We start from the raw sequence: 40847 nt of genomic DNA on the forward strand, positions 1-40847 counted from the left end.
CGCCAGGGCCACGCCGGCGACGACGGCGCCGATCCGCCGCGCGCGTCCGGGCAGCAGGAGCACGACGGCGACGCCGGCCAGCGCCTCCACCGGAATGCGGACGAACGGCCGGCTCAGCTGGTTCGGCGCCGCGAGCGCGACGAGCACGAGCAGCGCAGCGAGCGTCGTCACCGTCCACGCGAGCACCGCCTTGGCCCGGCCGGTCCCGCGAAACCACACCGGGCCGGCCTCGACGCCGCGGCGCCAAGGGATCCGCTGCAGCGTCTTCATCGGTACCTTCATGGCAGTCGTCATCCTCCGGACGGCAGCACGGCGAACCGGGCAGCCCTGGCCGCCTTCGCCGCGAGGTAACCGGCGTTCGCCGGCGACCGGTACACGCCCGTCGGCACGCATTCGGTCACCGTCACCCCGAGCCTGCTGAGCTGGTCGGTCTTGTCCGGATTGTTGCTCAGCAACGCGATGCGGTCGGCGCCGAGCGCGCTGAGCATCTGCGCCGCGGCGGTGTAGTCGCGCTCGTCCTCCCGGTGCCCCAACGCCAGGTTGGCCTCGTAGGTGTCCAGCCCGGTGTCCTGCAACGCGTACGCGTCGAGTTTGGCGTACAGGCCGATGCCACGCCCCTCCTGCCGCAGGTACAGCAGATAGCCACCCACGTCGGCGATACGCTCGACGGCCTCGCGCAGTTGCGGGCCGCAGTCGCAGCGCTGGCTGCCGAACAGGTCACCGGTCAGGCATTCGCTGTGCGGGCGGACGAGCGGCACCCGGCCGTCGGTCAGCCGGCCGAGGCCGAACGCGAGGTGCTCCCGCGCGTCGACGAGACCATGGAACGTGAAGACACGCGCCGTGGTGGCGAACCCGTCGGGGAACCGGAGCGGCAACGTCACCTCGGTGCGGACTGCGGCGGGCTGGAAGTCAAACACGGGTCTCCTTAGGACGGTCACGGGCGCGCCGGGCAAGCACCAACACAGCGGCTCCGGGCAGGGTCGACACGAGTACCAGCGCCCCGTACACCATCGCGGTCGCGACACCCTGGGCGGCGCTGAGGCCGGCGGCACTGAACGCCCATGCGGCGACGCCTTCGCGCGGACCGAAGCCGCCCACGTTCGCCGGCAGAATCATGGCCAGCAGGGCCAGCAACGTCAGCGGTACCAGCTGGGACAGCGGCGCCGTCGCGCCGGCCGTGCGCGCCGCCACCAGAAACGTCGCGAGGTTGCCGGCGAGGACCACAGCGGTGGCGAGGACGACGCCGACCCACTTGCGCCGGGCGATCAGCCCGTCGCGGATGTCGGTCTTCGCGGTACGAAGCGCACGCAACCATCGCGCCGGGCCGCGCTCGGGCACGAACCGAGCCAGCAGCACGGCGACGAGCGTCGCGACCACCGCCAGCGCGACCACGACCGGCAGGTACCGCCGCATCGGCGACGGGAACGCCAGCAGCACCACGGTCGCCAGGAGCACCGAGATGACCGTACCGGCGGCGCGCTCCCACACGACCGCGCGGATGCTGCGGCTCACGTCGCCGGAGTCCTTGCCGTGCCGCATCGCGCGATGAACGTCACCGAGCACACCACCCGGGAGCGTCGCGTTCAGAAAGGTGGCGCGGTAGCAGTGGGCAACCGCGGTGTGCAGCGGCAGCCGCACCCCGAGGCCGCCGGCGACCAGGCTCCAGCGCCAGGCGCAGGCCCACGTGGTCAGCACGCCGATGCCGAGCGCCGCACCGAGCGCCGTGCCGTCGATCAGGCGCAGCCCGGCAACACATTGGCTGCTGCCCAGCCGCCACAGCAAGGCGGCGAGGATACCGACCCCGGCGAGCGGGTGTACCCAGGACCACATCGACCGCGGCACCGGACCTCCTTCGCGACAGGGTCTCTTGTCTGAGGTATACGCACGCGGAAAACCAGGGGTTCATTCGCCGCCGGCGAGGAGGTCGTCGTGGTGTACCACGACCCCGAGCTGTCCCGCTGCCGCCTCGGCGAGCCGGCGACGACCGTACTCCTGCGCCGGACCGATCAGGCCCGGTTCCTGTTCGCACGCCGCGCCCAGCCACCCGCGGAACCACTCGGCCGTCAGAGCTGCGTGGCCGGACCCCAGGCGCCAGGGACTGGGCCGGACGAGCACCTCGATGCCGTGCCGACCGAACGCCGTGATCGTCGCCTCGACCGCGTCCGGGCCGAGCAGCGCCCGGCCGCCGGTGGTACGGCGCTGGTGCGCGTTGAACGCCTCCGTGATCGCCGCGTCCAGCGGGTCCGGCGGGTCCAGCTCTATCCGGCCGGTCACCGAGATCGTGAACAGCGTCGGAAACCCAGCGCACGCCGCGACCACGCGCTCGACCTCGTCGGCGGTGAACATGTCCAGGAGCGCCGACGCGGTGACCAGGTCAGCACCGTCCAGATCGCCCCTCGTCAGCCTGGTGATGTCGCATTGCCGGATGTGTACCGTGTCGCTGCGGCCGATCTCGGCCCGCTCCAGCAGGTCTCCGTCGCGGTCGTAGAGCACCCAGTGCTGCGGACCGGGCAGCAGCGGTGCCAGCCACCGCCCCATGGAGCCGGTACCGGCGCCGAGGTCATGGATCACCAGCTCCGGGCTTCCCACGAGGCGAGCCCGGAGCCGTTCGACGAGCTCGACCGACCGGGCCGCGGCATCGGCCGGCTCCCGTAGCGCCAGCCATTCGGGTGTCACGCTGCTCATGCCGCCACCTCCGCTGCGCTCCGGCGTCGGCCTGAGCCAAACCCGTCACATGATGAGCGGCCCAAGGCGCTCCGCTGGCCGCTCATGCCGCCACCTCCATCAACACTCGGGAAACCCGCGCGGATGTGTCCGCCCAGCCGGCGAGCGTGGTCCGGCGCGAAGTCGCGGACCGGCGCAGCGCCTGCCGCAGCTCGGGTTCGCCGAGCCAGCGGCGCAGCCCGTCGGCCAGCCCGCCAGCGTCGACGAGGAGGCCGGGCAGGGAGCCGTCCGGCGCGCGCCCGAGTGCTTCGGGTACTCCGCCGACCGCGGTTGCCAGCACCGGTATCCCGCGCGCGAGCGCCTCGGTGACCACCATGCCGTAGGTCTCACCGTGCGAGGCGAGCAGGAGCAGGTCGGCGTCGGCGTAGGCGGCCGAGAGCTCGGCCCCCGTGCGCGGGCCGGCCAACACGACCCGATCCTGGATGCCGTGGGCTTCAAGCTGCCGGCGGAGCCGGTCGACGAACGCCGGGTCGCGATCGAGAGAGCCGATGCATACGCAGTGCCAGGGCACGTCGGCGACTTTGGCGAGCCCCTCGGCGAGCCGATCGTGGCCCTTGTGCGGGGTAACGGCTGCCACACACAGCAGCGCAGTGCCGGCCCCGGAGCCAGGCACGAGCGGCGCCGGATGGGCGCCGGGCGGCGCGGCGTGAACCCGGTCACCAGGCAGCGCGTAGGACTCCATGAGGCGCCGCCGTGTCCAACTGCTCGTGGTGACAACCGCGCGCGCAGTGACCAGGGCCTCGCGCTCCCGCTCGTTGTCGAGCGGCATGTGCACCAGCACGACGAGGCGCAGGCGTTGCGCGTGCTCGCGCAGTACCGCTGGAACAACCGAAGCGATCAGACCGTCGAGCAGGACCAAGGCGCCGTCCGGCACGGCTCCGAGGACCCTCGCGAGGCCGGCCCGCGAAGCGGCGCTCGGCTCGGGCCACGCCCCGGGCACTGCATGCTCCCGCACTGTCCACCCCGCGGCGACCAGGCCGTTGCACACCTCGCGGTCGTAGGTGTTGCCGCCGCTCGGCGTCGCTGGATCGTCGATGTCGTTGGGCAGCACGACATGTACGAGCTTCACAGGGAGCGCTCGTAGGCCGCCGACGCGACATGCGACTCGTGCAGGGTGACCTTGATGGCGGACAGTCCGCGGGCGTTGCCGCCGAAGTTGCCCGCCTCGATGCGATCGGCGATGCGGTCGGCGATGAACCGCGCGAGCACCTCGGTCGAGGTGTTCTGCCCGGCGAACACCTCGACGTCGTCGAGATTGCGGTAGTTCAGCTCACCGACGACGGCGGCCAGCTCGCGCCCGGCGCACCCGATGTCCACGACCAGGCCGTCTTCGTCGAGATCCTCCCGGCAGAACGTGGCGTCGACGACGTAGGTCGCACCGTGGAGGCGCTGCGCGGGTCCGAACACCTCGCCGCGGAAGCTGTGGGCGATCATCATGTGATCACGAACGGTCACGCTGAACATGGTCACTCCCCGCCATAGGTGATGAGATGGCACAACGCGGGAAGATTGCCCGCGGCGAACACGTCAGGTAGGTCATCGAAGCGCGACTCGCCGGCGATCAGCGCGTCGAACGCGGGGTCGCGCAACAGCTGCAGGGCAAGCGCCATTCGCTCGGCGAACGTACGGCGCGGGTGGGCAACGGTGCCGACCTGGCTGCTGCGGATCGTCAACCGGCCGGAGTGGAACGCGCCGCCGAGCCCTAGGCTGACCGGCCGGTCACCGTACCAGCTCAGCTCGACCACCGTACCCTCGGGCGCGAGGAGGTCCAGCGCACACTGGAGCCCCTCGGATGTCGCGCTGGCGTGGATCACGAGATCCCGGCGCCGGTCGGCGGTTTCCGGCGTGGCGAACTCGACGCCCAGCGCGCCGGCCACGGTTTCGCGTGCCCTATCTACGTCGACGAGCTGCACATGCACACCGGGAAGCCCGGCGACCAGCCTTGCGACGCAGCAGCCGACCGCGCCGGCACCCACGACCGTCACCCGGTCACCAACTCGCGGCCTGGCATCCCACAAGGCGTTCACTGCGGTCTCCACGGTTCCGGCCAGGACGGCACGTGTGGGCGGTACACCGTCGGGTAGCATGTGGACGGCGCTGACCGGCACCACGTAGGCGGTCTGATGTGGGTACAGGCAGAACACCAACCGACCGTCGTCGAGCTGACCGACGTTGAGGTAGCCGTACTTCACCGGCCCGGGAAAGTCACCTTCCTGGAACGGTGCGCGCATCACGGCGTACTGGCTCGCCGGGACGCGTCCCTGGAACACGAGCGATTCGGTGCCCCGGCTGACGCCGGAGAACCGTGTGCGCACGAGCACCTCGTGCGGGCCGGGTGCGGACAGCGTTACGGGCCGGATCTCGCCCGCGCCCGGCTCGCGGACCCAGAAGGCATGCGCTGTCGGCATCTACTCCCACCAACCCTTGAACCAATCGTTGCCGTTTACGTACCTCAGATCAAGGTCGCACATCATCTCACGGAGGCACGGTGCAAACGGTTCGAACCGGTCCGGCAATCGGGTTTCTCGCCCAGATTGTCCTGCTGGCTGGCCTCGGCAAGACGGCCGGCCTCAGCGGCGCCGGCTGGCTGGTCGGGCTGACCTACGGTGCCGCGCTGTGCGGCCTGCTCACCTGGGGCATGCACCGCTCGGGTGCGCTCCACCTGGGTCCGGCCGACTGGGTGACGCTCGCCCGGGCGGTGCTCGTCGGCGGCGTGGCAGCCCTGACCGCGGACTCGTTCGACACGCCGGTTCCGGTACGGCTGCTGGTCATCTTGACGATCGTTGCTCTTGTGCTGGACGGCGTCGACGGTCAGGTCGCACGGCGGACCGGCACCGTGTCAGCGTTGGGCGGGCGCTTCGACATGGAGGTCGACGCTTCGCTGCTGCTCGTGCTGAGCCTCTACGCCGCGCACCAGGTCGGCGCGTGGGTGCTCGCGATCGGGCTGATGCGTTACGTTTTCGTCGTCGCAACGTGGTTACTGCCGTGGATGCAGGCGACGCTCCCACCACGGTACTGGCGAAAGGTCGTTGCCGCGACCCAGGGTGTTGTGCTCCTGTCCGCGAGTGCTGGCGTCATTCCGTTGCCGCTGGTGGTGGCCGCGTTGATGATCGCGTTGGCGCTGCTGGTGGAGTCGTTCGGCCGCGACGTAATGTGGCTGTGGGCGCGCCGCGTTCCCACGGTTTCGCTGGCGACCCGGCGGTCCACTGCGCACGATGCCTGAGGCGCCGTTGCATTGTGGGACCGGCGGACATGTTGAACCCGTGCTGGGTTCGCGGTCAGATCGCTTGGGCGAGTTCGGTGGACGCGGCGGCGACCCGCGTTGCCGGCGGGGCGTCGACGGCGAGTTCGTAGTGCCCGCGTCGCAGGTTCTGCATGAAGGCGTGTCCGGCGATGATCACCCGGGCGGTCGTGTCCGTTCGTAGCCCGCGCTCCTGACGGCCGGAGCCCGGCAACGCCGCCACTGGTGGCGTGCCGGGCTCCTACGCCAAGCTCGAGGTCGCTTCGGCGGGTTCTTCAGCGGCGCCGGCCTGCGCTCGGTGAAGTGCACATCGCCGCCGAAAGCAAGGGTCAACTCGACCGGCGACGGCGATACCGGCACCGATGCTGCCGGCGAAGCCGATGGCGACGCTGATACGGTCGACGGAGCCGGTTGCGGCGCCGGCACGGCCGCGTCGCAGGCGGCGAGCAGCATGGCCGTCGCCGCCCCAACCGCCCACGGAACGTTCACGGCGCACACCGTAGGGCGGCGCACGCCACGAGCACGACCCCCCGGCCGCCGTCCTGACCCGAGTCCGCAGCACGCCGGGGCGGGCCGAAGTTCACTTGAGATTCTGTCCGCCGGGTCAGCGGCGGGTCAGTCGGTGCCCATGTAGACCGTCTTGGACCAGGTGTAGAACTCGGTGGCGACGGTGCCCTGCTCCCGGAAGGTGTTCGTCGAGGAGTCCTTGACGCCGCCGAAGGGCACGTTGAGGTCGAGACCGGTGGTAGGCCGGTTGACCTTGACCACGCCCGCCTGCACGCGGTTGGCGAAGCGGTGCGCTGAGCGCAGGTCGTTGGTGACGATGCCGGCCGCGAGGCCGAACGGCACCCGGTTGGCGATGTCGATCGCCGAGTCGAGGTCGTCGGCGTCGAGGACGGCCACGACCGGGCCGAACACCTCCTCGGTCGCGATCCGGTGGTCCGGCTTGACACCGGTGACCACCGCCGGGGCCTGGAACAGGCCCTCCGGCTGCTCGGCCCCGGTGGCGACGGTGGCGCCCTGCGCGGCTGCCTGGTCGAGGTAGTGCCGGGTGGTGGCCAGCGAGTCGGCGCTGACGAGCGGGCCCATCAGCGCACCCGGGGTCAGGCCGTCCGCCGGGCGGAACCGGGCAGCCTGAGCCAGCAGTTCGTGCTCGAACGCGGCCCGGATCCCCGGGGTGCAGATGACTCGGCTGGTCGCGGTGCATGCCTGGCCGGTGAGCCCGTAGCCGCCGGCCGCGGCGATGCGTGCCGCGACTGCCGGGTCGGCGTCGTCGAGCACGATGAGCGGGTTCTTGCCGCCCATCTCGAGCTGCACCCGCCCTCGGCGTGCCGATACCCGGTCGTGGATGGCGCGCCCGACCGCGACCGATCCGGTGAACGACACCGCCGCGACCCGGTCGTCGCCGACCAGCGCGTCGCCGATCACACTGCCGCGACCGAACACCAGGTTCAGCACACCAGCTGGCAGCCCCGCGTCGAGCAGTGCCCGGGCCAGGTGCCAGCTGGACACCGGCGTCACCTCGGCCGGCTTGGCCACGACGGCGTTGCCGGCGATCAGTGCCGGTGCGATCTTCCAGGCCGGGATCGCGATCGGGAAGTTCCACGGCGTGATCGCGGCAACCACACCAACGGGCTCGCGGCGGGTGTAGACGAAGGTGTCGGTGACCGCGGACGGGAAGGTCTGCCCGGGCATGCGCCAGCCCTCGCCGCCGTAGAAGCGCAGGATGTCCGCGGCGCGCTGCACCTCCGCGCGCGCCTCGGCCAGGGTCTTGCCTTCTTCCCGGGTCAGGTCCTGGGCGATGTCGGCCTGTCGCTGGCTCAGCAGCGCGGCCGCGTCGAGCAGGACGGCGCCGCGGGTCGGCCCCGGCAGGGCGGCCCAGGCCGGCTGCGCCTGCTCCGCCGCGCCGATCGCATCGGCCACCGTGGCGGGACCGCCCGCCGGGGTCGCGGCGACCAGGTCGGTGGCCCGGGCCGGGTTGTACCGTTCCACAGTGGACTCGCCGACCCACTCGCCGGCGATGAGGTGCTGGATAGCGTGCATCGATGATGCCTTTCTGCATGAGTGCGTCTGCCGGCCCGTGGCGCGGCCGGCGCAGGGACCGCGTCTGCGCCGTAATCAGGAGCGAGTGGAGGCTTGGGGGCGCGGTGCCCGCGCCCGCGCCAGCGCGAGCGCGGTCAGGTCATCCTCGGTGAGTGACCAGCGGCCGGCCGCGGCGTTGGCGCGCAGTTGCTCGGGGGTGCGGGCACCGGCGATCACCGACGCGACCGCGGGCTGGGCCGCGAGCCCGGCGATCGCGACCTCGAGCAAGCTGCGCTCGCGCTCGGCGCCGAACTCGGTGAGGCGCTCGATGAGGTCCCAGTCGGCCTCTCGATGCAGCCCTGGCAGGCGCTGCGCGATGCGGCTCACCGGTGCCGGCCGGTGCCGGTCGTGCTTGCCGGTGAGCAATCCGTTGGCGAGAGGGAAGAACGGCAGCAGGCCCACCCCGTAGGCCACGCACGCGGGCACGAGTTCCTGCTCGACGCGTGGATCGAGCAGGCTGTAGCCGTTCTGGGCGCTGACGAAGCGGGCCCCGCCCGCGGCGCGGGCGATGAAGTCGGCTTCGACCACCTGCCAGGCGGCGAAGTTCGACGAGCCGATGTAGCGCACCTTGCCTTCGGCGACCAGCTCGGTCAGCGCGGCCAGCGTCTCCTCGACCGGGGTGATGCGGTCGGGCGCATGGTACTGGTACAGGTCGATCCAGTCGGTGTTGAGGCGCCGCAGCGACGCCTCAACCGCGAGCCGGATGTAGCGGCGGCTGCCCCTGGCGCCCCAGTCGGGCCCGTTGGTGGCGTCCATTGAGCTGCCGAATTTCGTCGCCACCACGAACTGGTCGCGTTGCCCGCGCAGCACCCGCCCGAGCATCGCCTCGGCGAGCCCGACCGGGCGGGGATAGACATCGGCCGTGTCCAGGAGCGTCACGCCCTCGTCGCGCGCGGTCGCGATGAGCGCCGCGGCGGCCGTGTCGTCCACATCGCGGCCGAGGTTGTTGCAGCCCAGGCCCACGGTCGACACCATGAGGCCGCTTGAGCCGAGTGGTCGGTAGCGCACGCATCACCTCGCCGGGGAGCTGTCAAAGCGGTGCGCCACAAGGGATCGATCACCGGGAATGCTGACCCGGGAGTCAGTGATCTCGTCCGTTGACAGCCCTTGTCGGCCTGCTTACGCTACCACGCAAGTTCGCACTACCGAAAGACGTTCACATATGTGAAAAACGCTATTGCGTAGCGAACTCGGTACCGATCGGAGAGGAAATCCGTGCAGAACCTCGACGGGCTGTTGTTCTTTCCAGTCACGCCCTTCAGCCGCTCCGGCGATGTCGCACTCGACATCCTGCGCCAGCACCTGGAGACGGGTCTGGCGGCCGGGCCGGGGGGACTCTTTGTGGCCTGTGGGACGGGGGAGTTCCACTCCCTCTCGCTCGCGGAGTACGAACCCATCGTCCGCACGGCCGTCGAGGTCTCCGGCGGGGAGGTGCCGGTCTTCTCCGGCGTGGGTGGCGCCATCGCCACCGCCATCGAGATGGCGCGGGTGGCCGAGCGCGCCGGTGCCGACGGTCTGCTGATCCTGCCGCCATATCTGGTCACCCCGACGCCGGCCGGGCTGGTCGAGTACGCGCGCCGGATCGCTGAGGCCACCACGCTGCCGCTGATCGTCTACAACCGCGACAACGCCATCTTCGACCGGCAGGCCGCGGTGGATGTCGCCGCGCTGCCGACGGTGATGGGGTTCAAGGACGGCCAGGGCGATGTCGGCCTGCTCGGCCGGATCGTTCCCGCGGTCGCACACTCGCTGGCGGGCACCGGGAAGACGTTCCAGTTCTTCAACGGGCTGCCGACTGCGGAGGTGTCCGCACTGGCCTACCGCGGACTCGGTATCACGCTGTACTCCTCGGCGATCTGGTGCTTCGCGCCCCAGATCTCCAAGGCCTTCCATCGGGCCGTGTCGGCCGGCGACCAGGCTGCGGTCGACAGCCTGATCACCGGGTTCTTCAACCCGTTCGTCGATCTGCGGAATCAGATCCGTGGCGGGGCGATCTCCTTGGTCAAGGCCGCCGTCTGCCTCGGGGGCCTCGATGTCGGCGGGGTGCGGCCACCCCTTGCCGACCCGACACCACAACAGCGCGAGCAACTGGCCGAGATCGTGGCTACGGGTCTGCGACTCGCCGCGGCCACGCAAGCACAACCCACGTCTCAGCTCCCCGGCTCGTCGCGGTCCAGAACCTTTATCTGAGAGGGAGTCCGATAAAGATGGCACTGTTCGACAGTTCTGACGGCTTATCCCGGCGCAGGCTCATGCAACTCACCGTCGCCCTCGGCGTCGCCGGTCTCGGCGCCCCGATGCTTTCGGCGTGCGGCGACGACGGCGCGCCCACGACCTCGACCGACGCCGGCGCGGCGCCCGACCCGGAGGCGGCCAAGCGCGAAGGCGCGCTCGTGGTCTGGCACAACGACCAGGAGCCGGACAATGTCAAGCTGCTGGCCGAGTTCACCAAGAAGACCGGCATCGAGGCCGTCCAGCAGAAGATCGCCCCGGCCGAGGCGCTGACCAAGCTCCAGCTCGAGCTCCGGGCCGGGGTCTCGTCTGTCGACGTGTTCCTGTCCTCGCCCGACGTGCACCACCAGCTGCAGCAGCAGGGCGCCCTGCTGCAGTACAACTCCCCGGACAGCGGCAAGTACGAGCCCCAGTACAAGAGCAACCCGAACGGCTTCTGGAGCGCGTACTTCATCAACGTCACCCCGATGGTCTATATCCCGACCGACGTCCCGGAGGCCGTCGCTCCGAAGACCTACGAGGACCTGCTCGACCCGCGGTGGAAGTCGCAGATCGTCTTCCCGCCGCCGACCTCGGCGACCGGGTTCAACTGGTGGTACATGCTGCGCGACCTCCTGCCGAAGGACTACTTCGACCGGCTGCGCGAGCAGCAGCCCCGGTCGTTCCCGTCGTCCACCGCGATGCTGGCCGAGCTCAGCAACGGCAACAAGAAGATTGCCGGCTCGATGAGCGTGTTCGCCGTCACCAAGGCCAAGCGCGCCAACGAACCGCTGACCTTCTCCGCCGACGCGCGCGGCATCCCGACATCGCTCAACAGCATCGCGCTCATGAAGTCGAGCAAGCGGCCCAACGCCGCCAAGATGTTCGCCGACTACCTGCTGTCGGAAGAGGGCCAGCGGTTCTGGAACGACATGCAGGGCTCCTACTCGGCCTACCCCGGCATCGTCGTGCCGGAGCTGCCCGACATCAAGACCCTGAAGCTGCTCACCGCGACGGACTTCTCGACCTACGGCAGCCCGGAGCTCCGCAAGGAATTCCAGGACCTCTGGTCGCGAGTCGTCGGGCTTGCGTGACCGAGCCGCGGAGCAGTGGCATGCTGAATCGACTGGCGATGCGAGCCCGTGGCGGCGTGGGCGGGGCACTGTTGTGGGCCCTGCTGCTGTCCGTGGTAGGCATGCCACTGCTGCTCCTGGTCGCCATCGCGTTCAACGGCGGCAATCCCACTGACATCCCACCGACGCAGCTGGGCGCCGGCGGCCTGGTCCGGTTGGCGGACACCAATCTCAGCTGGATCCGCAACTCGCTGGTGTTCGCCAGTTCAGTGACCGTGATCGCGATCGTCCTCGGCAGCGGTCTGGCATTCCTCGTCACCCGCACCGACATTCCGGGTCGCGGCCTGCTCTCCGTGCTGGTCATCCTCCCGTACCCGATGGGGTCGATGGTTGCCGCGGTGGCGTGGTCGGTGCTGGGTGCCCCGAAGAGCGGAATGATCAACTCGGTGTTCGGCATGATGGCCGGCCGGCAGGTCGAGTGGGTGAACACCTACAGCGTGCCCGGCATCATCTTCGTCGAGGCGTTGGTCTGCACCCCCGTGTGCTTCCTGCTTGTCCAGGCCGCCTTGCGCAGCATGGACGGCACCCTTGAGGAGTCCTCGACCGTGCTCGGGGCGGCGCCGATCGGCACCGCGCTGCGGATCACGCTGCCGCTGATGCTGCCCTCGATCCTCGGCGCCGCGCTGTTCACGTTCATCACCGCGCTGAGCGCGTTCGCGGTGCCGAGCGTGCTGGGCCGCTCGCTCGACTTCCGGGTCGCCACCGAGACCGTGTATCAGCTCATGAACTCGTTCTCGCCCGACTATCCGATCGCTGCCGGCATCGGCCTGGTCCTGGTCCTGGTGTCGACGGTACTGGTGCTGATCGTCAATCGGGTGCTGCGGCGGCGCTCGTACGCCGTCATCGGTGGCAAGAGCCGGGCGGCCAGGCCGTTGCGCCTGGGCCGGTGGAAGCCGCTGGCGATGGTGTTCGGCTACGGCTACGTGCTCCTCGCCGTGGTCCTGCCACTGGCGGCGATCACCGTGGCCTCGTTCCAGCGCAGCAACAGGTTCAACCTGACCAGACTCGACTGGACCTTCGCCAACTTCAGGTACGTGCTGTTCGAGTATCCGCAGACCAGGGACTCGGTCATCAACAGCATCACCGTCGGGGTGGCGACGGGTGTGATCGGCGTGACGGTGGCGACCATGGTCGCCCTTTCGGTCGACCGTCAGCGTCGTACCCGCCAGGGGGGTGCCGCGATGGAGGCCCTGGCCATGGCACCGCAGATCGTGCCGTCGCTGATCCTGTCGGTCACGTTGCTGTGGTTCATCCTGATCCTGCCGTTTCGGCTGTACGGCTCGCTCGGTGCGGTGCTGCTCGGCTTCTGCATCGTGTTCCTGCCGCTGGCATACCGGGGGATGGCCGGCGTCGTCTCGCAGGTCGACCCGTCGTTGCAGGAGGTCGCGCGCACCCTCGGTGCCGGCCCGGCGCGCACCACGGCGAACATCACGGTGCCGTTGCTGAGCAACGGCCTGGTCGCTACGGCGGTGCTGCTGTTCATGATGTCGCTCAACGAGGTCGGTGCGGCGATCATGCTGTCGGGTCCGAACTCGTCGGTGCTCGGTCCCACCCTGTACAACTTCTACGATTCCGGTGGTCTGTCGATGGTCAGCGCCCTCGCGGTCACCCAAGTGCTCATCGTGTTCGTGGCCATCACGGTCGTGCGCCGGATTTCCGGGCGGTGGCTCAATGTCTGAGAGGGAGCCAGAGATGGACGAAGGGTTCATCGAGGTTCGTGACCTGTGGGTCAGCTACGGTGCCAGTCCGGTCGTCAAGGGCGTGTCGTTCACGATCCCACGCGGCCAGCAGGTGTCGTTGCTCGGGCCGTCCGGCTGCGGCAAGACGACCACGCTTCGGTGCATCGCCGGCCTGGAGACCCCGACGGCCGGCGAGATCCGCATCGACGGGCAGACGGTCTTCAGCGCGAAGCAGGGCATCAACCTGGCCACCGAGCGGCGCCAGCTGTCACTGATGTTCCAGTCGTACGCGATCTGGCCGCACATGACGGTGCGCCAGAACGTCGCCTACGCGCTCAAGGTGCGCCGCACCGACCGCCAGGAGATCGACCGCCGGGTCGATGCGGTGCTGGCGATGGTAGGCATGTCGGGCTATGCCGACGTCAAGGCCACCAAGCTCAGCGGCGGCCAGCAGCAGCGGGTGGCGCTGGCCCGAAGCTACGCCTTCCCGCCCAAGGCGCTCCTGCTGGACGAACCGTTGTCCAATCTGGACGCCCGGCTGCGGGCACAGATGCGGGAGGACCTCAAGCAGCTGCAACGCGATTCGGGGGTCACCACGGTGTACGTCACACATGACCAAGAGGAGGCGATGGCGCTGTCGGACCGCATCATCGTGATGCGTGACGGCGTCATCGTGCAGGACGACCGGCCGCTGGTCGTGTTCGAGCAGCCGAGGACCAGGTTCGTCGCCGACTTCATCGGCGCGGCCAACGTGGTCACCGGCACCGTGACCGATCCGGCGGCGGGCGTCCTCGACGTCGGGGGAGTGCCGGTGCGCTACAACCGGGAGCGCTCCGGCGACGGCGTGGCGGCGCGGTCTGCCCGCGAGGCGGCGATCCGCACCGTCTATCCCATCATCAGCCGCAGCCGCCCCGACGGTGGCGACAACGTGTGGGAGGCGACGATCCTGCGCAGCACACTGCTAGGAGACTGGGTGGAGTTGCTCGTCGGCTGGCCGGCGGGCACGCTGCGGGTCAAGACCCTGCCGCTCGAGCTCCACACCGAGGGCGACAAGGTCTTCCTGACCCTGCCGCCCGAGCGGGTCGTGCTGCTCGACGACGAGGTCACGCCGTGAACGCGCCGGTGATCCGGCTCGGCGTGCGGGCCTATGACCATCTGACGCCGATCCGGCTCGGTGAGATCCAGCCGGCGTCGTGGCGGTTGGAACTGGTGCGGTGCGACCGCACACCGGATCTTGCCACGCGCACCGACCTGGACGGCGCGGAGGCCTCGGCGAGCCGGATGATGCTCAACGTCGCCGACGGAAACGAGTCGCTGGTGAGCACACCGGCGTTCGTCCTGTCGGCGTTGCGGCACCGGTGCATCATCACCCGGCAGGAGAGCGATCTCGTCGCCGTCGAACAGTTGCGCGGCAAGCGGGTCGGCCTCACCGGCTGGCCGGACACCGGCCAGGTCTGGACCCGGGCGCTGATCCGAGATGCCGGGGTCGGGTTCGACGAGATCGACTGGCTGGTCGGTCCGGCCACCGCCGCGGACCCGGCGGTGGCCGACCGCATCGGCGCGCACGCACCGGCCACGGTGGCCGCGCTCCCGCCCGGCGTGACGCTGGTGGACGCGTTGCGGCACGGGCGGGTGGACGCGCTCATGCTGCCGACGCTGCCGGTGGAGTCGTTCGGGGCAAGCGCGCCGTTTCGTCAGCTCATCCCGGACTACCGGCAGGCCGAGGCCGCGTATGTGCGCCGGCTCGGCTTCGTGCCGGGCATCCACCTGTTCGCGCTCCGGCGAGAGGTGGTGCAGGCCCACCCGGGCATCCAGACCGAGCTGGTCGAGGTGCTCGCCCGGGCCTACGCAGACGCGCTGCGCCGGCGGCTGGACCTGCTGGACACGACCCCTTGGCTGATCGCGGAGCTGCATGCGATGGCCGACACGGTCGGCCTGGACTACAACCCCTATCGGCTGGACACCGCCTGGCGCAGCGCCGCGATGCTGGCCGACGAACTGGTGGCGCAAGGGCTCTGCCCGCGGCAGGTGGGCCCCGACGAGCTGTTCGCCGGCTGCGCCGAGGATGCCTGAGCCGCAGAGCATCGCCGCGCTCGCGCGGCAGCTGCGTCGTGGCGAGACCACCGCTCGTGACCTGGTCGCGCAGGCGATCCGGCGGGCCGATCGCCTCGACCCCGTGCTGGGCCTGTTCCGGGCCAGGTTCGATGATGCCGCGGCGTCGGCCGCGATCGAGGCCGACGCCGCGCTCGCCGCCGGCCGGGACCGTGGAGCGCTGCATGGCATCCCGATCGGCCTGAAGGACATCATCCAGACCCGGGAGGGCCCGACCACGGCGCAGAGCGTGGTCGACCTCGGCCGGTGGGCGCGGGCCGCCGACGCGGAGGTCGTCACGCGGCTGCGGCGGGCCGGTGCCGTCATCGTGGGCAAGCTGAGCCTGGCCGAGTTCGCGATGGGCGTGCCCGACCAGGCCAAGCCGTTCCCGCTGCCACGCAACCCGTGGGACCTGTCCCGGTGGGCCGGCGGCTCGAGTTCGGGAACGGCCGGCGCCGTCGCGGCCGGCGTCCTGCCCGGCGCGTTGGGCACCGACACCGGCGGCAGCATCAGGCTGCCGGCGGCGATGTGCGGGGTGACCGGGCTGCGACCGACCCACGGCCGCGCCCCGCTGGCCGGCTGCCTGCCGATGGCGCCCAGCCTGGACACGATCGGGCCGGTCGCCACCACCGCGGTCGACTGCGCGATCCTGTTCGATGCCCTGGTAGGGGCACGACCGCGGGTGCCGCCGGTGAGAGAGCCGGCCGGGATCAGGGTGGCGGTCGCCGACCTGTGGGCGCAGTCCGACACGGTACATCCCGACCAGCCGGCGCTGTTCACGGCCGCGGTCGAGGTCTGGCGCCGCGGTGGCGCACAGGTGCGCCCGGTGCAGCTGCCGCACTACCGCGATGCCGTTGCCGCGGCCCAGGTGATCCAGCAGGTGGAGGCGCTCGCGGTGCACCGCGAGCTGTTCGGCGGCCCGCTGCCCGGCTACGCGGAGGCAAGCCGGCGCTATCTGGCCGCGGCGGCCGGCTACCGGCCGGCGGACCTGCGGGCGGCGCACCGGGTGCGGCGCGCCACCGCACGGGCCGTCCGGCGGTTGCTGGCCGACCATGACGTCGTGCTCACCCCGACCACCACGATGCCGGCGCCGGCCTTCGACGACCTGGCACCGGACCGAACCCCGGGCGGGTTTCACACCCGGTACTGGAGCCTGCTGGGGCTGCCGGCGCTGTCGGTGCCGATCGGGTTCACCTCTGCCGGGCTGCCGATCGGGCTGCAGCTCAGCGCGGCAGCCGGCGCCGACCGCCTGGTGCTCGCCGCGGGGGCGTGGTTTCAGCGGCGCACCGGTTGGCACCGGTGCCAGCCGCCATGGGGAGCGGCGGGCGCCGGTGCGGCCGGAGGTTAGCGGGCCGGTACCAGATCGGCGGCGTAGCTGAACAGTGCGGGCAGTCCGCCGGTGTGGAGGAACACGACGCGGTCGCCAGGCTCGACCACACCGCGCCGGCAGAAGTCGATCAGGCCGGCGAACCCTTTGCCGGAGTAGATCGGGTCGAGCAGGATGCCCTCGGCTGCGGCGAGCGTGCGCATGGCCGCGATGCCGGCTTCGCTCGGTACGCCGTACGATTCGCCGACGTAGTCGGTGGAGTTGACGATGTCAGCGGCGGTGATGGCGGTCGTCACGCCGAGCAGTTGTGCCGCGCCGCGGGCGAATCCGGCGATCTCCTCAGGTTGCTGGTAGGCCTCGTGCCGAGCGTCCAGCGGGTTGATCCCGACGATCTTGGTGGACAGTCCCAGCGCCTCGCAGCCCAGTTGCAGCCCGGCCTGGGTGCTGCCCTGCGATGTGGTGAAGATCCAGTCCGGTGGGTTGTCCGGGCCGAGGGCATCGACGATCTCCAGCAGCGCCGCCACATAGGCGACCGTGGCAAGCACCAGGCTGCGGGTGGCACCCATCCCCACGACGTACGGCCGGCGGCCCTGCGCAAGCAGCTTTGCCGCCAGTTCCTCCTTGCGCAGCTTGGTGCTCTCCTGCATCCCGATCGGCTCGATGCTCGCCCCCAGTAGGTTGCTGACCAGGTAGTTGCCCTGCACCGGGTCGCTCATCGCGTCGAGCTTGGGCAGCAGGAAGACGTCGAGGCCCAGCTTCGCGCCGGCCGCAGCGAGCTGGCGGGAGTGGTTGGACTGCGAGGCCGAGCCCTGGATGACGCAGTCGGCCCCCTGCGCGATGGCGTCGGCCAGGACGAACTCGTGCTGGCGCACCTTGTTGCCGCCGAAGGCCAGTCCGGTGCAGTCGTCGCGCTTGACCCAGATCGTCGGGCCGAGCTGCGCCGACACCCGCGCGCACGCGTCCAGGGGCGTCGGCAGGTGGGCCAGCCGCACCCGGGGAAGGCCGTCGATGCGCTCGCGCAGGAGGCGGACGGTGTCACTCATTCGGCACGCTCCTCGGGCTGGGCGAAGTCCGGTCGCAGCGCGACCACGGCCTCGATCTCGACCGGTGTGTTGCCGGGCAACCAGGCGACCCCGACCGCGGAACGCGCGTGCCGGCCGGGGGCGCCCAGCACGTCGATGAGCAACTGCGACGCCGCATCGATGACGGTGGGCTGGTCGACGAAGCCGTCGGCGCTGGCGACAAAGCCGGTGACCTTGAGTATCTGGGCCACGTGCTCCAGCCCGACGTCGGCCTCGACGGCGGCGAGCAGGTTCAGCGTGGCGATGCGCGCTGCGGCCTGGCCGTCCGCCAGCGACACCTCGGCACCCAGCCGACCGGGGTGGCGTACCTGCCCGTCAACGATCGTCGTCTTGCCGGAGAAGTAGGCAACATTGCCGTGTCTTGTGGAGGGCAGGTAGGCGAAGCGAGGCGGGCGCTGCACCGGCAGGTGCAGGCTGAGGGCGGCGAGCCTGGCGGCGATCTCGTCGTTCATCGTGCGCCGCCGAGGGCCCGCTGCGGGTTGCCGATCAAGAGCTGTTCGATCTCGCCGTCGTCCAGCCCGGCCCGGCCGAGCTCGGCCCGGAACCGGTTGAGAATGTAGACGTAGCCGCAGCCGCCGGTGGCGCTGAGGTGATCGCGGCGGCAGACGTCCTGGGAAAGCAGGATCTGATCGAGATGGCCGGCCCGGGCGAGGCGCATGACGCACGCGACGCGCAGCTCGACGTCATATGCGCCGCCCCCGCGGATGGTGTCGAACTGGACGAACGCGCCGCGCTGGGCGATGGCGAGGTGGTATTCGGGGATGTTGACGCCGTCGCAGTGGCCGATGATGACGTTGCGCGGGTCGACGTCCTCCTCCGCGAGCAGGTCCAGTTGCGCGACGCCGACCGGCCACCGGGCGGCGTGCGTCGTGATGGGCACGCCGGTGGCCCGGTGCGCCCGCGCGGCGGCGCGGAAGGAACGCTCCTCGGCCGGTGAGATGAACCATTTGTCGGCACCGATCTCACCGATGATGCCCGCTCGTACCGAGGTGCCGGGAAAGCCCTCGGTGAGGTCGGCGATGAGCCGTTGGGCGATATCGGTGGCGGACCGGCGATCGAGCCACCCGTCGGTGAGGTACGGATCGCGGTAGTGGCCGGTACCGAGGATGAGGTGCACGCCGGTGCGTTCGGATATCTCGGCCAGCGCGAGCACATGATTGACGGTGCGGGTGCCGTGCTCGGGAAAGCCGCTGTCGGCGACACCGCGGAAGTGCCCGCCGGGGTCGGGTGCCGCGCCGACGGTGAGCTCGGCGCCGGTGAGTTCGACCATGGCGCCGCCGCCGGCCGCGGCGAAGGCTTCCAGTTCCCGGGCCATCAGGTCGGCGTCGTTGAGCAGACCGACGCCGCGGAACTCCGGGATCAGGTTGAGGAAGACATGTTCGTGCATGAGGGTGCGGCCGAGTCGGTCGACCGGGACAGGACCGCGAGCGGTAACCACATCGGGCACAGCGGCAACTCCATTCGTGTGTCGGCGACCCGGCCCGGCCGCGCCATCGGATGGCGCGGCCGAGTCACCACGCGTTGGACCGGACGAGTTGTCCGATCTCGTCGGCGCACCGGGTCAGGGCGCCGATCACCACGGTCGCCCGGTCGTCGGTCAGGCGGGCCATCGGGATGGCGCAGCTGATGGCGTCGGTCGCCGGATGGCGGCCGGGTACGGCCACCGCGAAGCAACCGAGGCCGGGGGTGTTCTGACCACGCTCGAACGACCAGCCGCGCTCGCGCGCCTCGGCCAGTTCGGCCCGCAGCGCCGTGTGATCGGTGACGGTGGCCGGGGTCAGCGCCGCCAGTTGGCGCGGCAGCAGCGCGTCGACTTCCTCGGGGCTGCGCATGGCCAGCAGGACCTTGCCGAGTGCGGTCGCGTGCGCGGGCAGCCGGCGCCCGATCCGGGAGACATAACGCAGGTGATGCTGGGACTCCTGGCTCGCCAGATAGATGATGTTGGCACCGTCGAGCCGGGCGAGGTGGATGGTCTCGTCGAGTTCCGTGCGCAGCTGGGCCAGCAACGCTCCGGACGCCTGCACCAGCGGGTCCTGGTCGAGATATGCGGTCGCGACGCCGATCGCGCGCAGCCCGATGCCGTAGGCGGTGCCACGTTCGTCGGTCTGCACCCAGCCGCTGGCCACCAGCGTGCGCAACAGTCCATGCAGGCTTGACTTGGGAACGTTGAGCTTCTCGTGCAGCTCGCTCAGCGTGTGTCGCTTGCCGGACTCAGCGAGCGCTTCCAGGACCGCGATGGTGCGGGAAGCGGACTTGACCGAGTCGCCGCGCAGTTCGTCGTCGCGGCCGCCTGTTGCCTGTGCGGGCCGAGCTGATCCCTTGACCGCGGGCATCCGCAGTTCCCCCCCAATGCGTTGACACTCTCACAGGGGATCTTTACAGTCGGGGAATCCTGTTCGCAAGAGAGTATCTTTTTCATATATGTGAACTCCATACCACCTGCGAGGAGCGAGCGATCATATGCCGAAGCTCGGGGTGTGCGTGCAACCCGACCCCAACCCGGCACTCGTCGAGGCGGTCACCCGCGCCGGTGGCGTGATCGTCGACCTGGCCGAGTGCGATGCGTTGGTATGGACGGCTGACCCGTCGACCTTTCCGGCAGAACTGCCCGAGCGCGTGCGTTGGGTGCAGTTGCCGTCCGCGGGCATCGAACGATGGTTCGAACTCGGGATCCTGACACCCGATCGGCAGTGGACCTCGGCAGCGGGCGCCTACGGGCAGACCGTGGCCGAGCACGCGCTCGCGCTGCTCCTGGCCGGCGTGCGCGGGCTGGGTCTCGCCGCGCGCCAGCAGGGCTGGCGGCGCCAGGAGCTGCTGGCGGCCACCCATACGCTGCGCGGTGCGCGGGTCGCGATCGTCGGCGCGGGTGGCATCGGCCGTGCGCTGGTGCCGATGCTCGCGGCTTTGGGTGCCGAGGCGATCGCGGTCAACCGCAGCGGGCGCGCGGTCGACGGCGCGAGCGAGACCGTCGCGGTGGGCGACCTGGACGGGGTGTTGCCGCGGACCGATCACATCGTGGTCGCGGCACCCGCTACACCCGAGACCCGACATCTGATCGGGGCCGTCCAGCTGGGTGCGCTGCGGCCCACCTCGTGGGTGGTGAACGTCGCCCGCGGCGAGCTGGTCGACACCGATGCGCTGGTGCGGGCACTGGACGCCGGCACGATCGGTGGAGCGGCGCTGGACGTCACCGATCCTGAGCCGTTGCCGGACGGCCATCCACTGTGGACCCACCCGGCTGTGCTCATCACGCCGCATTCAGGCAACCCGGTGCCGCTGCTGCGGCAGGCGTTCGCGGTCCGGGTGGCCGACAACATCACCCGCTGGCTCGCGGGCCAGGACCTGCTCGGACGCGTTGATGTCGCGGCGGGCTACTAGCACCATCGACGGCCGAGGAGGACGTGACGTGGCAACCACCCGGTGGATTCGGTGCGCGACGCTGGTGACAGGGCTGGACGAGCCACCGCAGCACGACATGGCCATCGAGGTCGTCGGCGAGCGGATCGGGCGGGTGGCGCCGTGGGCGGCCATCGCCGGCAGTGTTGATGCCCCGGTCGTCGACGCGTCGGCCGACACGGTGGTCCCGGGGTTCGTCGATGCCCACGTGCACCTGCTGTTCACCTGCGACGCCGACCACACGGTGACCCGGGCCGCGGTCGAGGCGGGCACGCACGCCGAACTCGCACTGACCGGCGCGCGCAGCGCGGCTGAGTGCCTGCTGGGCGGCGTCACCACCGTGCGCGACTGCGGCGATCGCGATCTGCTGACGCTGACGTTGCGTGACGCCATCAACAACGGGGTCGCGGCCGGGCCGCGCATCCTGGCCGCGGGCCCCCCGGTCACGGTGACGGGCGGGCATCTCTACTGGTGCGGCAACACCGCCGACTCGCCCGATGAGGTCCGCCGGGTCACCCGCCGGCTGTGTGCGGCCGGCGTCGACGTGGTGAAGGTGATGGCCAGCGGCGGCAACATGACCCACGGGTCGAACCCGCGACTGCCGCAGTACAGCGAAGCCGAACTGGCTGTCGTGGTCGACGAGGCGCACCGCCTGGGCCGCCGGGTCGCCGCACATGCCCTCAACACCGAGAGCATCCGCCGTGCCGTGGCCGCCGGTGTCGACACCGTCGAGCACTGCGGCTGGCGTGGCGTCGACGGCGCCGAGGACGTCGCCGCCGACGTCGTGGCCGAGATGGCCCGCCGGGGCACCTGGGCGGTGGTCACGTTCGCCGGCATCAACCGGCTGCTGCTGCCCGAGTACGCTGGCGACGACTCCCCGGAGCGGGCTGCCGCCCTGTCGATGTCCAACCACGAGGACCTGGCGCGAGACTTCGCCTGGGTCCGGACGCTGCGCGAAGCCGGGGTCCCGGTCGCGGTCGCGAGTGATGCCGGCGTGCGGTTCACCCCGTTCCGTCGCTTCGACGAGAGTGTCCACTGCGGCATCGACGCGCTCGGCATCGACGCGGCTGAGGTGATCAGTCTGGCCACCTGGCGCGCCGCGCAGGCGCTGGGTATCGCGGACGAGGTCGGCAGCCTGGCGACCGGCATGCGGGCGGATCTGGTTGTGCTGTCCGGCAAACTCACCGGCGCGACGAAGCGGCTCGGCCCGATCCGTCAGGTCTGGCGCGACGGCCGCGTTGTCGTCGACGATGGGCGCATCATGCTGCATTGATACCCGGACTCCCCGCAGCGTCCGAGCCGCCACGGGCCGGCAGTTGCGGGAAGGTGACGAACCAGAACCTGCGGGCCCGCAACTCGCGGTACCAGTCGGCGGCGGTGTCGCGGCTGGTCGGGGTTCACCGATCGGCGGACCGATTGGCTTTGCGTGCTGCGGCGCGACGGGTGGCGTCACGGGCGCATCCCAGTGCGCCTCGCTCCGAGGACACGCGCAGCGGCAACGTCGCCGGAGGAAGCCTCGCGGTTCAGTGGCCGGTCGGGCCCACCATCCGTAGCCCTGCCGCCACGGCGCCGCGCATGTTCACGGAGCCGGAGATGCGCTGCAGGACGCGGGCGTAGCCGGTGCCGGGCGCGACGCCGTTGGCCGCTGCCGCGACGTCGACCAAGCGGGCCTGCGGGTGGTATGCCATGAACATGGGGTGTACCGCGACGTCGGTGACCCGCCAGGTTCCGGGGGCGACTTCGGTGAACGTGAACCGGGGCACGACCGAGTCCTGGGTGTTCTCTGGCGCGCCGTCCGAGAATCGGCACAAGAGGTTGCCCAAGCCGTACGCGACCCACTTGTCGCCGATCTTCTCGAGCGGCTGCACGACGTGGACGTGCATGCCGATGATCAGGTCGACGTCAGGGCTGGCGAGCAGCCGCGTGGCCTGGTTGATCTGGTCGGAGTCCGGCGCGTTCTGGTATTCGGTCCACCCCCAATGCATGGACAGGATGACGATCTCCGCGCCGGCCTGTTTGGCCGCGTGCGCCTCCTGGAGGATCTTCGGGACGTCGATGGGGTTGGCGATCCACGGCTTGTCCGGCGGCCGTTTGATGCCGTTGAAGCTGAACGTGTACGCCAGCTGCGCGACCTTCACGCCGCGTACGCTGAAGACGTTGGGCCTGGCGGCTTCCGCCTCGGAGCGCGCCGATCCGCTGTGGTGCAGTCCCACCCGGTCGAGGTTGTCCAGCGTGCGCCGTACGCCTTCCTCGCCGTAGTCCAGCGTATGGTTCGAGGCGGTGGAGCAGGTGTCGAAGCCGGCACCGGCCGCGGCGTCGACCAGCTGCGGGGGCGCGCTGAAGGTCGGATACCCGGTGAACGGGCCCTCTGGTGGGGCGAGCGGTTGTTCCACATGACAGACCGCGAGATCAGCCGGCCGAATGGTCGGGGCGACCGCAGCGAGAATCTGTGTGAAGTCGTGGCCAGGCTTGCCTGCTGCGCGTGCGTCAGCGGCGGCCTGCGCGGTCAGGTCAGGCGGCACGAACAGGTCCCCCGCTGCGACGACGCTGAGCGTCGTGGGGCGGGCTGGGGACGCGGCGGATGGCGACACCGATCGCTCGACAGTCGTCGGCTCGGCGGCATTCGTACAGCCACCGGCCCCGGCGACGAACGCGGCGACAACGAGGCCCAGGCAGACCGAGACAGGGTACTTGCTTCGCACAAAGGAGATCGTGGCAAGGCCCGGCCTTCACCTGACCCGTCGTCACCATCAACCACCCGATGAACCACCCGCGCCATCGGTCCAGTCCGCGACAATGGTCTCCAGGACGTCAGGCTCATCCACATGGAGATCGCGTGCCCGGCCGGACTGGGCGGTGCTCCGGGCGTCCGGTGGCGATCACGATCCCGCCGTCGCCGGGCCGCAAAGGACGACGTCGCGCGGATCGCTCGTCATACCTTTGACCGTGCCGCGCATGGCAGCACTCCACATCACCCGCACCAACCGGCGGGGACCGATCGGAATCTCCTTGCCGCTTGCGCCTGCGGCGGGTTACAGAACGTGTCGAGTCATGGACACTGCGGCACCATCGCCAGCCGGATCGGCGTTAGCCTGCGGAAACAGCCCGGACGCCTGCCCAACCCGCGGCGTTGTGGCGTCCGGAAACGGCCTCGGGAGACGCCATGAGACTCCATCACCCCACCGCAGACGCGCGTTCCTGCACCGAACCGTCCAGCGCCGGCATGCTCCGCCGGCTCCGTGCGCCGGCAACGGTAGCAGCGGCGTTCGTCATGACGGTCGCACTGACCGCACCGGCCGCACCGGCCGCCGCGGGACCGCCGCCGGTGCAGTGCGGCGCGGTGCTGACCACCGACACCGCACTGCGCGCCGATCTCACCTGCCCCAGCGACGCGCTCACCGTCGCCGCCGACGGCATCACCGTCGACCTGCGGGGCCACACCATCCGTGGATCGGGCACCGGGACCGGCATCACGATCATCGGGCACCACTCCGTGCGGGTCCGCAACGGCACCGTGACCGCATTCGCGACCGACGTCCTCATCGACACCGCCCAGGACATCACCCTCACCAGGCTGACGCTGACGCAGGCCGGCAGTGACGGCCTCAGGCTGCGCGACATCGAGCGGGCGCGGTTCGAGACCGGAAGGCTGCGCTCGGCACGGCTCGTCACCGACGGCAGCATTGACATCGTCGTCGACCGCTCGCGCATCGACAACAGTCCGTTGATCTTCGTCGACAGCTTCAATCCTGCCGTCACCCACAGCGTCCTGACCGATTCGTTCGTCAACTTCAGCGAGATCAGCGACGGCGTCGTGGCGGCGAGCACGCTGACGCGGTCACCGGTGTTCATCGTCCTCTGCGCCCGCACAGCGGTGCGGCACAACCTGATCGCGGCGGCCGACCCCGGTGTGCTCCTCGGCGCGACCGCGACCGGAACGCAGGTGATCGGCAATACCTTCACCGGCAACACGATCGGCGTCCTGCTGGAGCCGCCGCTGGTGGACCTCGTCGACGGCACCACCGTGTCGCACAACGTGTTCCGCGACAACGCGGCGGCCGGCGTGCTGTTCGACACGCCCGGCGTGCAATCCGGCGGCAGCGTCGTGATCGACCACAACCAGTTCGTGCACAACGGCTTCGCCGCCGCCGGACGGACCGACCACCTCGGCAACCCCGTGGCCGACGGGCTGCACGTCGCGGTGCCGGCCGGAGGCACGATCCGGGTCGCGCACAACGTCACCCGGCGCAACGCCCGCTACGGAATCTTCGCCGTCCCCGGCACCGTGATCGACGGCGGCGGCAACGTCTCCGTCGCGGACCCGCTCGGCTGCCTCGGTGTCGTCTGCCGCTGAGCGGTGCGCGGACGCACCAGTACTCGAAGCGAAAACGCAACGACCGGCGGACTGCGGTTCCCCGCGATCGTCGGTTGCTGGACCCAGGAGGCGTTCATGTGCGCCAAGAGACACCTGACGGCACTTCCGACGCAACACGTGGATCATGGCTTGATCGGCGGCGGCTACGGCCCGCGGCCCTCGTCTTGGCCTCGAGCACCGTCATGCTGCTGCTCCCGGCACCCGCGGCCGCTGCTTCGCCGCCCGTGCAGTGCGGCGCGGTGCTCACCGCCGACACCACGATCACCGATGCGCAGGTCGACCTCAGCGAGGTGTCCGGCGCCGTCATCACCACCAACGCCCTGCTCCGGTCGCCCGTGCTGCCGTCAGTGCGACGGCGCCTTCGGTGCTGGGGCGCGCCGTCCGTTCGCCCTCCACCATGCCGCGTACGTGCCGTCCCAGGGGAGGGGATCCCTTCGCACGCCGTCGGAGCGGTACGTGCGCCGGGTAGGGAAGACCGTGATTTCCATTTCCGCCTCGGCCTCCCGGGAAGCGAGCCTCACCTCGTCGAACGTGTCATCCACCGGGACGATCGGCCGGCCGCTCATGACGACGTAGATGTGGTCGAAGATGCCGTACTCGAACGAGTCGAACACGGTGATCGTCAAGAAGCAGGCGCCGAGCGGGTTGGGCGGATCGGGTTGCTCGCGGGCGACCGCCCACTCCGCAATCGTGTGACCCGCCGCCCATTCGAACGGGGCTACCTCTCCCGGCCGCAAGAGGCGCTCCCTCCTCGCGGCGGTCGCCTCCACGAACTGGGCCTCGTCGTCGAGCCGTACCCGTGCTGTGGTCGCGCCCTCGTTGATCAGTACGCCCCGGGTCTGGAACCACATGAGCTGTGTCCGCTCTCCATTTCGTGCGAAGAGGCGCGCCGGTGAGGCTGGTTCGGCCTGCGCCAGAGAATGTTGGTCCAGCAGTCGCGGTCCGTCCCCGTACGGCATCCGGTCACGCGTCGCATCGATCAATGGGGGCCATTGCGGCGCCTCGAACAGCGCGATGACGAGGGGAGCCCGCTCGTCCGTCCTGGCGCGTGCCGCTTCCCGGACCGCTGCCGTCGCGGCTTTGAGGACTTCCTGGGCGAGGACGACCTGCTCGTCGGCGGCTCTCGACTGAGCCGCACTGATCTCGACCTGCTTCTGCAACTCCGGCAACTGCCTGGCGGCGGTCCGGGCCGCACCGCGCCCCGAACGAGCGGCCGAGACGCCGGCAATCGCCGCGGCGACCGCACCTACGGCTGAGATGATCTGAATCCACCCGGCCAACGTCAGACGATCGACGCCGGCTGCCAGCGCATCCCAAAAAGCCCCCACGTCAAGGCCCACCTTCCGAGAGACTCACCCTGTGGCCGGGTCCGTGCCGGGGCTCGGCCGTGCACCGGTCGAGATGCGACCTGCCCCGCCCGGGAAGGTATAAGCACCTGATGCCGGGGTGGCGGCCGCGGCCGAGGCCCGGCGCGCCGGTCGTGGTCTGTGACGTGGCTGCTGTGCCGGGTGAGGGTGAGCCGTGGGGTGGTTGTTGCGTTCAAGAAGGAGCGACGGGCCGGACCGCAGCTCAGGCGGGGCTGGTGCGGGCGCCGGATCCGGCCCGCCCCGATGCCCCGGATCGTGCCGGGCTTCTGCCGGTCACCGCCCTGGCTGCAGACACGAGGAGTCAGCGCGGGCTGGGGCTCGGCGTCGACACCGACGCGGGCACCGGGGCACGACCGCCGCCGGCGTTCTGCCCGGCGATCCACGACAGCGAGAACAGCACACCCGCCGCCACCACGGCTGCCAGCACGAGGAACTTGCGCATGGCCCCCCATCGCGCCTTGGCCAGGCCCGGCACCAACGCCTTGGTGGTCTTGTGCGCGTTCCAAGAACTGCGCATCCGCTGGTACGCGGCACCGGTCGGCAGACCCAGCAGCAGGCCGGTCCAGAACGTCAGACTGCTCAGCAGCCGTACGGCGACATCCCCCATGGTTCCCCCTGATGTGTGACCCTGGCCCGGGTCTCCACACGGTAGAGCCGGCAGCCAGGTTGCCCATGTGCATATACGTCGATGTCTTGGACTGGTCGGCACCCCCACCAGACCGAATCCGCGTTCCTCCGCGAGCTTCCACGTCCGTACCGTGCTCTGACGGACGGAAGGCTGCTCATGGAACCTGTCCGCTGCATACTGCCGAGGAATTGACGACCTCAGCTCGCCGGTCCGGTCGAGATCGGCGCCGATCGAACGGATCGGCGGCCTCCTCACTCTGCTTACGGTGCAGTCGTTCACGATGCCCGACGCCTCGCCGTCGCTCAGTGCCGCGTCGCCGTCCGCCGGGTCTTCGCCCAGCGTGAAGCCGTCCGCGTCGGTGGAGCCGTCTGCGTCGTCGTCCACGCCCGCGGTTCGCCGTCCGCCACCGTGGGGTTCCACTGCGGACTGACCGTCCCATGCGGGCACGTCACGGTTTCGGCCCACCGGTCGATGTGAAGTCTTCCTTGGCGAAGCCGGGTCGCTCAATGGCACGTGGGTCCACACCGGTCGACTGCCGCTCGTGCCGCGCCGACCGGCCGTAGCGCTCGGCCGATCCCGAACCACGACCCATCGACATACCGCTAATTCAGCATTGGGCGACCCCAGCCCCGGCAGCGATGCGCTCAAACCGGCGCACCCTCGCCGACCACACCGTTAGCGTCCTTTTTTGGACAGGATTTCGTCATCGAGCCCGACCACCTTGAGGCCTTCGCAGACGATGACGCGTCGACGATCCAGGCCGAGCGGTTCGCCGGGGTGGCCCGGTAGAACGGCGCGCGAGCGGTCCACGAGCGAGATATCCGGATGGTCCATTATGGCCAGTGTGGGATAGATCGTTGCTGTACAGCCTTTGCTGGGACCGCGGCGCGGCCCGATGTGCGTGAGTATTCGCGGCGACTGTGCGGACACCCTGACCTCCCGGAACAACTTCTGCCGGGGCCACGAGGCGGCGGATCAGCTGGTCAGGCGATCACGCTGCACGAACGCGCCCGGCCGGCGCGGAGCGGTGCTGGCCAGCGGGCCACCCGCTGCCGGCGATGTTCCAGGCGCACCTTGAACGCGACCGTGCAAGCGGCGGCTGCGATGGGGTTCATCTGCCTGCACCGGTAAATGCCAAGGTGAGCGAGGGGCGCTGTACGGATATTTTCGGCGGTGAAAACCCACGTGGCCAGGGCTGACGCTAACGGCCGCGGTGCCGGCCGCACTCTGGCCGCGAATTGGGTCTTGATCAACGGCTCGGACTCGAAGTAGCGTGTCTCGCACCGCGATCGACACGGGTTTTCCGCAAAGGCAAAACGTAAACCTGCATGCGTCATCAAACTGCTGTCGCACGCCAGCAGAAGGCTGCGGATGTGGGAAATCACCTGTGTGACGTGGTTGAGTGTTCCGCCATTACGTCAGCTGTACCGTCCGTCCCAGGCGGGAGCCGTCCGGTCGGTCGCGAACCCGGGGAGGAACCTGCGATGCGGTCAGGGCTCCCGAGTGACCCTTCGTCGGCTGATTCGATCGGTCGGCTGGGCGGCGCGATTCAGGAGTTGTTCGATCACTTGCCGCAGATCCACCGCCGGTACCGGGCGGCGGTGTCCAGGATGCATCCGGACGACGCATTCGGTCTGGTTGACGCGTGGACCGAGTTTCATCAGGCGCTCACCAACGCGCGGTACGACGGGGAATCCGGCGACCTGCTCCGGGTCGCGGCCCGGCCCGACGGCCCGCAGCAGGCGGCCGAGGTGCCGGAACAGGCCATGGAGATCGCCGCGGAGCTGTCCAGCGCCCAGGTCCGGCTGCGGCACCAGCTCCAGTCCGCGGAGACGTCCGGCCCGGCGGCCAGCCCGTCGGGCCGGACCGTCCTGCTAGCTCGCTGGCGCCTGCTGCACCGCGGCGAGCGCCAGCTGCGCAGGGCGATCATTCGCGCGATGTCAGCGCTGCCGGCCGCCGATCACACACTGCTGCGCAACCTGGCACCGCTGGCCGCTGGTTACGCCGCATACCTCAACGCGGATCGGGCACTCACCCGGCAGTGGGCGGTCGCGGCCCAGGGCAGCGACCCGGCGGCCGTGGCGTCGCTGGATCAGTGGTTGTCCTACACCACCGACTTGCGCGATCTGATCGACCAACTCGTCGCCGGGTATGGTGAGCCCGGGCCGCCCCCGGCCGCGCCGTGGCCGCCAGGCGACGCCGCCGACCCGACGGATCCGGCGGACCCGACAGTTGCGGCGGACCGTACGCCCGTCCCAGTGGTGCCGCCGCCGGCCGACCCCGGACTCCGGGCCGCGTTGGACGCGCTCCACGACGGGTACCCGGATCTGGTCGCCGGCTGCCGGCGGGTCCTCGCCGCGCTCAGCGGGCTGTCCGGTCAGCCGACGGCGAGTTCGCTGCGCGCCGTGCTCCTCACCGTCTGGGGCCAGTACGACGACGCACTCGCCGGTCTCGAGCAGCGCATCAACGGCGAGCAGCCCGCCCAGGTCGACACGGTTGATGCTCAAGCGCTGCGGGCTGAGATGGCCGCCGCCGCTGATTTCCGTGCCGACCTGGCGGATCGGCTGGCCCAAGCCGAGGCGTGGCTCGCGCACGCCGCTGCGGCAACCAGCCGGCACCGCGCCGAGCCCGAGGCGCAGCGGCGCCCCACCCTGACAACGTCGGCCCGACACCGGGTGCCGCACCGGATGCACTGGCTGCAGGACCAGCCGCCGGTCAACGCCGAGGCGTTCGACCTGTACGTCGCGTCGCGCTGGCCAACCGGGCGCTCCGTCGTCGATGGGGTGCCGGGTCCGTGTCTGTTCCTGATCGGCCGGCTCGACGGGGTCCGCCTGGCCGGCGAGATGCGGGCGAGGAGCCTGCTGCGGGTCCGGGTCGGACCCGGTGCCGCGGTGGACGGCGCCGCGCTCGGCCAGCGCCCCCCTGAACTGCACCACCTGCTCGCCGCGCCGGACTCGTACCTGCTGCCGGTCGCGTGGCTGCCCGATACTCAGGTCGTCGGCGCCTACCGGGTGGACCCGCATGGGCGGCCCTACTGGGAGGAACTGCCCGACGAGCTGGTCGGGCAGCCCCTCGCCAGTTGCCCGACCGATGCTCATCACGGCGCCGCCGGCCTGCCCAACGAGGTCGTGTACTGGCCCAGTCGGCGGGTTTCCAGCGCGGCCATCGCGTACACCCTGATTCCCGAACCGCCGCCGCACCCGGTGCCGGACCGGCTCACGCTGTACAGGGAGCGGCCACGAGTCCGATCCGGCCAGCGTCTGTTGGAGCTGTACGTCGAACGGGGGCGGGCGATCGACATCGCGACCACAGTCGAACAGCTGGGTCCGCTGCCGCAGCTGCGCTCGATCGCCTACGAGCTGCTCGCCGGCGGGGTGGAACTGGTCCTGCCGCGGCGCTCGTACTCCTCGGTCCAGATCAAGCGGGTCTGGCATCCCGGGCGCGGCTGGCGGCCCCCCAGCAGTTCGGGATCACCGTCGCTGACCGGCCTGCTCGGCGCCGAGGTGGCCCACGAAGATCATCCAACTTGTCGTACTGGATAAGGCCGGACGGCGGATTTAATGCCCGCGTCGGACCACGATGGTGGCTGTGGCACGCAGCGTGCCAGGCGTCGAAAGGTAGGGAATCGGAATGCCCAGTGTCACCGAGTCCGGCACCATTGCATGGGTGCTGGCCAGTGCCGCATTGGTGCTGCTGATGACGCCCGGCGTTGCCTTCTTCTACGGCGGCATGGTCCGGAGCACCAACGTCATCGGCATCATCATGCAGAACTTCGCCACGCTGGCGATCGTGACCATCACCTGGATCACTGTCGGGTTCACGATCGCCTTCGCCCCCGGCAACGAGTTTTTCGGCGACCTGCGCTGGCTGGGCCTCAACGACCCGACGGGCGAGGTGAGCGTCGCGCCGCACCTGCCGGTCATGGTCTTCGCCCTCTACCAGTTGATGTTCGCCGCCGTCACACCGGCACTGATCACCGGCAGCACCGCGGAACGTTGGCGGTTCGGCCCGTTCTGCGCGTTCATCGCGATCTGGTCGGTTGTGGTGTACGCGCCGATCGCGCATTGGTTGTTCACCCCGCAGGGCTGGGCCGCGCAATGGGGTGCACTCGACTTCGCCGGCGGCAGCGTCGTACACGCGAACGCCGGTGCGGCCGCGCTTGCCGTGGCGATCGCGCTGGGCCGTCGCCGCGGCTGGCCGGACAGCCCTTCCCGCCCGCACAACCTCCCGATGGTGATGACCGGCCTGGCCCTGCTGTGGTTCGGCTGGCTCGGGTTCAACGGTGGCTCCGCGTACGGCGCCAACCAGCTTGCCGGCACGGCCGCTGTGAACACGATGGTCGCCGCGTCGGCCGGGTTCATTGCGTGGGCCGTCACGGAGCGGATCCGCTACGGCAAGGCGACGAGCCTGGGCGCCGCCTCCGGCGTGGTGGCCGGCCTGGTCGCGATCACCCCCGCAGCGGGCTACGTCGCCCCGGTCGGCGCACTCGCGATCGGCATGATCGCTGGTTTCGTGTGCCATCTGCTGGTCGGCATGAAGGTCTGGTTCAGGGTGGACGACTCGCTCGACGTCGTCGCCGTGCACCTGGGCGGAGGGCTCATCGGTGCGGTCGGCGTCGGGCTCTTCGCGACCACGTCCGTCAACGCCGCGGGCGCCGTCGGACTGTTCTACGGCGGCGGGTATCACCAGTTGGTCCGACAGGTGGTCTCGGTGTCGGCCGTCGTCGTGTACTCACTCGTGCTGACCCTGATCATCAGCGGCGTGCTGAACCGCTTGCTGGGCAACCGGGTCGGCCATCGCGCCGAGGCCGTGGGGCTGGACCTGGCCGAGCACGGAGAGGCTGCGTACGACCTGACCGATCGCGACAGATCGGCCCCTGCGCCTGACGCGCGCCCGGCGGTGAAGACTCAGTAAGCCGGTTGTGCCCGCCCAAGACCGGTTGTGCCCGCCCAAGAGGGGAAAGGCTCGATGAGTAAACCATCAGCTCGCCGGACGCTGCGGAACGCCGCGGCGGTCCTCACCGTGATGATGATGGGCGCCCTACTCGGTGCCGGCGTGGCCGGCTCGTGGTCTGAGCTGTCCGGCAAACGCGACACCATTGCCGCACAACGGGCCGGGGTCGTCTACCTGCGGCCGTTGATCGGCTTGATCGGGGCACTGACCGCGGCGCAGTCCACCGCCGTGCAGGGCAGGCCGATCGACGCCGGCGGGCTGCGAGCGGCGGTGACCGGTGTGACGGCCGCCGACAGCGCGCACGGTGCCGAGTTGGAGACCGGGACCCACTGGTCCGAGCTCGAGCAGCGGATCGGCGTGCTGATCGACAGGCCGGTCACCGGGGCGGGCGCCTACCAGAGTTTCGGTGACGTGGTGAGCCTCGCGATACAGCTCGCGACGCACATCGGCGACACGTCCGAACTCGTCCTCGATGTTGAACCGGCTACGCACTACCTCATGGACGTCGCGCTGCTGCGGCTCTCCACGGTGATGCTCAACGCCGGCCGCGCCGCGGATCTCAGCGTGCTGCCGCTGGGCGGGGACACCGCGGCCGACCGCGCGGCGGCCATCGCCGTGGCCCGGTACCAGGTGGCTGTGGCGGCGGCCGACATCACCACCGGGCTGAAGAAGATCGTCGTGAACACCGAGCGCCCGACATTCGGTGCTGATCTTCAGGACCAGCAGAGCGTGGCCAACGCACTCGGTGTCGGCATCCAGTTCCAGAGCGCCGTCGACAAGCTGGCCCCGCCGATGCTCGTCCGCCAGCTCAACAGACCGGTGACGGCAGCGGAGCTGGTCGAGAACGCGGCCCGGGTCAACGCCGCGGTCGTCGCGCTGGCCGACGCGCTCTGGAGCCAGCTCGACATGCGGCTCGCGGAGCGCAACACCGACCTGGTCGAACAACAGCGACTGATCATCGCCGGTGCGTCTGCCATGCTCGTCGGCGCCATCGCTCTGCTGTGGCTGTTCGCCCCCGACCGGCGCCTCCGCGCGGCCGACGACGACAGCTCCACGGTCGAGACCGAGGCCGAGCCGGAGGCACCGCAGATCAGCATGATCGACGCCCGTGACCTGCTTCGGGCTGAGGAGCTCGTGCACGTGGGCCGAGCGGTGCAGGCAGGGCCGCGGGAGCGCGACGGTGCTGAGTAACCTCGGGGTCCGCCAGAAGCTCAACCTGCTGCTGCTCCTGCCGCTGCTCGCGCTGGTGTGCACGGTTGTTCCCTTCACCGTCGAGAGGGTCGACGACGCGCGCGCCGCGGAGGTCACCGCGGGGGCTGCCCGGCTCACTCGTAACGTCGGCGGTCTGGTGCAGGAGGTGCAGCAGGAGCGCGTGGTCGCGCTGGCCTACCTGGTGCTGGGATCGACGGACCGGTCCGTGCTCCTCACCCAGCAGTGGGTGGTCGACGACAGCATGACGCGCGTCCGCGCCGATGTCGGGAGGAGCGCCGGCGCGGAACAGGGTACCGATGGAGCAGACGGGTCCGAGGCCGACCTGGTCCGGGCCCTGGACCGGGTCGGCGAACTGGGCGAGCTCAGGCGGCTGGTGCTGTCCCGCAGCATCGACCCCGTCACCGTGTACGAGGCGTACCAAGACGCCGTACAGTCGCTGCTCGACGCGCTGCACCTGACCAACCGTATCGGTGCGGACGCGGTCGGGCAGCGCCAGCTCGCCACGCTCGATGCGTTGATGCGCGCCGACCAGGCCGCCAGCGACATCGCAGCCGGGCTGGTGATCGCCGCCGTGGATCGCGACGCCGGCGCGCTCCTGCTCGCCTCCGCGGCGGCAGCCGAACAGTTGCACCGCGACCGGTTCCGGCAGGTCGCCAGCAGCCAGCAGTCTTCGCTGCTCGACTTCGTGGAACGAGGGGCGTCCGGGCTGAGCATCACCGCCGCCCTCCAGGGCGGCGCGGATACTGCGGGTTCCGCGGCGGACGTGGCGACCACACTCAGCGTTGCCAGCACCTACGACCTGCTGCGCCAGGTCGTCAAGGACCAGGTCACGACGGACATCGCCAATGCTGCGGACCGCCGGGAGACGGACGCCGATCTCGTGGCGCTGGGCGTCGGGTCCGGTGCCTTCGTCATGCTGGTTCTCCTCATCGGCCTGTCGGTGTACGTGAGCCGATCGATCGCATTGCCGCTGCACCGTCTGGCCCGCACCGCCGCCACGGTCGCCGACATCGCCAGTGCCGAGCTGGTACGGGTGAACGACGCCGACGAGGCGGGGTCCCAGCCGCCCCGGCTGGCCGCGGTCAACCTCCGTGACCAGCACGAGATCGGCGAGCTGGCCGCGGCCATCAACCGCGTCCTGGCGACCGCCGCGCTGCTGCTGGAGCGGCAGGTCAGCACGCAGCGGAACGTCGCTGTCATGTTCGCCAACATCTCCCGCCGTACGCAGAGCCTGGTGACCCGGCAGCTCAGCCTGATCGACGACATGGAGCGCAACGAGCAGGACGCGCTGGTCCTGGAGAAGCTGTACCGGCTCGACCACTTGACCACCCGGTTGCGGCGCAGCGCCGACTCGCTGCTGGTGGTCTCCGGCAACCGCGACAAGGAACTGGTCACACCGACCCAGCTGGTCACCGTGATCCGGGCGGCCGCCGGGGAGATCGAGGGCTTCCAGGCGGTCCGGCTGGGCGAGGTCTGCGATATCACGATCGGCGCGGAGCTCGTCGCCGACCTGCGACTGCTGCTCGCGGAGCTGCTGGAGAACGCGACCGCGTTCTCGCCGCCGGGAGCGTTCGTCGAGGTCGGCGCCGAGTTCGGCGCTGAGTGCCGGATCACCGTCGTGGACTTCGGTATCGGCATGCCACCCGCGCGGATGCAGGAGGAGAACCGCCGGATCCTGGAGCGGCCACGGCTGGACGTAGCCCCCACCGAAGTGCTCGGGCTCTTCGTGGTGGGCCGGCTGGCTCGCCGGCACGGCCTCACCGTGCGGCTGGACCCGACCGCCGGGCAAGGCGTCACGGCCACGGTCCTGATCCCGTCGCGCCTGTACTCGGTGTCGCGCCAGTTGCCCGCGCCCGCACACCCGGCAGCCGTCTCGACGGCCGCATGGCCGGCCACGGCGACTTGGCAGATACAGGCGGGTGACTCGTTCCCCTGGTTTGCCGGCTCGGAGGAGGCACAGCGGAAGGAGTACGCCCACCCTGCCACCGCAGCCGCATCGGCGCCGGCCGTCCTGGCCCGTACCGCGGCCCCACAACCTGCCGAGGTCAACAGTATGCCCCCTGCTCAATCCCGGAACGGCCTCAACCGGCGCACACCGGGAAGCTTCGCGTCGTCCTTCCAGACCCAGCCGGCAAGACCCTCGCCGACCGGGTTCCGCAACGCGGAAGCCGAAGCCGCCCAGCTGACTGCGTTCGCGCAAGGGGTCGAGCGGGCCACGGCCGGCGGCCGGCACGCCGCGCCACCCACTCCGCCACGGATGGACCGGCACCAGCCGGCACACGGGGCACCTGCGGTCACCCCGGAGTCCCACCCCACCGCGCCGCGATCCGTGAAAGCCGATCGTGCTGCGGAACCGGGCACGGGCCGCCATGGCCTCAGCCGGCGCACCCCGGGTGCGCACCTCCATGCGTCGGCACGGACGAACCCCCCGGTCGGCACGCCGAGAGGGACTCCGGCGACCGTCAGTCCCACCGCCTCCTACCGGGATCCCGAATCCGAACGGAACGCCCTGAACGGTTTCGTTGAAGGACTCGCCCGTGCCGCCCAGAGCCTCAATGAATTCGACCCACACGACTGGAAGAAGCAGCGATGACAGTTCCGATTCAGCGCGTCAGTACGGAGGCACAGCAGTTCAACTGGCTGCTCAACCAGTTCGCCGCCAACACGCCGCTCGTAGCCGACGTGATCGCGGTCTCGTCGGACGGGTTGCTCATCGCGATGACCAATTCGCTTGACCGGGCCGACGCCGACCGGCTGGCGGCGATCACCTCGGCGATCATCAGTCTGGCCAACGGCGCCTCGCAGGTGTACGACCTGGGCGTCCCGCACAAGGTGATTATCGATCTGGACCGCGGTTACCTGCTGGTCAGTGCCATCAGCTTGGGCGCGGTGCTTGGCGTGCTCGCGGCCAAGTCGGCCAACCTCGGCCAACTCGCGTACGAGATGGTCATGTTCGCCAACCGCGCCGGTGCGGTGCTCACGCCGGGCCTCATCGAGGAGCTGAAGATCAACCTCGGTTCATGACGATGCTCCCCGACGACTCCACCCCTGACCGACCGGCCCCAATGGCGCGGCCGTTCATCGGCGGTGTGCCCAGCACGCCACTCGGGCAGCCCCCGCCGTATTCCGATCCGTCCCGGCCGGTTACCTCGGAGGTCCGCCCGTACCTGCTCACCGGGGGACGGGCGCGACCCGACGCCGGGCTGGAGATCGAGGCGCAGGTGCTCACCACATCCGCAGGTGAGGACGCTCTGGCGCGCTACCGGTACGAGCAGCGCGAGATCGTCCTCCTGTGCCGAGAGCCGCTGGCGGTCGCCGAGGTCGCCGCCCGTCTCAACCTGCACCTCGGAGTGGCCAGGGTCCTCGTCGGCGACCTGGTCGCCTGCGGACACCTGGCCGCCCGTCGCCCGGACAGCGGCCTTCATCACAACGCCGCCATCATCGAGAGGGTCATCCGTGGACTTCAAGGCATCCACTGACATGCCCGGGGGCCGCGTGCTCCCCGCGCAGACGGTCGACGTCACTCCCGCCGGTCGGCGGCCGCCGTTGCCGGTGAAGATCGTCATCGCGGGCGGCTTCGGGGTCGGCAAGACCACGGCGGTGTCCAGCATTTCGGAGATACCGGTGCTGACCACCGAGGCGGCGATGACTGAGGTCGCCGCCGCGATCGACCGCACCGGCCACGTCCCGGACAAGGTCACCACGACGGTCGCGCTGGACTTCGGCTGCATCACCATCGACGAGGAGATCAAGCTCTACCTGTTCGGTACGCCCGGGCAGGACCGGTTCGGCTTCATGTGGAACGACCTGGCGACCGGCGCGCTCGGTGCGCTGGTCATCGTGGACACCCGCCGGCTGGACGACTGTTACCCCTCGGTGGACTACTTCGAGCAGGCGGGCATCCCGTTCGCCGTCGCGGTGAACCTGTTCGACGGACATCTGTCGCACGACCTGGACGACGTACGGTGGGCACTCGCGATCAGCGACAACACCCCGCTGATCACGTTCGACGCGCGTCAACCGCAGTCGGTCCGCAACGCACTGCTCACCGTGCTGAACCGGGCGCTGACCGAGACAAGGGCGGCGATGGCTGGCTGAGCCGGCGGCTGGCCGGCCCGACAGGGCTCGTGGACGTCGCGGCGCGGCCAGCGGGTGCCTGGGTCCATCTTGAGCACGTCAGCGTGCGACATCGGCCGGGCACGCGATGTCTGCGTCGCGGGACCTGCCGGTGCTTGAGTCCGCGAACACCGTGATCAATGCAGGCTGGGCACCGGTGGAGGCGCCGCTGCCGGATCGTATCCGCCACGCGCTGCGCAAGCACACGCGTGGGGCGCGGCCGGTCGCGACCTGCTCCGGAGTGTCCGCCCTGGCCCGCACGGGACTGTCGGACGGTCGCTCGGCCACCGGTTCGCGGCGACCCGGGCCGCTGGTGGTCAGCGCGATGACAGCTTCAGGCCGTCGGCGACGAGGAGTACGTCGTTCAAGCCATATCCGCCTTGCGCCCACAGCATCACGTAGGGGTCGGGAATCCGGCCCTGGCTTCTGGACCGGCATCTGCTGCCCATGCACCCGCGGGCAGGCGGGTGTGGCGTGGGATGCTGCCGAACTTGCCGGAGTGGAAGTCGGCCACTCGTCGGCCGCCGTGGCTCGCGGCCGCCTCGGTCAGACGCCGAGCTCGTCGCAGAGCGCCTCATAGCGGTCGAGCCCGTCGGGCGGATGCCGGTGCGCACCCAGCCCGACGGTGTCGAACTCGTCGAGCTCACCCCGGCGCTCGACCCCGAGCTCCCGCAGCGCCGCGTTGATCCGCTCGATGCCGTCGACCCGCCGCCCGTCGGCGAACACACATGCCCACTGGTCGCCCGTGCCACCCGAGTAGTCCGTCATGACGAGCGCGAACGGGTTCGCGGTCAAGGCGGCGGCGAGGCGCAGGACGACTCCTTCGCGCGGGAAGACGGCGGGGAAGCTCGCCGGCACGTCGAGCGCTTCCGTCTCGCCCAGCCGCGCCTGCCGGTACGCCGTGAAATAGTGCGTGATCGGCACCAGCCACCGCCCCTCGCCCAGCGGCACCGGCTCGACTCCCCACTCGGCCGCGGCCGCCCGATCGGGCTCCCCGGTCACGATCAACGCGGTGATGCTGTGGCCCACTGGCTCAGCCTCCGGATTCCGAACGGTCGTAGCAGAAGTCGTCGCCTGGGCAGCGCCTCGGCGGAGCACGCAAAGGACGTGGCGGGGGAAGGATCATGGACCGAACGGTACTGCCGCCGCGCCATGCTGATTCGCTGGGCTTGCCGTCAGGTCTGCGCCTCGGAACGCCGGGCCCTACCGCGGGGTGTTGCCGAGGCCGTCGCAGCGCCGTACGTGCAGGACCGCTGCGGACGGCAGGTACCCCGATGCAGTCGAAGCGCACTGCCGCAGGTCTGGCGTCGGTGAAACTTCCACGCATCAGGTGAGCCATCCATTGATAGGCAAGGCTCAATATTGACATTAGACGTCATACGAAATACGTTCGCCGAGATTGCCGGCATGCTTCGCCGTGCGAGCGGTGGACCGGCGCCACTGTCGCGGGAATGACCACAACCGCCCTGCTCATCGTGTGGCGGTAGCGGACCTGATCATGATGGGAGTCGCGCGCGTGAAATCGCTCTTCGACCGGGCCAGGCAAGGCCCGACGCAACGGTCCGTGCTGCGCTGGCTGGGATCGGCGGCTGCCGCCGTGGCTCTGGTCGCCGCCGGTGTCGCTGTCGTCACCAGCACGCAGCCGGCGTTCGCCGCGACGACCCCGGGCTGCGGGAAGAACCCGACGTTGACCAGCGGAGCCCGCACGATCCAGAGCGGCGGCCAGACCCGCAACTTCATCCTGAGAGTCCCCGACGGGTACGACAAGAACTCCCCGCACCGGCTGGCCTTCGGGCTGCACTGGCTGGGCGGCACCGCCGACCAGGTCGCCGGCGGTGGTAGCGACGGGTACGCCTGGGCGTACTACGGCATGCTGTCGCAGGACACCAGCCACACGACGATCTTCGTCGCGCCGCAGGGCATCAGCAACGGCTGGGCCAACTCCAACGGCCGCGACGTGGCCTTCATCGACGACATCATCGGGCTGATCGAGAACGACCTTTGCGTCGACACCACGCAGCTGTTCTCGGTCGGTTTCAGCTACGGCGGCGCCATGAGCTACGCGCTGGCCTGTGCCCGGCCCAACGTCTTCCGCGCCGTGGCGGCCATCGCGGCCCCCGGTGCGATCAGTGGATGCAGCGGAGGCACCCAGGCCGTCGCGTACATGGGTATTCACGGCGTCAACGACGGCATCCAGAACGGCCGGGCGCTGCGCGACACCTTCGTCAGGAACAACGGCTGCACCCCGCAGAACGCTCCCGAGCCGGCGTCGGGCAGCCGCACCCACATCGTGACCACCTACTCGGGCTGCCGCGCCGGATACCCGGTGGTCTGGGCCCCGTTCGACGGCGGCCACCAGCAGGGCCCGGTCGACGGCTGCGCCGGCTGCGAAAGCGGCGCGCGGAGCTGGGTCAAGCCCGAGGTGTGGAAGTTCTTCACCCAGTTCGGCGGCACCCCGCCGTCGAGCCCGCCGCCGTCGAGCCCGTCCGCGTCGAACAGCAGCCAGCCGACGGGACAGTCGAACGTCATGATCGCGGGCGCAGGTTCGGGTCGCTGCATCGACGTGCCCGGCTCCACCACAGCGAACGGCACGCAGCCGCAGCTGTGGGACTGCCACGGCGGCACGAACCAGCGTTGGACCTACACCTCCGGCAGGCAGTTGCAGGTGTACGGCGGCAAGTGCCTGGACGCCAGTGGCCAGGGCACGAGCAACGGCACGACCGTCGTCATCTGGGACTGCAACGGTCAGGCCAACCAGCAATGGAACGTCAACCCCAACGGCACCGTCACCGGTGTGCAGTCCGGACTGTGCCTCGACGCGATCGGCGCCGCGACGGCCAACGGCACGAAGATCCACCTGTGGTCCTGCCACGGCGGCTCCAACCAGCAATGGAGCCTGCGCACCTGAGCCCTCACCGGCGGGGTGTTGGTCGTCGAGATCGGCTGCGGTCCACCGCACCGATCTCGACGACCACCTGGCCCCGCAGCAGCGTCCGACGAGCCAGCGAGGTGCCCCCGCACGCCGCACCGCCACCGCTCAGTACCCCCAGAAGGGACGGCACATGGCACGCTTCTCCGTTCGGGGCCGCGTCGCCGCGGCACTCGCCGGCGTCGCCGCCGCGATCGCGGTGGTTCCCGTCGCGCTGGTCGCCAACACGCCGTCGGCGTCCGCGGCGACCAGCCAGTTCCAGGGCGTCAACTGGGCCCGCTGGGGCGACAACTACACGGGC

The 40847-nt window shown here is 70.3% G+C and carries 37 protein-coding genes (1 of these 37 running past the window's edge); 18 read left to right on the forward strand and 19 right to left on the reverse strand.

What is annotated here, in order from left to right; genetic code table 11:
* The 7 genes from AB0H83_RS32745 to AB0H83_RS32775 all read right to left on the reverse strand — a co-directional run.
* Nucleotides 1-282: the start of a sulfatase gene (locus tag AB0H83_RS32745; protein WP_360101790.1), read on the reverse strand. Its footprint begins 1398 nt before the window's first position; 282 of the gene's 1680 nt are visible here — the first part of the coding sequence; it begins with the start codon at nucleotides 280-282; its stop codon lies beyond the left edge, outside the window.
* An 8-nt stretch (nucleotides 283-290) separates the two neighbouring features.
* The gene (gene ribA / locus AB0H83_RS32750; protein WP_360101792.1) at nucleotides 291-917 is read right to left on the reverse strand and encodes a GTP cyclohydrolase II; all 627 of its coding nucleotides are present in this window, start codon (nucleotides 915-917) and stop codon (nucleotides 291-293) included.
* Entirely contained in the window at nucleotides 910-1830 is a 921-nt protein-coding gene (locus tag AB0H83_RS32755; RefSeq protein ID WP_360101853.1) for a lysylphosphatidylglycerol synthase transmembrane domain-containing protein, read from the reverse strand. The genes ribA and AB0H83_RS32755 overlap by 8 nt, the downstream gene beginning before the upstream one ends.
* A 72-nt stretch (nucleotides 1831-1902) precedes the next feature.
* The gene (locus AB0H83_RS32760; protein ID WP_360101794.1) at nucleotides 1903-2685 is read right to left on the reverse strand and encodes a class I SAM-dependent methyltransferase; all 783 of its coding nucleotides are present in this window, start codon (nucleotides 2683-2685) and stop codon (nucleotides 1903-1905) included.
* 82 nt (nucleotides 2686-2767) lie between these two features.
* Complete coding sequence (locus AB0H83_RS32765) at nucleotides 2768-3793, reverse strand: glycosyltransferase family 4 protein (protein WP_360101796.1); 1026 nt, start codon at nucleotides 3791-3793, stop codon at nucleotides 2768-2770.
* Nucleotides 3790-4188 (reverse strand): 6-carboxytetrahydropterin synthase, encoded by a 399-nt coding sequence (locus tag AB0H83_RS32770; RefSeq protein ID WP_360101798.1) that lies wholly within the window; start codon nucleotides 4186-4188, stop codon nucleotides 3790-3792. The genes AB0H83_RS32765 and AB0H83_RS32770 overlap by 4 nt, the downstream gene beginning before the upstream one ends.
* 2 nt (nucleotides 4189-4190) lie before the next feature.
* The gene (locus tag AB0H83_RS32775; RefSeq protein WP_360101800.1) at nucleotides 4191-5132 is read right to left on the reverse strand and encodes a zinc-binding alcohol dehydrogenase; all 942 of its coding nucleotides are present in this window, start codon (nucleotides 5130-5132) and stop codon (nucleotides 4191-4193) included.
* 80 nt (nucleotides 5133-5212) lie between these two features.
* Here AB0H83_RS32775 and AB0H83_RS32780 point away from each other — a divergent pair, with 80 nt between their 5' ends.
* On the forward strand, nucleotides 5213-5947 hold the full coding sequence (locus AB0H83_RS32780; protein WP_360101802.1) for a CDP-alcohol phosphatidyltransferase family protein: 735 nt from the start codon (nucleotides 5213-5215) through the stop codon (nucleotides 5945-5947).
* Nucleotides 5948-6002: 55 nt separating this feature from the next.
* Here the strand turns inward: AB0H83_RS32780 and AB0H83_RS32785 are convergent, their stop codons facing one another.
* The 3 genes from AB0H83_RS32785 to AB0H83_RS32795 form a co-directional block, all read right to left on the reverse strand.
* A complete protein-coding gene (locus AB0H83_RS32785; RefSeq protein WP_360101804.1) occupies nucleotides 6003-6125 on the reverse strand; it encodes a hypothetical protein in 123 nt (40 codons plus the stop codon).
* Nucleotides 6126-6580: 455 nt separating this feature from the next.
* Nucleotides 6581-8008 carry an aldehyde dehydrogenase family protein gene (locus AB0H83_RS32790; RefSeq protein WP_360101806.1) on the reverse strand — a complete coding sequence of 476 codons (1428 nt, stop codon included), beginning with the start codon at nucleotides 8006-8008 and terminating at the stop codon, nucleotides 6581-6583.
* 75 nt (nucleotides 8009-8083) lie between these two features.
* On the reverse strand, nucleotides 8084-9022 hold the full coding sequence (locus tag AB0H83_RS32795) for an aldo/keto reductase (RefSeq protein ID WP_360101855.1): 939 nt from the start codon (nucleotides 9020-9022) through the stop codon (nucleotides 8084-8086).
* A gap of 240 nt (nucleotides 9023-9262) precedes the next feature.
* Here AB0H83_RS32795 and AB0H83_RS32800 point away from each other — a divergent pair, with 240 nt between their 5' ends.
* From AB0H83_RS32800 to AB0H83_RS32825, 6 genes are read left to right on the forward strand one after another with little or no spacing between them, the layout of a single operon-like run.
* Nucleotides 9263-10237: a 5-dehydro-4-deoxyglucarate dehydratase gene (locus AB0H83_RS32800; RefSeq protein ID WP_360101808.1), complete on the forward strand. Its 975-nt coding sequence runs from the start codon at nucleotides 9263-9265 to the stop codon at nucleotides 10235-10237.
* A 17-nt stretch (nucleotides 10238-10254) separates the two neighbouring features.
* On the forward strand, nucleotides 10255-11352 hold the full coding sequence (locus AB0H83_RS32805) for an extracellular solute-binding protein (RefSeq protein WP_360101810.1): 1098 nt from the start codon (nucleotides 10255-10257) through the stop codon (nucleotides 11350-11352).
* A gap of 20 nt (nucleotides 11353-11372) precedes the next feature.
* Nucleotides 11373-13070 (forward strand): iron ABC transporter permease, encoded by a 1698-nt coding sequence (locus tag AB0H83_RS32810; protein WP_360101812.1) that lies wholly within the window; start codon nucleotides 11373-11375, stop codon nucleotides 13068-13070.
* A 13-nt stretch (nucleotides 13071-13083) separates the two neighbouring features.
* Nucleotides 13084-14184: an ABC transporter ATP-binding protein gene (locus tag AB0H83_RS32815; protein ID WP_360101814.1), complete on the forward strand. Its 1101-nt coding sequence runs from the start codon at nucleotides 13084-13086 to the stop codon at nucleotides 14182-14184.
* The gene (locus AB0H83_RS32820) at nucleotides 14181-15143 is read left to right on the forward strand and encodes a hypothetical protein (RefSeq protein WP_360101816.1); all 963 of its coding nucleotides are present in this window, start codon (nucleotides 14181-14183) and stop codon (nucleotides 15141-15143) included. Before AB0H83_RS32815 ends, AB0H83_RS32820 begins: the two co-directional genes overlap by 4 nt.
* A complete protein-coding gene (locus AB0H83_RS32825; RefSeq protein WP_360101818.1) occupies nucleotides 15136-16509 on the forward strand; it encodes an amidase in 1374 nt (457 codons plus the stop codon). The genes AB0H83_RS32820 and AB0H83_RS32825 overlap by 8 nt, the downstream gene beginning before the upstream one ends.
* Here the strand turns inward: AB0H83_RS32825 and AB0H83_RS32830 are convergent.
* The 4 genes from AB0H83_RS32830 to AB0H83_RS32845 all read right to left on the reverse strand — a co-directional run bounded on the left by AB0H83_RS32830 (nucleotide 16506) and on the right by AB0H83_RS32845 (nucleotide 19903).
* Nucleotides 16506-17531 carry a D-cysteine desulfhydrase family protein gene (locus AB0H83_RS32830; RefSeq protein ID WP_360101820.1) on the reverse strand — a complete coding sequence of 342 codons (1026 nt, stop codon included), beginning with the start codon at nucleotides 17529-17531 and terminating at the stop codon, nucleotides 16506-16508. The two genes, AB0H83_RS32825 and AB0H83_RS32830, sit on opposite strands and share 4 nt — an antisense overlap.
* Nucleotides 17528-18022, reverse strand: a complete 495-nt coding sequence (locus AB0H83_RS32835) for a RidA family protein (protein WP_360101822.1) — start codon at nucleotides 18020-18022, stop codon at nucleotides 17528-17530. The genes AB0H83_RS32830 and AB0H83_RS32835 overlap by 4 nt, the downstream gene beginning before the upstream one ends.
* A complete protein-coding gene (locus tag AB0H83_RS32840; RefSeq protein WP_360101824.1) occupies nucleotides 18019-18957 on the reverse strand; it encodes a hypothetical protein in 939 nt (312 codons plus the stop codon). Before AB0H83_RS32840 ends, AB0H83_RS32835 begins: the two co-directional genes overlap by 4 nt.
* 124 nt (nucleotides 18958-19081) lie before the next feature.
* Nucleotides 19082-19903: an IclR family transcriptional regulator gene (locus tag AB0H83_RS32845; RefSeq protein ID WP_360101826.1), complete on the reverse strand. Its 822-nt coding sequence runs from the start codon at nucleotides 19901-19903 to the stop codon at nucleotides 19082-19084.
* 202 nt (nucleotides 19904-20105) lie between these two features.
* Here AB0H83_RS32845 and AB0H83_RS32850 point away from each other — a divergent pair, with 202 nt between their 5' ends.
* Entirely contained in the window at nucleotides 20106-20948 is an 843-nt protein-coding gene (locus tag AB0H83_RS32850; RefSeq protein ID WP_360101828.1) for a D-isomer specific 2-hydroxyacid dehydrogenase family protein, read from the forward strand.
* Nucleotides 20929-22239, forward strand: coding sequence for an amidohydrolase family protein (locus AB0H83_RS32855; RefSeq protein ID WP_360101857.1), 1311 nt, complete (start codon nucleotides 20929-20931; stop codon nucleotides 22237-22239). The genes AB0H83_RS32850 and AB0H83_RS32855 overlap by 20 nt, the downstream gene beginning before the upstream one ends.
* A 250-nt stretch (nucleotides 22240-22489) precedes the next feature.
* On the opposite strand, the gene AB0H83_RS32860 is transcribed toward AB0H83_RS32855, so the two are convergent.
* The gene (locus AB0H83_RS32860) at nucleotides 22490-23557 is read right to left on the reverse strand and encodes a CapA family protein (protein WP_360101859.1); all 1068 of its coding nucleotides are present in this window, start codon (nucleotides 23555-23557) and stop codon (nucleotides 22490-22492) included.
* Nucleotides 23558-24237: 680 nt separating this feature from the next.
* Between AB0H83_RS32860 and AB0H83_RS32865 the strand changes: the two genes are divergently transcribed.
* Nucleotides 24238-25320, forward strand: coding sequence for a right-handed parallel beta-helix repeat-containing protein (locus tag AB0H83_RS32865; protein WP_360101829.1), 1083 nt, complete (start codon nucleotides 24238-24240; stop codon nucleotides 25318-25320).
* A 365-nt stretch (nucleotides 25321-25685) separates the two neighbouring features.
* Here AB0H83_RS32865 and AB0H83_RS32870 read toward each other — a convergent pair whose 3' ends face one another.
* From AB0H83_RS32870 to AB0H83_RS32880, 3 genes are all read right to left on the reverse strand, one after another.
* Nucleotides 25686-26681: a hypothetical protein gene (locus AB0H83_RS32870; RefSeq protein WP_360101831.1), complete on the reverse strand. Its 996-nt coding sequence runs from the start codon at nucleotides 26679-26681 to the stop codon at nucleotides 25686-25688.
* A 328-nt stretch (nucleotides 26682-27009) separates the two neighbouring features.
* Nucleotides 27010-27720, reverse strand: coding sequence for a hypothetical protein (locus tag AB0H83_RS32875; RefSeq protein ID WP_360101833.1), 711 nt, complete (start codon nucleotides 27718-27720; stop codon nucleotides 27010-27012).
* A 291-nt stretch (nucleotides 27721-28011) separates the two neighbouring features.
* Nucleotides 28012-28170, reverse strand: coding sequence for a hypothetical protein (locus AB0H83_RS32880; protein WP_360101835.1), 159 nt, complete (start codon nucleotides 28168-28170; stop codon nucleotides 28012-28014).
* 776 nt (nucleotides 28171-28946) lie between these two features.
* Here AB0H83_RS32880 and AB0H83_RS32885 point away from each other — a divergent pair.
* The 7 genes from AB0H83_RS32885 to AB0H83_RS32915 all read left to right on the forward strand — a co-directional run bounded on the left by AB0H83_RS32885 (nucleotide 28947) and on the right by AB0H83_RS32915 (nucleotide 37599).
* Complete coding sequence (locus AB0H83_RS32885) at nucleotides 28947-30878, forward strand: hypothetical protein (protein ID WP_360101837.1); 1932 nt, start codon at nucleotides 28947-28949, stop codon at nucleotides 30876-30878.
* Nucleotides 30879-30966: 88 nt separating this feature from the next.
* Nucleotides 30967-32250, forward strand: coding sequence for an ammonium transporter (locus AB0H83_RS32890; protein WP_360101839.1), 1284 nt, complete (start codon nucleotides 30967-30969; stop codon nucleotides 32248-32250).
* Between the two features lie 54 nt (nucleotides 32251-32304).
* Complete coding sequence (locus tag AB0H83_RS32895) at nucleotides 32305-33480, forward strand: hypothetical protein (RefSeq protein WP_360101841.1); 1176 nt, start codon at nucleotides 32305-32307, stop codon at nucleotides 33478-33480.
* Nucleotides 33470-36094: a nitrate- and nitrite sensing domain-containing protein gene (locus AB0H83_RS32900; protein ID WP_360101843.1), complete on the forward strand. Its 2625-nt coding sequence runs from the start codon at nucleotides 33470-33472 to the stop codon at nucleotides 36092-36094. Before AB0H83_RS32895 ends, AB0H83_RS32900 begins: the two co-directional genes overlap by 11 nt.
* The gene (locus tag AB0H83_RS32905; protein ID WP_360101845.1) at nucleotides 36091-36525 is read left to right on the forward strand and encodes a roadblock/LC7 domain-containing protein; all 435 of its coding nucleotides are present in this window, start codon (nucleotides 36091-36093) and stop codon (nucleotides 36523-36525) included. Before AB0H83_RS32900 ends, AB0H83_RS32905 begins: the two co-directional genes overlap by 4 nt.
* Nucleotides 36522-36980 carry a DUF742 domain-containing protein gene (locus tag AB0H83_RS32910; RefSeq protein WP_360101847.1) on the forward strand — a complete coding sequence of 153 codons (459 nt, stop codon included), beginning with the start codon at nucleotides 36522-36524 and terminating at the stop codon, nucleotides 36978-36980. Before AB0H83_RS32905 ends, AB0H83_RS32910 begins: the two co-directional genes overlap by 4 nt.
* A 1-nt stretch (nucleotide 36981) precedes the next feature.
* Nucleotides 36982-37599: an ATP/GTP-binding protein gene (locus AB0H83_RS32915; protein WP_360101861.1), complete on the forward strand. Its 618-nt coding sequence runs from the start codon at nucleotides 36982-36984 to the stop codon at nucleotides 37597-37599.
* 564 nt (nucleotides 37600-38163) lie between these two features.
* Here the strand turns inward: AB0H83_RS32915 and AB0H83_RS32920 are convergent.
* Nucleotides 38164-38646, reverse strand: a complete 483-nt coding sequence (locus AB0H83_RS32920; RefSeq protein WP_360101849.1) for a hypothetical protein — start codon at nucleotides 38644-38646, stop codon at nucleotides 38164-38166.
* 568 nt (nucleotides 38647-39214) lie between these two features.
* Between AB0H83_RS32920 and AB0H83_RS32925 the strand changes: the two genes are divergently transcribed.
* Nucleotides 39215-40525 carry a ricin-type beta-trefoil lectin domain protein gene (locus AB0H83_RS32925; RefSeq protein WP_360101863.1) on the forward strand — a complete coding sequence of 437 codons (1311 nt, stop codon included), beginning with the start codon at nucleotides 39215-39217 and terminating at the stop codon, nucleotides 40523-40525.
* Nucleotides 40526-40847 lie beyond the last annotated feature (322 nt).

This window comes from Dactylosporangium sp. NPDC050688 (genome assembly GCF_040654515.1).
Classification (GTDB): Bacteria; Actinomycetota; Actinomycetes; order Mycobacteriales; family Micromonosporaceae; genus Dactylosporangium.

Coding starts and splice junctions, on each gene's coding strand:
- AB0H83_RS32885 (WP_360101837.1), top strand. CDS start 28,947: ATGCATCCGGACGACGCATTCGGTCTGGTTGACGCGTGGACCGAGTTT.
- AB0H83_RS32890 (WP_360101839.1), top strand. CDS start 30,967: ATGCCCAGTGTCACCGAGTCCGGCACCATTGCATGGGTGCTGGCCAGT.
- AB0H83_RS32895 (WP_360101841.1), top strand. CDS start 32,305: ATGAGTAAACCATCAGCTCGCCGGACGCTGCGGAACGCCGCGGCGGTC.
- AB0H83_RS32835 (WP_360101822.1), bottom strand. CDS start 18,022: ATGAACGACGAGATCGCCGCCAGGCTCGCCGCCCTCAGCCTGCACCTG.
- AB0H83_RS32855 (WP_360101857.1), top strand. CDS start 20,929: ATGTCGCGGCGGGCTACTAGCACCATCGACGGCCGAGGAGGACGTGAC.
- AB0H83_RS32755 (WP_360101853.1), bottom strand. CDS start 1,830: ATGTGGTCCTGGGTACACCCGCTCGCCGGGGTCGGTATCCTCGCCGCC.
- AB0H83_RS32760 (WP_360101794.1), bottom strand. CDS start 2,685: ATGAGCAGCGTGACACCCGAATGGCTGGCGCTACGGGAGCCGGCCGAT.
- AB0H83_RS32775 (WP_360101800.1), bottom strand. CDS start 5,132: ATGCCGACAGCGCATGCCTTCTGGGTCCGCGAGCCGGGCGCGGGCGAG.
- AB0H83_RS32915 (WP_360101861.1), top strand. CDS start 36,982: ATGCCCGGGGGCCGCGTGCTCCCCGCGCAGACGGTCGACGTCACTCCC.
- AB0H83_RS32815 (WP_360101814.1), top strand. CDS start 13,084: ATGGACGAAGGGTTCATCGAGGTTCGTGACCTGTGGGTCAGCTACGGT.
- AB0H83_RS32845 (WP_360101826.1), bottom strand. CDS start 19,903: ATGCCCGCGGTCAAGGGATCAGCTCGGCCCGCACAGGCAACAGGCGGC.
- AB0H83_RS32795 (WP_360101855.1), bottom strand. CDS start 9,022: ATGGTGTCGACCGTGGGCCTGGGCTGCAACAACCTCGGCCGCGATGTG.
- AB0H83_RS32865 (WP_360101829.1), top strand. CDS start 24,238: ATGACGGTCGCACTGACCGCACCGGCCGCACCGGCCGCCGCGGGACCG.
- AB0H83_RS32905 (WP_360101845.1), top strand. CDS start 36,091: ATGACAGTTCCGATTCAGCGCGTCAGTACGGAGGCACAGCAGTTCAAC.
- AB0H83_RS32830 (WP_360101820.1), bottom strand. CDS start 17,531: ATGAGTGACACCGTCCGCCTCCTGCGCGAGCGCATCGACGGCCTTCCC.
- AB0H83_RS32825 (WP_360101818.1), top strand. CDS start 15,136: ATGCCTGAGCCGCAGAGCATCGCCGCGCTCGCGCGGCAGCTGCGTCGT.
- AB0H83_RS32880 (WP_360101835.1), bottom strand. CDS start 28,170: ATGGACCATCCGGATATCTCGCTCGTGGACCGCTCGCGCGCCGTTCTA.
- AB0H83_RS32770 (WP_360101798.1), bottom strand. CDS start 4,188: ATGTTCAGCGTGACCGTTCGTGATCACATGATGATCGCCCACAGCTTC.
- AB0H83_RS32790 (WP_360101806.1), bottom strand. CDS start 8,008: ATGCACGCTATCCAGCACCTCATCGCCGGCGAGTGGGTCGGCGAGTCC.
- AB0H83_RS32810 (WP_360101812.1), top strand. CDS start 11,373: ATGCTGAATCGACTGGCGATGCGAGCCCGTGGCGGCGTGGGCGGGGCA.
- AB0H83_RS32910 (WP_360101847.1), top strand. CDS start 36,522: ATGACGATGCTCCCCGACGACTCCACCCCTGACCGACCGGCCCCAATG.
- AB0H83_RS32840 (WP_360101824.1), bottom strand. CDS start 18,957: ATGCACGAACATGTCTTCCTCAACCTGATCCCGGAGTTCCGCGGCGTC.
- AB0H83_RS32805 (WP_360101810.1), top strand. CDS start 10,255: ATGGCACTGTTCGACAGTTCTGACGGCTTATCCCGGCGCAGGCTCATG.